At 66.6% G+C, this 57,671-nt stretch carries 51 protein-coding genes (1 of these 51 running past the window's edge); 28 read left to right on the plus strand and 23 right to left on the minus strand.

Annotated elements, in window-relative coordinates:
• The 6 genes from LCM32_RS00005 to LCM32_RS00030 form a co-directional block, all read right to left on the minus strand.
• A partial coding sequence (locus tag LCM32_RS00005; protein ID WP_224819857.1) for a transposase occupies positions 1-118 on the minus strand: 118 nt, incomplete at its 3' end.
• A 985-nt stretch (positions 119-1,103) separates the two neighbouring features.
• The gene (locus LCM32_RS00010; RefSeq protein WP_224819012.1) at positions 1,104-1,886 is read right to left on the minus strand and encodes an ABC transporter permease; all 783 of its coding nucleotides are present in this window, start codon (positions 1,884-1,886) and stop codon (positions 1,104-1,106) included.
• Positions 1,883-2,734: an ABC transporter permease gene (locus tag LCM32_RS00015; RefSeq protein WP_224819013.1), complete on the minus strand. Its 852-nt coding sequence runs from the start codon at positions 2,732-2,734 to the stop codon at positions 1,883-1,885. Before LCM32_RS00015 ends, LCM32_RS00010 begins: the two co-directional genes overlap by 4 nt.
• On the minus strand, positions 2,731-3,819 hold the full coding sequence (locus LCM32_RS00020) for an ABC transporter ATP-binding protein (protein ID WP_224819014.1): 1,089 nt from the start codon (positions 3,817-3,819) through the stop codon (positions 2,731-2,733). Before LCM32_RS00020 ends, LCM32_RS00015 begins: the two co-directional genes overlap by 4 nt.
• Positions 3,816-4,889 carry an ABC transporter substrate-binding protein gene (locus tag LCM32_RS00025; protein WP_224819015.1) on the minus strand — a complete coding sequence of 358 codons (1,074 nt, stop codon included), beginning with the start codon at positions 4,887-4,889 and terminating at the stop codon, positions 3,816-3,818. The genes LCM32_RS00020 and LCM32_RS00025 overlap by 4 nt, the downstream gene beginning before the upstream one ends.
• Before the next feature lie 33 nt (positions 4,890-4,922).
• Positions 4,923-6,098, minus strand: coding sequence for a M24 family metallopeptidase (locus LCM32_RS00030; protein WP_224819016.1), 1,176 nt, complete (start codon positions 6,096-6,098; stop codon positions 4,923-4,925).
• 81 nt (positions 6,099-6,179) lie between these two features.
• Between LCM32_RS00030 and LCM32_RS00035 the strand changes: the two genes are divergently transcribed.
• Positions 6,180-6,947, plus strand: coding sequence for an IclR family transcriptional regulator (locus LCM32_RS00035; RefSeq protein WP_224819017.1), 768 nt, complete (start codon positions 6,180-6,182; stop codon positions 6,945-6,947).
• 308 nt (positions 6,948-7,255) lie between these two features.
• Here the strand turns inward: LCM32_RS00035 and LCM32_RS00040 are convergent, their stop codons facing one another.
• Positions 7,256-7,576, minus strand: coding sequence for a M13-type metalloendopeptidase (locus LCM32_RS00040; protein ID WP_224819018.1), 321 nt, complete (start codon positions 7,574-7,576; stop codon positions 7,256-7,258).
• Positions 7,577-7,926: 350 nt separating this feature from the next.
• Between LCM32_RS00040 and LCM32_RS00045 the strand changes: the two genes are divergently transcribed.
• On the plus strand, positions 7,927-9,453 hold the full coding sequence (locus LCM32_RS00045; protein WP_224819019.1) for a CHAD domain-containing protein: 1,527 nt from the start codon (positions 7,927-7,929) through the stop codon (positions 9,451-9,453).
• Between the two features lie 52 nt (positions 9,454-9,505).
• Here the strand turns inward: LCM32_RS00045 and LCM32_RS00050 are convergent, their stop codons facing one another.
• Complete coding sequence (locus LCM32_RS00050) at positions 9,506-10,333, minus strand: inositol monophosphatase family protein (protein ID WP_224819020.1); 828 nt, start codon at positions 10,331-10,333, stop codon at positions 9,506-9,508.
• Positions 10,334-10,641: 308 nt separating this feature from the next.
• On the opposite strand from LCM32_RS00050, the gene LCM32_RS00055 reads away from it, so the two are divergent.
• Positions 10,642-13,146: a M10 family metallopeptidase C-terminal domain-containing protein gene (locus LCM32_RS00055; protein ID WP_224819021.1), complete on the plus strand. Its 2,505-nt coding sequence runs from the start codon at positions 10,642-10,644 to the stop codon at positions 13,144-13,146.
• A 146-nt stretch (positions 13,147-13,292) separates the two neighbouring features.
• On the opposite strand, the gene LCM32_RS00060 is transcribed toward LCM32_RS00055, so the two are convergent.
• From LCM32_RS00060 to LCM32_RS00080, 4 genes are all read right to left on the minus strand, one after another.
• Complete coding sequence (locus LCM32_RS00060) at positions 13,293-16,082, minus strand: bifunctional aconitate hydratase 2/2-methylisocitrate dehydratase (protein WP_224819022.1); 2,790 nt, start codon at positions 16,080-16,082, stop codon at positions 13,293-13,295.
• 268 nt (positions 16,083-16,350) lie between these two features.
• On the minus strand, positions 16,351-16,872 hold the full coding sequence (locus tag LCM32_RS00065) for a CBS domain-containing protein (RefSeq protein ID WP_224819023.1): 522 nt from the start codon (positions 16,870-16,872) through the stop codon (positions 16,351-16,353).
• Between the two features lie 317 nt (positions 16,873-17,189).
• A complete protein-coding gene (gene nqrM, locus LCM32_RS00075; RefSeq protein ID WP_224819024.1) occupies positions 17,190-17,426 on the minus strand; it encodes a (Na+)-NQR maturation NqrM in 237 nt (78 codons plus the stop codon).
• Positions 17,427-17,443: 17 nt separating this feature from the next.
• Positions 17,444-18,469, minus strand: coding sequence for an FAD:protein FMN transferase (locus tag LCM32_RS00080; protein ID WP_224819025.1), 1,026 nt, complete (start codon positions 18,467-18,469; stop codon positions 17,444-17,446).
• Between the two features lie 171 nt (positions 18,470-18,640).
• Between LCM32_RS00080 and LCM32_RS00085 the strand changes: the two genes are divergently transcribed.
• The 12 genes from LCM32_RS00085 to LCM32_RS00140 all read left to right on the plus strand — a co-directional run bounded on the left by LCM32_RS00085 (position 18,641) and on the right by LCM32_RS00140 (position 31,226).
• Positions 18,641-19,984 carry a Na(+)-translocating NADH-quinone reductase subunit A gene (locus LCM32_RS00085; RefSeq protein WP_224819859.1) on the plus strand — a complete coding sequence of 448 codons (1,344 nt, stop codon included), beginning with the start codon at positions 18,641-18,643 and terminating at the stop codon, positions 19,982-19,984.
• A gap of 3 nt (positions 19,985-19,987) precedes the next feature.
• Positions 19,988-21,190: an NADH:ubiquinone reductase (Na(+)-transporting) subunit B gene (locus LCM32_RS00090; RefSeq protein WP_224819026.1), complete on the plus strand. Its 1,203-nt coding sequence runs from the start codon at positions 19,988-19,990 to the stop codon at positions 21,188-21,190.
• Positions 21,183-22,019, plus strand: coding sequence for a Na(+)-translocating NADH-quinone reductase subunit C (locus LCM32_RS00095; protein ID WP_224819027.1), 837 nt, complete (start codon positions 21,183-21,185; stop codon positions 22,017-22,019). The genes LCM32_RS00090 and LCM32_RS00095 overlap by 8 nt, the downstream gene beginning before the upstream one ends.
• Positions 22,019-22,672 carry an NADH:ubiquinone reductase (Na(+)-transporting) subunit D gene (locus tag LCM32_RS00100; protein ID WP_224819028.1) on the plus strand — a complete coding sequence of 218 codons (654 nt, stop codon included), beginning with the start codon at positions 22,019-22,021 and terminating at the stop codon, positions 22,670-22,672. Before LCM32_RS00095 ends, LCM32_RS00100 begins: the two co-directional genes overlap by 1 nt.
• Complete coding sequence (nqrE, locus tag LCM32_RS00105) at positions 22,672-23,280, plus strand: NADH:ubiquinone reductase (Na(+)-transporting) subunit E (RefSeq protein ID WP_224819029.1); 609 nt, start codon at positions 22,672-22,674, stop codon at positions 23,278-23,280. Before LCM32_RS00100 ends, nqrE begins: the two co-directional genes overlap by 1 nt.
• 10 nt (positions 23,281-23,290) lie before the next feature.
• A complete protein-coding gene (gene nqrF / locus LCM32_RS00110; RefSeq protein WP_224819030.1) occupies positions 23,291-24,514 on the plus strand; it encodes an NADH:ubiquinone reductase (Na(+)-transporting) subunit F in 1,224 nt (407 codons plus the stop codon).
• A gap of 368 nt (positions 24,515-24,882) precedes the next feature.
• Positions 24,883-26,052 carry an MFS transporter gene (locus LCM32_RS00115; protein WP_224819031.1) on the plus strand — a complete coding sequence of 390 codons (1,170 nt, stop codon included), beginning with the start codon at positions 24,883-24,885 and terminating at the stop codon, positions 26,050-26,052.
• Between the two features lie 201 nt (positions 26,053-26,253).
• On the plus strand, positions 26,254-27,063 hold the full coding sequence (locus LCM32_RS00120) for a glycosyltransferase family 2 protein (protein WP_224819032.1): 810 nt from the start codon (positions 26,254-26,256) through the stop codon (positions 27,061-27,063).
• A complete protein-coding gene (locus LCM32_RS00125; protein WP_224819033.1) occupies positions 27,060-28,238 on the plus strand; it encodes a glycosyltransferase family 4 protein in 1,179 nt (392 codons plus the stop codon). Before LCM32_RS00120 ends, LCM32_RS00125 begins: the two co-directional genes overlap by 4 nt.
• On the plus strand, positions 28,235-29,197 hold the full coding sequence (locus LCM32_RS00130; protein WP_224819034.1) for an NAD-dependent epimerase/dehydratase family protein: 963 nt from the start codon (positions 28,235-28,237) through the stop codon (positions 29,195-29,197). Before LCM32_RS00125 ends, LCM32_RS00130 begins: the two co-directional genes overlap by 4 nt.
• Positions 29,194-30,438, plus strand: coding sequence for a glycosyltransferase family 4 protein (locus LCM32_RS00135; RefSeq protein ID WP_224819035.1), 1,245 nt, complete (start codon positions 29,194-29,196; stop codon positions 30,436-30,438). Before LCM32_RS00130 ends, LCM32_RS00135 begins: the two co-directional genes overlap by 4 nt.
• A 2-nt stretch (positions 30,439-30,440) precedes the next feature.
• Complete coding sequence (locus tag LCM32_RS00140) at positions 30,441-31,226, plus strand: hypothetical protein (RefSeq protein ID WP_224819036.1); 786 nt, start codon at positions 30,441-30,443, stop codon at positions 31,224-31,226.
• Here LCM32_RS00140 and LCM32_RS00145 read toward each other — a convergent pair.
• The 4 genes from LCM32_RS00145 to LCM32_RS00160 form a co-directional block, all read right to left on the minus strand.
• The gene (locus LCM32_RS00145) at positions 31,160-32,998 is read right to left on the minus strand and encodes a DUF2194 domain-containing protein (RefSeq protein ID WP_224819037.1); all 1,839 of its coding nucleotides are present in this window, start codon (positions 32,996-32,998) and stop codon (positions 31,160-31,162) included. The two genes, LCM32_RS00140 and LCM32_RS00145, sit on opposite strands and share 67 nt — an antisense overlap.
• 302 nt (positions 32,999-33,300) lie before the next feature.
• Positions 33,301-34,329 (minus strand): glycine betaine/L-proline ABC transporter substrate-binding protein ProX, encoded by a 1,029-nt coding sequence (gene proX, locus LCM32_RS00150; RefSeq protein WP_224819038.1) that lies wholly within the window; start codon positions 34,327-34,329, stop codon positions 33,301-33,303.
• Between the two features lie 128 nt (positions 34,330-34,457).
• A complete protein-coding gene (locus LCM32_RS00155; RefSeq protein WP_224819039.1) occupies positions 34,458-35,405 on the minus strand; it encodes an ABC transporter permease in 948 nt (315 codons plus the stop codon).
• Positions 35,398-36,570: a quaternary amine ABC transporter ATP-binding protein gene (locus LCM32_RS00160; protein WP_224819040.1), complete on the minus strand. Its 1,173-nt coding sequence runs from the start codon at positions 36,568-36,570 to the stop codon at positions 35,398-35,400. Before LCM32_RS00160 ends, LCM32_RS00155 begins: the two co-directional genes overlap by 8 nt.
• Positions 36,571-36,702: 132 nt before the next feature.
• On the opposite strand from LCM32_RS00160, the gene LCM32_RS00165 reads away from it, so the two are divergent.
• The 8 genes from LCM32_RS00165 to LCM32_RS00200 all read left to right on the plus strand — a co-directional run bounded on the left by LCM32_RS00165 (position 36,703) and on the right by LCM32_RS00200 (position 44,248).
• The gene (locus tag LCM32_RS00165; RefSeq protein ID WP_224819041.1) at positions 36,703-37,371 is read left to right on the plus strand and encodes a cysteine hydrolase family protein; all 669 of its coding nucleotides are present in this window, start codon (positions 36,703-36,705) and stop codon (positions 37,369-37,371) included.
• Complete coding sequence (locus LCM32_RS00170) at positions 37,368-39,146, plus strand: helix-turn-helix domain-containing protein (RefSeq protein WP_224819042.1); 1,779 nt, start codon at positions 37,368-37,370, stop codon at positions 39,144-39,146. Before LCM32_RS00165 ends, LCM32_RS00170 begins: the two co-directional genes overlap by 4 nt.
• 102 nt (positions 39,147-39,248) lie before the next feature.
• The gene (locus LCM32_RS00175; protein ID WP_224819043.1) at positions 39,249-39,770 is read left to right on the plus strand and encodes a flavin reductase family protein; all 522 of its coding nucleotides are present in this window, start codon (positions 39,249-39,251) and stop codon (positions 39,768-39,770) included.
• Between the two features lie 22 nt (positions 39,771-39,792).
• A complete protein-coding gene (locus LCM32_RS00180; RefSeq protein ID WP_224819044.1) occupies positions 39,793-41,301 on the plus strand; it encodes an aldehyde dehydrogenase in 1,509 nt (502 codons plus the stop codon).
• Between the two features lie 21 nt (positions 41,302-41,322).
• Positions 41,323-42,393 carry an LLM class flavin-dependent oxidoreductase gene (locus LCM32_RS00185; protein ID WP_224819045.1) on the plus strand — a complete coding sequence of 357 codons (1,071 nt, stop codon included), beginning with the start codon at positions 41,323-41,325 and terminating at the stop codon, positions 42,391-42,393.
• Between the two features lie 70 nt (positions 42,394-42,463).
• Entirely contained in the window at positions 42,464-43,270 is an 807-nt protein-coding gene (locus tag LCM32_RS00190) for an alpha/beta fold hydrolase (RefSeq protein WP_224819046.1), read from the plus strand.
• Positions 43,263-43,646 (plus strand): carboxymuconolactone decarboxylase family protein, encoded by a 384-nt coding sequence (locus LCM32_RS00195; RefSeq protein WP_224819047.1) that lies wholly within the window; start codon positions 43,263-43,265, stop codon positions 43,644-43,646. Before LCM32_RS00190 ends, LCM32_RS00195 begins: the two co-directional genes overlap by 8 nt.
• Positions 43,643-44,248, plus strand: a complete 606-nt coding sequence (locus LCM32_RS00200; protein WP_224819048.1) for an amino acid synthesis family protein — start codon at positions 43,643-43,645, stop codon at positions 44,246-44,248. The genes LCM32_RS00195 and LCM32_RS00200 overlap by 4 nt, the downstream gene beginning before the upstream one ends.
• 144 nt (positions 44,249-44,392) lie before the next feature.
• Here the strand turns inward: LCM32_RS00200 and LCM32_RS00205 are convergent, their stop codons facing one another.
• On the minus strand, positions 44,393-45,631 hold the full coding sequence (locus tag LCM32_RS00205; RefSeq protein WP_224819049.1) for an aminopeptidase: 1,239 nt from the start codon (positions 45,629-45,631) through the stop codon (positions 44,393-44,395).
• Between the two features lie 458 nt (positions 45,632-46,089).
• On the opposite strand from LCM32_RS00205, the gene LCM32_RS00210 reads away from it, so the two are divergent.
• The 3 genes from LCM32_RS00210 to LCM32_RS00220 all read left to right on the plus strand — a co-directional run bounded on the left by LCM32_RS00210 (position 46,090) and on the right by LCM32_RS00220 (position 50,849).
• Positions 46,090-47,301 carry an SIP domain-containing protein gene (locus LCM32_RS00210; protein WP_224819050.1) on the plus strand — a complete coding sequence of 404 codons (1,212 nt, stop codon included), beginning with the start codon at positions 46,090-46,092 and terminating at the stop codon, positions 47,299-47,301.
• A 361-nt stretch (positions 47,302-47,662) separates the two neighbouring features.
• Positions 47,663-48,667 carry a TAXI family TRAP transporter solute-binding subunit gene (locus tag LCM32_RS00215; RefSeq protein ID WP_224819051.1) on the plus strand — a complete coding sequence of 335 codons (1,005 nt, stop codon included), beginning with the start codon at positions 47,663-47,665 and terminating at the stop codon, positions 48,665-48,667.
• Positions 48,668-48,767: 100 nt separating this feature from the next.
• Positions 48,768-50,849, plus strand: coding sequence for a TRAP transporter permease (locus LCM32_RS00220; protein ID WP_224819052.1), 2,082 nt, complete (start codon positions 48,768-48,770; stop codon positions 50,847-50,849).
• Positions 50,850-50,931: 82 nt separating this feature from the next.
• On the opposite strand, the gene LCM32_RS00225 is transcribed toward LCM32_RS00220, so the two are convergent.
• Entirely contained in the window at positions 50,932-51,126 is a 195-nt protein-coding gene (locus LCM32_RS00225) for a hypothetical protein (protein ID WP_224819053.1), read from the minus strand.
• A 236-nt stretch (positions 51,127-51,362) separates the two neighbouring features.
• Between LCM32_RS00225 and LCM32_RS00230 the strand changes: the two genes are divergently transcribed.
• Complete coding sequence (locus LCM32_RS00230) at positions 51,363-52,031, plus strand: class I SAM-dependent methyltransferase (protein WP_224819054.1); 669 nt, start codon at positions 51,363-51,365, stop codon at positions 52,029-52,031.
• 15 nt (positions 52,032-52,046) lie between these two features.
• Here the strand turns inward: LCM32_RS00230 and LCM32_RS00235 are convergent, their stop codons facing one another.
• A complete protein-coding gene (locus tag LCM32_RS00235; RefSeq protein ID WP_318246162.1) occupies positions 52,047-52,460 on the minus strand; it encodes a cytochrome c in 414 nt (137 codons plus the stop codon).
• Positions 52,461-52,789: 329 nt separating this feature from the next.
• On the opposite strand from LCM32_RS00235, the gene LCM32_RS00240 reads away from it, so the two are divergent.
• Complete coding sequence (locus tag LCM32_RS00240) at positions 52,790-53,962, plus strand: pyridoxal phosphate-dependent aminotransferase (RefSeq protein ID WP_224819055.1); 1,173 nt, start codon at positions 52,790-52,792, stop codon at positions 53,960-53,962.
• A gap of 5 nt (positions 53,963-53,967) precedes the next feature.
• Here the strand turns inward: LCM32_RS00240 and LCM32_RS00245 are convergent, their stop codons facing one another.
• The 4 genes from LCM32_RS00245 to LCM32_RS00260 form a co-directional block, all read right to left on the minus strand.
• On the minus strand, positions 53,968-54,972 hold the full coding sequence (locus LCM32_RS00245) for an ion transporter (protein WP_224819056.1): 1,005 nt from the start codon (positions 54,970-54,972) through the stop codon (positions 53,968-53,970).
• 339 nt (positions 54,973-55,311) lie between these two features.
• Entirely contained in the window at positions 55,312-55,809 is a 498-nt protein-coding gene (locus LCM32_RS00250; protein WP_224819057.1) for a hypothetical protein, read from the minus strand.
• Positions 55,806-57,071, minus strand: a complete 1,266-nt coding sequence (locus tag LCM32_RS00255; protein WP_224819058.1) for a 3-isopropylmalate dehydratase large subunit — start codon at positions 57,069-57,071, stop codon at positions 55,806-55,808. The genes LCM32_RS00250 and LCM32_RS00255 overlap by 4 nt, the downstream gene beginning before the upstream one ends.
• Positions 57,072-57,088: 17 nt before the next feature.
• A protein-coding gene (locus tag LCM32_RS00260; protein WP_224819059.1) for an isocitrate lyase/PEP mutase family protein crosses the window boundary here: on the minus strand, positions 57,089-57,671 show its 3' portion. Its footprint extends 299 nt past the window's final position; 583 of the gene's 882 nt are visible here — the last part of the coding sequence; its start codon lies beyond the right edge, outside the window; its stop codon occupies positions 57,089-57,091.

The following is a 57,671-nucleotide window of genomic DNA, read 5'->3' on the forward strand; positions in this document are numbered from 1 at the left end:
TGTAAAACGTGCCATCGCTGACGCCGTGCTTCCGGCACAACTCCTTGGCGCCTATCCCGGCTTGGTGCTCCTTCAGGATGCCAATGATCTGCTCTTCGCTGAAACGGCTTTTCCGCATCGTCTGTCTCCTCGTTTGGAGAACAGGCTAACCTCAAACCGCGGACTTTTCAGGGGAGCAGGTCACCGCCTTCGGTGTCAATTGTGCTAGCTTTGATTTTGGTCCGCGCCTGAATATCCGATTCGGCGGCGCGGCAGGGGTGCGTTTGCGACCGCAGCGAACGGCAGCTCCCCGCCCGATGTTGAAGACTCCAGTTCCGGATTGTGAGCCTAGCGGAATGTCCGCTTCCGCAGTGGGTCTGGGGCGCTTTCGCGCGTGCGCCGAACTTCCGCTCTCCGCCCATTTGCGACATGGTCTGCATCGAAACAGCATCATGTCGGCAGCCCGTAGGTTGACCTCGGACCGAAGCACTTTCCCGAAGGACCTTGAACAGGAGCCGCGACGACGTAATCCAAGTGACATCAAAAAAGCAATCCGCAAGCGGGCTTGGATCTCTTGACCAATATCGCTTGACGGGCGGGGACCCGTTATCGAAGTCCTGACCCTGGAAGTGGTATGAAATGTGGTGTAGTGCGCTTGGTGTGTCAGGTAAAGTGAGGGATATCAGTTGGTTGTAAAAAAAGGGAGCCGGACACCTCCTCCGGCAATTCGCAATTCATAGCCATTTAAATGGCTTGCTTCAGTTTTCTCGCGCAGGTTTGCCGCAAACGACTATCAAGACAATTGGAGGCGCCTTTGGTCGCTATTCGGCCACGTCTCATCTTCGACATGGGAGATTGCTTCAGTTGACCAGGTGAGTAGTCAGGTAGGCTTCGATCCGCAGGTTGAGCACGGTAGGGTTACATTCGAGCGCTCCCCTCAGACCTCGGAGTAAGCGATCGGAAAATCTTGGGTTGCGGATGAGTCCGGGTACTCGACCATGGAAAAATCGATCTCAGATTTTCCTGAGGGGCCCCAATGCGAGTAGCCACATCTGGGCCCCCCAAGCGCACCGAACGCCTGGCGCAGTACCAGTTCTCTCTTCCAAACCCCCCGCTCTGGCAGGTCACTGCCTGCCACCCACCCTGCGGATCGCCCATTCCGCCATCAGGATCACGACCGTGATCGCCACCAGGAAGGTCGAGACGGCGGCGATGGTCGGTTCGACCTCCAGCAGCAGCGAGTTCCAGATGCGGACCGGCAGCGTCTGGGTCCGCACGCCGGTCAGGAACAGCGCGATGATCAGCTCGTCAAACGAGGCCAGGAACGAGAAGAGCGCGGCCGAGATCACGCCGGGCAACGCCAGCGGCACCACCACGGTGGCAAAGATCCGCGCCTGGGAATAGCCCATGCCCGCCGCCGCCCGTTCCAGCGTCACGTCGATGTTCTGCAATGTCGCCAGCAGGATCAGCAGCACGATGGGCAGGCCGATGACGCTGTGACAGATCGCGACCCACAGCAGGCTGCCGACCAGCCCCGCCTGCGATGCGGAGTAGAACATCGCGATCGCGGTGATCACCTGCGGCACGATCATCGGCGTCAGCGCCAGCGCCAGCAGCCACAGCCGCCAGCGCGACTGCGAGCGCACCAGCACATAGGCGCCAAGGAAGCCGATCACGGTGGAAATGGCGCTGGCCATCAGCGCGATCACGGTCGAGGACCACAGCGACGACCACCAGCGGCTGGAGCCGAAGAACTTGTCGTACCATTGCAGTGACAGGCTTTCGGGCGGGAACTTCAGGTATCCGTCGCCGCCGAAGGACACGATGACGATGATCAGGATGGGGGCGATCAGCAGTAGCGCGCCGATGGTCACGACCAGGCGCAGGGAGAGGGGCGCGCGGGTCATTTCAGGTCACTCCCCACCAGGTGTTTCAGGCCGCCCAGCTTGATGTAGAGCCCGAACAGCAACAGCGTCACCGCCAGCAGCGCAAGCGACAGCACGGCGGCCAGCGGCCAGTTCAGCATGATCTCGACCTCGTGCTGGATCTTCATGGCGATCATGACGTCGCCCGGCCCGCCCATCAGCGCAGGCGTGATGAAATAGCCCAGCGACAGGATGAAGACGATCAGCCCGCCCGATACGACGCCGGGCAGCGACAGCGGAAAGTAGACATGGACAAAGCTGTAGAGACGGCTGGCGCCCATCCCCTCGGCTGCCTGCATCAGGCGCGGGTCGATGGTCTTCATCGCCGCGTAAAGCGTCAGCACCATGTAGGGCAGCAGCACATAGGTCATGCCGATCAGGATGCCGCGCTCGTTATAGAGCAACTCAAGCGGGTTGGCGGTGATCCCCAGCGACTGCAGCGTCTGATTGATGATCCCGTTCGACCCCAGCAGCACCATCCAGGCATAGGTCCGCACGATGACGGAGGTGAAGTAAGGCACGATCACCGCCAGGATCACCAGGTTGAAGGCCAGCTTGCCCGCCCGCGTCAGGTAATTGGCGATCGGATAGGCCAGCACGAGCGACAGAAGCGTCACGACGACCGAGATGCGCACCGTGGTGATCAGCGACTGCACGACGGCCTTGGAGGTGATCGCCTTCATCGCATAGGCGAGCCCGCCGCCGAGGCCGCGCTGGAACAGTTCGCCCAGCGACATGAAGAAGAACCACAGCAACGGTGCGACAAAGACCAGGCTCAGCAGCGCCAGCATGGGCAGCAGCAGGCCGGTCATCTGGCGGTGGGTGATCATGCGCCATCCCCTTCCGGGGCCAGCAGGCGGCAGTCCTGCGCCGCCCAGCCGACGCGCAGGCTGTCGCCCTCGGCAAAGGCCGGGGTTCCGGTCAGGTTCTGGGCATCTGCCGTCATCTCCTGCCCCAGCACGTCGAGGCCATAGCGGATCACGCTGCCCAGGTAGGACACGCGCGTGACCCGGCCCGCGACGTCGTTTTCCAGCCCCGTGGGCGTGGCGGCAAGGCGCAGCTTTTCGGGCCGCACGAACAGCAGCGCCGGCTCCGAGGTGACGCCGGAGCCCGCATCGCGGCAGGCGAAGGTCGCACCGTCACGCAGCGCGGCGGTGGCCGAGGTCGCGGTGACGGGCAGCAGGTTCGCTTCGCCCAGGAACTTGCCGACAAAGGCGCTGTCGGGGTGCTGATAGACCTCGGCGGGGGTGCCCAGCTGGGCGATCTGCCCATCGCGCATGATGGCGATCCGGTCGGACATGTTCATCGCCTCTTCCTGGTCATGGGTCACGTAGATGACCGTCATGCCCAGGCGGCGCTGGATGTCCTTGATCTCGGTCTGCATGTGGAAACGCAGGTTCTTGTCCAGCGCGCCCAATGGCTCATCCATCAGGATCACGCGGGGCTGGTAGACGATGGCACGCGCCAGCGCGACGCGCTGCTGCTGGCCGCCAGACAGCTGCTTGGGCGAACGGTCCGCGAAATCGGTCAGCTTGACCGTCTCAAGCGCCCATTGCACCCTCTCGCGCCGCTCGGCCGCCGAGAGCTTGCGCACCTTCAGCGGGAAGGCGACGTTGTCAGCCACGCTCATGTGCGGGAAGAGTGCATAGTTCTGGAACACCATGCCAAAGCCGCGTTCCTTGGGCGGCACGGCGGAAATGTCCTGATCCCCCAGCCGGATGTGGCCTTCGTCCGTTTCGGCAAAGCCTGCGATCATCATCAGGGTCGTGGTCTTGCCGGAACCGGAGGGCCCGAGGAGGGAGAAGAACTCCCCCTCCTCGATCGTCACGTTGACGTCCCGCACCACCTTCTGAGCGCCGTAGATCTTGCCGACGCCGGTCAGCGCGATCCGGCCGGATGCGTTCGTCTGGTTCATTCGATCACCCAGTCCGCCCAGCGACGGCTGATTTCCTCGCGGTTGTCTTCCCAATAGGTCACGTCCTGCAGGAAGCCCTTGGCGGCCAGTTCCGGGCTGCCGGGCATCTCGGCCAGCAGCGCGGGGTCGATCAGGTCATAGGCCTTGGTGTTGGCGGGACCGTAGTTCAGCGCGGTTGCGAAAACCTCGCCCGGCTTGGCGCCACAGGCGAAGTCGACCAGCTTCTGGGCGTTCTCGGCGTTCGGCGTGTCCTTGAAGATACCATAGGCCTGAACCTGCAGCATGTTCTCGTTCCACTCGATCGCCAGCGGGGCGCCATCCTTCTGCGCGGTCTGCAGCCGGCCGTTCCAGATCGAGCCCATGACGACCTCTTGGTCCGCCATCATCTGGGCCGACAGCGCGCCGCTGTCCCAGAACTTGCGGATGTGCGGCTTGATCTCGGTCAGCTTGGCGAAGGCCTTGTCGAGGTCCAGCGGATAGAGGTCTTCCTTGGCCACGCCGGCGGCCAGCAGGGCGAATTCCAGGTTCGGCTGGCCGGAGGCGATATCAGCCAGCATCCGCGCGCCCGGGAAGGCATCCGCGTTCCAGAAATCGGCCCAGGAAGCGGGGTGGTTGTCGGCACCGAAGGCTTCGGTCGAGTAACCCAGCACGGTGGCGAACATGAAGTTGCCGACCATGTAGCCACGCACGAGGTCCTCGCGCACTTCGGAGGGATCGGTGAAGGTCCAGCTGTCGTAGTCGATCTTTTCCAGCGCGCCTTCGCGTTCCAGCTTCAGCAGCGAACCATCCGAGGTGTCGATCACGTCCAGCTCAAGGTTGCCGGATTTGTACATCGCCATCAGCTTGGCAAAGGTCGCGGGGACCGAGATCACCTCGATGCCGGTCGCCTCGGTGAAGGGATCATAGACGGCGCGGCGCATCGTCTCTTCGTAGACGCCGCCGGGGTTACGCACGATCACCTCGTTGCTGGCCGCGCGCGCACGGGTGTTCAGGAAGGGCGCGGCAAGTGCTGCGGTGCCGGTCAACGCCAGGAAGCGACGCCGGGGAAGGGTCTTGAACGAAGTCGTCATGTGTCTTTCCTCTGTTGGTCTATGGGCGCGCCGTCAGGCGGCGACCTCTTGGCTTTCGAAAAGCCGACGGTCAAGTTTCGTCAGCCGCTCGTGCCCCGTCTGGGTGGCGAGGATGGTTTCGCTGAAGGCGATGCCGTCAGCGACAAGGTACATGTGGAAGGTCATGCCCGGCGCCAGCACCCAGTCCGCTTTCGGGTGGAAGACGCGGTTAAAATCCGACGTGCGCGGCGTGGCCGGCCCGTTGAAACCGACGGTGTAGCCGGAGATGCCGGTGAAATCCTCGCGCAGACCCTCGGCCACCAGCGCGTCACGCACCACGGCGTCGACGTCGCGCGCCATGGCGCCCGGCTTCATCGCCGCGAACTGCGCGTCCTGCAGGGCGATCAGCCGGTCGGCCACGCGCTGCTGGCGTTCGGTCGCGCCGCCGATGGCGACGGGGCGCATCATGCGGGAACTGTAGCCGGCGATCTTGGGCAGCAGCTCGATATGGCAGATCTCGCCCGCTTTCAGCGGTTCGGGGCGCAGGTGTCCGTGCAGGAAATCCACGCCCTTGCCCACGGTGATCGGCCCGACGGGCGCCGGATCGGCCCCGCCGTCAAGGTAGGCGCGGTACGCCGCCTTGACCACGTCGCGCAGCACCGCGCCCTCTTTGGCCGCCGCGATGGCGGCAATCATAGCGGTGTCCGTCAGGTCGGCGGACCGGCGCAGCAGGTCCAGTTCGGCCGGCGACTTGATCATCCGGCGGTCGGTCACGATGGCGCCGACATCCGCGAACGCCGTACCGGGCAGCAGACCTTGCAGGGTTTCCAGGAACCCGACCGGCATGCCGTAGGACGCCTTGTCGATCCCGATCGTGCCATGGTCCATGCCGCGGCCCCGGATCGTCTGCGCGATGACCTCTGCCGGACTGTCCCAGTCGTTGAAGGTGACCACATCGTCGATCCAGCTGACATCCGTGAAGGGCGCGCAATCCAGCGCGCGGATCAGGAAGATCGGCGCGCCCGTCGCGGGCAGCAGCAGGCAGCGGTAGATGTTCATCGCCCCCGGGAAACCGGTCAGCCACTGCACAGCCTCGATCTCGTCGTAGATGGCAAGGTCGACGCCTTGCTGGCGCAGCCCGGCCTGAACGGCGGCGGCGCGGGCCTGGAAGTCTGACGCGGGGAACAGCAGCCGCTTGCTGGCGGGCACCACGAGGGTTTCGGTCGACATGAAACGGGTCCGGTTGTGATTAGCACTTGACCCGGCTTGTCGTCCTGAGGTCTCACAGGCGTCAACAAAAATGAAACCCAGTTGCTAAATACGGAACTCGACATGTCCTCCCTGTCCAAGGCCTCGGCCATCCTAGCCTGTTTCACGACCGAACAGACGGACCTGTCGGTGTCCTATGTCAGTGAGAAACTGGCCCTGCCCAAAAGCTCCGTCTCGCGCCTGATGAAGGAAATGGCCGAGCTGGGGCTGCTACAGCGCGGTGATGGCGAGCGGGAATACGGCCCCGGCTACATGCTGTTCCAGCTGGGCGCGATCTATCAGATGCGGTTCGACCTGATCGAGGTCGTGGATCGCATCGTGCGCGACCTTGTGAAACAAACGGGCTGTACTGGCTACATCGGCCTGTTAGACGACGGTGAGATCGTGGCCATGCGAAAGCATCTGGGCACAGATGCCGTTCGCTACCGGATCGAGGTCGGGCGGCGCTATCCCGTGACCTACCTGTCCTTCGGCAAGGCGCTGCTGTCGCGCCGCTCGGATACCGAGATCATGGGCTTCTTCACCAAGTACCCCAAGTCGCGCCCGGCCAACATGAAGGTCTTCCTGGCCGAGATCGCCGAGATACGCGCCCAGGGCTGGGCCGAAGCGACCAAGACATCCGTGCAGGGCGCCCATGGCATCGGGGTGGCAGTCATCAGCCCTCTGTCCAGGCAGCAGATCGGCTATTCGCTGTCCTTCCATGCGGATCTGATGGGATCGGAGCAGCGCCGTGAGGTCGCGACAGCCCTGGTGAACAGCGCACGCCAGGTCGCAACGCTCATCATGGACGATTACTGGCAGAACGTCTGAGCCAAGTCGTCTCTGTCGCGGTCCAACGATCGGCTCTGTACGAACTGCGGACCTTGGGCCGCTCAATATGCTGCAATGCGCAGCCGATCTCGGAGTTCATCGACGGTCACGGATTGGGCCTGATCGGCACCTCCCGATGCGCGTGCCGAAAGAAGACTAGCTCCACGGTGTCGCATGCGACTTTCCCCCGGCTTTTGAGCTTCGCCAGAAGCACCTACCAATGACACGACCCTACCACGCTCTTGCGCGCTTCTCCGGTGGCAGCCCATCGGGTCGCCTTCGACAATCCCTTAGGTCTCGTAGAATGCCTACACATGCTGGAGCGCCGCGACGGACCGGTAGTAGTCCGGGGCATGGCCATCGTTGGTGACGATCGTGTGCAGGAACTGGTCGGTCTGCTTCGACGCCCAGAACTGCGCCCAGCCGACAAAGCAGCGCTCGGCTGGGGACATGCCGTCGATCTCGACATTTTCCTCCGGGTGCTCCTCAAGGTAGACCTTCAGCGCTTCGTAGGCGAGCGTGATGCCACCGACGTCGGCCATGTTCTCTCCGACGCCGAGCGCACCGTTGATGTTGAGGCGCGGCAGCACCTCGAAATTGTCAGCCTGTTCGATCAGCTTCTTCGCCACGCCTCTTTGCGGATCTGAGCGTTTCCGTCAGTTGAACAGGAGAGACGTCAGACGACTTTCAAGCCACAGCCGGGATATCGCAGAGAACTTACTGGGCTCTCCCCTCAGACTGTGCAGCACGAGATCTCAAGAATTCGAGATGGGTATCTATCGGCGTGTCCGATCGCGGGCAAATCGATCCCGGCTTTTCCACGGGCCGCCATCATCCCCTTTGACCCTGCGGCCCCGTGGTGACGGTTCGGCTCCATCCGCAGGACATGCTACAATGGGACAGGAGATGCCCGCGGGGGTCTGTCCACCCGCGACCAGCGAAAGGCGGGAAATCGTGCCACGTCGACGAGAGCCGGGCCATGGCGAAGGCTGAGACACAGACGCTCTTCCTTCAGGGGGACGGCACCGCCGTTCTTGAGGCGCTCGACGCGGGCAGGCGCTGGCGTCTGCGGCCCGGCGTGGCCGTGCCGGGGCGCTTTGTGCTGCTCGACACGTTCGACGGCGCTGTGGCGGCCAAGGGGGGCCTCCTGTTGTGCAGTGAAACCGGTGCAGAGGTGCTGGGCCGGACCGAGCGGATCACTCAGGCGGCATGCCCCGCCGGGCGGGTGGAGGACAGGCCCGCAGGGCCGGTCACGTCATGGCTGGCGGGGGGTGTATCACCGCTCCGCGCCCTGATCGCGGTGGCCGAGGGCAAATTCTTCTACCACCGTTTCGACCTGTTCGGCGCGCGGGAGGAGACCGGGGCGCGCGGCGAGCTTTGGGTCCTGCACTGCCCGGGCCGCCCGCCGCTGTCGATCCTGCGGGTTGATGCGCTGCGCGGTCACGAGGCGGCTTTGGGCCGGGTTCTGAAAGCGGTCGGAGCCAGCGAGGGACTTGTCGCGCTCAGCCCCTTTGCCGCAAGCGCCGCGCTGCGGGGGCTTACCCCGGCAGAGGTGGCGGGCGCGGTGGCGGAGGTGGTGCCGGAGGACCGGGTGATGGATGCGGTCACGCGGTTCCTGCGGGCGCAACTCGGCGTGGCGGCACGGAACGAAGCGGGCATCATCGCGGACCATGACACCGAGTTCCTGCACGACTACCGCGTCGCGTTAAGGCGCGCCCGCTCCGTCGTGTCGCTCTTTGGCGGCGTCTTCGAGGCCGGGACCAAGGCGGAACTGGAGCGGCGGCTCGGGGCGCTGATGGCACCCACGGGCGCGCTGCGGGACCTCGATGTCTACCTGATCCAACGGGAGACCTATGTGGCCCTTGTCGCCCCCGAGCGGCGTCAGGGGCTCTGCCTGCTCTTCGAACGCCTCGCGCAGGAGCGGGCGGCGGCGCAGGCGGAACTGGCGGCATGGCTGCAGAGCCCCGCCTACCGGCACGCGATGCAGGCCTGCGTGGCGCTTCTGGAGGGGCCGGGCGCCCTCGTGCCTGGGTCGAAGGCGGAGCGCCGCGCCATCGACTATGCGCGGCCACTGATCTGGAAACGCTACCGCAAGGTCCTGCGCGACGCGGACGCGATCCAGGCGAATTCCCCCGACGAGGCGGTTCACGCGCTGCGCATCCACTGCAAGAAACTGCGCTACACGATCGAGTTCTTTGCCCCGCTTTTCGAGGAGAAGGCCCTCCGCAAGCTGCTGAAGCGGCTCAAGAAACTTCAGGACACCTTGGGCGTGTTCAACGATTGCGCGGTGCAGCTGCGCGCCCTCGAAGCGCAGTCGAAGACACTGGACGCGAGGACACCGGATGCAGTCAAGATTGCGATCAGCCTTGGGGCGCTGATGACGGTGCTGGGCCTGCGGCAGGGTGAGGCACGCGCGCAGGTAGAGGCGCGCTTTGCCCGTTTCGATGCCCCCGACACGCGCCGGGCGTTCGAAGCCATCTGCAAACCCGGAAAAAGGGGCAGCTGAAGACCATCGCCGGATCACCGGGCAAGGGCGCGGGCCTCGCGGGGGCAGGCTGTCAGCCGAAGGGACCCAGATCGCGGATCGCTGAGAGCACCTCGACCGAGGAGGACGAGATCAGCCGCCCCGTATGACGTGTCGGGGTGTAGGGCGTGCCGTCTTCGAAGAGGGAGGTGCCCCCTGCCTCAGCCAGGATCAGCTGGCCCGCGGCGTGATCCCATGGCTTGATCGTGACGGCGGTGACGAAATCCGTCTGGCCCGCGGCCAGCAGCCGGTACTCGTGGCAGGAGCAGCGCAGCGACTGGACCTGCCGGATCACACCGAAGGGGGCGATGCTGGCCGCACGGTCGGCGGGCGCGGCCTGGCTGAGGGGGACAAGGCCCTCGATCTGGGCCAGCGGCCGCGGCGCCCGGGTGGTGAGCCGCTTGCGGGTGTCGCCCGCCACGAACCACGCGCCGCCGCCGCGATGGGCCATGATCCAGTCGTCGCAGACCGGGTCATAGAGCAGGCCGAAGACCGTCTCGCCCCTGTGGGTGACGGCGAGGATCATGCCAAAGACCGCAAGGCCACGGGCAAAGTTGCTGGTGCCGTCAACCGGATCGAGAATCACGCAGGTCTCGGCCCCGGCGATCTGGGCGACGAGGCTCGGGTCGTCTTCCACCGCCTCTTCGCCCACCACGGCGCAGCCGGGCAGGATGCGGCGCACGCCCTCGGTCAGCAGGACCTCCGCCTCGCGGTCGGCCACGGTGACAAGGTCCGTCGGGCTGGTCTTGGCTTCGATCTCGCTTGCCTGCAGGTTCCGGAAGCGGGGCAGGATCGCCTCCGCTGCCACGTCGCGGACAAGGGCGACGAGCGCCTCGGCGGTCAGGTCGTCAATGGTGCTCATCAGGGCCTCGGGGCGGAAAAGGAGGGACGGGGAGGTGGACGGGGCAGTGCTGGCGTCCGGTCGGCGCGGGGCGGTGTCCTTCGGGCGATGCCCTGTCCGGGAAGGGGCGTGGCGCACCACGTCCCGGTTCGGTCACCGCAGCAGGCAGACCGGCATGTCACGGCCCGGTATAGGTCGCATCGCCCGTCGGGTCGATGCCCGTCTTGCCGTGCGGGCCTTGAAGGTACTGGACATTGATCCCCGTCAATTCGCTTTCCCGGGCGCGGCGTATGCTTGATGGCCTCTGTGGCCAGTGGGGAGGCTGGAACATGTCCGATACATCCGGGACCATACCGGGCACTGCGAGGGACGAGACCGTCGCATGGCGCGCCGAACCCGACCTGATCTACAGCGGTGCCGAAACGCAGGAGCGGCGCTTCACCCTTGGCACCGATACCCCCTCGCATCCGACGCCGGTCGTCGGATCGTCCTACGCCGCATCCACGGGGGGGGAGACCGCCGCGGTGGCGCAGGCCATCGTCTCCTCCGATCCGCTGACGGCCATCGACTGGGGCACGTCCTGGCCGGAGACTGTCATCGACATCTACTTCGCACCCGAAGGGGGCTACATCGACGGGGTGACGGATTTCGGGCCGTCACATGGCTTCACCGCCTATCAGAAGCAGCAGTTTCTCACGGCGATGGCGCAGATCGAAAAGGTCACCAACCTGACCTTCCGCGAGACGACCTCGCAGGTCTCGGCCGAGTTCCGGATGGGAACCTTCGATCTCGACGCCTACAACCTGATCGCCTTCATGATGCCCCCGGGCGAGCCCTACGCGGGCTTCATGGGCTTCGATCCGGATTACCTCGGCTGGTATGACGCGGACAGCGGCAACCCGCTGCTGGCGCGCGGGGGCTACATGTTCGCGGTGCTGCTGGAGGAGCTGTGCCACGGGCTGGGGCTGGCCCATGCCCATGACGATGGCGGGACATCCACCGTTCTGGAAGGCGTGGATGCGCCTATCGGGTCCTATGGTGTCGGCGACCTGAACCAGGGCATCTACACCGTCATGGGCTACAACGAGGGTTGGCCCGCCGGGCCCTACGGGACCGAGTATTTCGATGGAACCTATATCTACGTGAACGACTTCGGCTACGAGGCCGGGCCGATGGCGCTGGATATTGCCGTGCTCCAGCAGAAGTACGGGGCCAACCAGAGCTGGGCCACGGGCAATGACGTCTACTGGCTGCCCGATGCAAATGCGGTGGGGACGTTCTTCCAATGTATCTGGGATGCGGGCGGGACAGACACGCTGGCCTATGGCGGCACGCGGGGCGTGACCATCGACCTGCGCGCCGCGACGCTCGAAGGGGCCCCGGGCGGCGGCGGATACGTGTCCTACGCCATGGGCATCCGCGGCGGATACACCATCGCCAACGGCGTGGTGATCGAGAATGCGACCGGGTCCTCCGGGGCGGACTGGCTGACGGGAAACGACGCGGCCAACGTCCTGACGGGCAATGCGGGCAATGACGTGCTCAGCGGCCTCGCCGGGCGGGACCTGCTGCAGGGCGGGGTTGGCGACGACACGATGTACGGCGGGGATCAGGACGATACGCTCGTCGCCTCTGACGGCAATGACCGCGTGTGGGGGGGCAACGGGCGGGACCTCGTCTATCTCGGCGCGGGGAATGACCTCTTCGAGGATCACGTTCAGGTGCTCTATGGCGACGACACCGTCTATGGCGACGCCGGCAACGACACGATGCGCGGCAGTGGCGGGAACGACCGTTTCTATGGCGGCACGGGGGCCGACACGCTGCTGGGCGGGGACGGGGACGACCTGCTGCGCGGGAATGCGCAGGACGACCGGATCGAGGGCGGGGCGGGCAACGATACCGTCTATGGCGATCTTGGCCGGGACTACGTTCTGCTGGAGGCGGGCGACGACCTCTTCATCGACGATCCGCAGAACGACGATTTTGCCCATGACACCGTCTATGGCGGCGACGGCGCGGATCGCCTCCTGGGCGCCGGGGGCAATGATGCTTTCTATGGCGGGACGGGGGCAGACACCCTGATCGGCGGGGATGGCAACGACCTGCTGCGCGGCAATGCGCAGGACGACCGGATCGAAGGCGGGACGGGCAACGATACCGTCTATGGCGATCTGGGGCGGGATTACGTGCTGCTGGAGGCGGGCGACGACGTCTTCATCGACGATGCGCAGGCCGATGCCTTCGGGCAGGACACGGTCTATGGCGGGGAAGGGGCCGACCGGCTCTTCGGCGCGGGCGGCGATGACCGCCTTTTCGGCGGCACCCACGCCGACACGATCTATGGCGGTGTGGGCAACGATCTGCTGCGCGGCAATGCGCAGGATGACTGGATCGACGCCGGGACGGGCGATGATACCGTCTACGGGGACCTCGGGCGCGACTGGTGCTACCTCGGCGACGGCAATGACCTGTTCCTCGACGACGGGCAGACCGGCATCTACGGCGCGGATACCGTCTTTGGCGGCACTGGCGACGACACCATCGTGGCCCGCGGCGGGGCCGACAGGCTGACCGGAGCGCTTGGGGCGGATCGGTTCGTCTTCGACGTGGCGGCGATCGGGGCCGATACGATCACGGACTACGTGGCCGGGACGGATGAGTTGAGCTTTACGGCGGCGCTCTGGACGGGTCCGCTGGACCAGGCGGGCCTCGAAGCGCTGACGCAGGTCGTTGGCGGTGCGCTGGTGCTCGATTTCGGGGGCGGCAATTCCGTGACCTTCGAGGGGCTGGTCTCCAACGCAGGGCTGCTGGACGACATCACGCTGATCTAGGGCCGAAGGGGGTAGAAGGGGGCAGGAGCCGACCGTCCCGGCGCGTGCCCGCATCGCCACCGTCAGACCTTCCCAACGCCCTGCCAGAACGAGAAACGGCCCGCCGATTGGCGGGCCGTCTTTGTGTCGGAGTGTCGCGCCCCGGATCAGAAGTGCACGGACAGCGAGTCCAGCGGGGTCTGCTTCGGAGGTGCGAACTTGGTGAGGTTGATGCCCTTCACCGCGTCCTTGTACTCGGTCAGCGTCGGCGTGCGGCCGAGGATGGCCGACAGCACCACGACCGGGGTCGAGGCCAGCAGCGATTCACCCTTCTTGGTCTCCGAGTCCGCCACGACGCGGCCCTGGAACAGGCGGGTCGAGGTGGCGAGCACGGTGTCACCCTTCTCGGCCTTCTCCTGGTTGCCCATGCAGAGGTTACAGCCGGGACGCTCGAGGTAGAGGATGTTCTCGTACTCGGTCCGGGCCTTGGTCTTCAGGTTGACGTCGTCGAACTCGAAGCCCGAGTACTTCTGCAGGATTTCCCAGTCGCCCTCTTCTTTCAGCTCGTCGACGATGTTGTAGGTCGGCGCAGCCACGACCAGCGGTGCCTTGAACTCGACGTGGCCGGTTTTTTCTTCGAGGTTCTTGAGCATCTGGGCCACGATCTTGATGTCGCCCTTGTGCACCATGCAGGAGCCGACGAAGCCCAGGTCGACCTTCTTCTCGGCCATGTAGTAGGAGATCGGCCGGATCGTGTCGTGGGTGTAGCGCTTGGAGACGTCGGCGTTGTTCACGTCCGGGTCTGCAATCATGGGCTCGTCGATGGCGTCCAGATCGACGACCACCTCTGCGAAGTACTTGGCGTTGGCGTCCGGCTTCAGGGCAGGCTTCTCGCCCGAGCGGATCTCGGCGATGCGCTTGTCCGCGATGCCGATCAGCTTGGCCAGCATCCCGTTGTCCTGCTCCATACCCTTGTCGATCATGATCTGGATGCGGTGCTTGGCCAGTTCCAGCGACTCGATCAGGGTGTCGTCGTTCGAGATGCAGATCGAGGCCTTGGCCTTCATCTCGGCCGTCCAGTCGGTGAAGGTGAAGGCCTGGTCAGCCAGCAGGGTGCCGATGTGCACTTCGATGATCCGGCCCTGGAAGACGTTGTCACCGTGCTGCTTGAGCATCTGCGCCTGGGTGGCGTGGACGACATCGCGGAAGTCCATATGCTCGCCCATTTCGCCCTTGAAGGTGACCTTCACGCTCTCGGGGATCGGCATCGAGGCTTCGCCAGTGGCGAGGGCCAGGGCAACGGTGCCCGAGTCCGCGCCGAAGGCCACGCCCTTGGACATGCGGGTGTGGCTGTCGCCGCCGATGATGATCGCCCAGTCATCCACGGTGATGTCGTTCAGCACCTTGTGGATCACGTCGGTCAGGGGATGGTACACGCCCTTGGGGTCGCGCCCGGTCACCAGGCCGAACTTGTTCATGAAGGCCATCAGCTTGGGCGTGTTGGCCTGTGCCTTGGCATCCCACACCGATGCGGTGTGGCAGCCCGACTGGTAGGCACCGTCGACGGCCGGCGACAGCACGGTGGCTGCCATGGCTTCGAGTTCCTGAGCCGTCATCGGGCCGGTGGTGTCCTGCGAGCCCACGATGTTGACCTTCACGCGCACATCGGAGCCTGCATGCAGGACCTTGCCCGGCGTGACGCCGACAGCGTTGGCGTTGAAGATCTTCTCGACGGCGGTCAGGCCCTGATCGTCGGCGGTCACTTCCTTCGACGGGGCGAAGACGACAGGCGCTTCGACGCCGAGGATTTCGGCAGCCGTGGTCTGGAGCTTCTTGCCGAAGACGATGGCGTAGGAGCCGCCGGCCTTCATGAATTCCATTTTCGGCGGCGTGAAGGAGGAGGACAGGTCAGCCAGTTCCTCGCCGTTCTCGTCGAAGAGCTTCTTGGACTTGGTGTTGATCTTCAGCACCTTCCCGGTCTCGACCGAGAATTTCTGCTCGAGGATCGGGTTGCCGTCGTTGCCGAGGATGGTCTTGCCGTCCTCATCGACCTTCTTGACCCAGTTCTTCAGGTTCAGGCCGATGCCGCCGGTCACGTCCACCGTGGTCGCGAAGATCGGCGAGATGCCGTTGGTGCCCGCGACGACCGGGGCGTAGTTGACGAAGGGCACGTAGGGCGACGCCTGCTTGCCGGTCCAGAGCGCCACGTTGTTCACGCCCGACATGCGGGAGGAGCCAACGCCCATGGTGCCCTTTTCGGCGATCAGCATGACCTGCTTGTCCGGGTGCTGAAGCTTCAGCTCCTGAATGTGCTTCTGGGCCGCCTCGTCGCACATGCACTTGCCGTGCAGTTCGCGGTCTGCGCGGCTGTGCGCCTGGTTGCCGGGCGACAGAAGGTCGGTCGAGATATCGCCTTCGGCGGCGATGAAGGTGACGACTTCGATCTCTTCGTTCACGTCGGGCAGCGTGGTGAAGAACTCGGCTTTCGCGTAGCTCTGAAGGATCTCTTCGGCGATCTTGTTGCCGGCCTTATAGGCGGCTTCGAGGCGGCCGGTGTCGGCTTCGTAGAGGAAGACCTGCGTCTTCAGCACTGCGGCGGCCTGCTCCGCGATGGCGGCATCGTCGCCGAGCGCGAGATCGAGAAGGACCTCGACCGAGGGGCCGCCCTTCATGTGCGACAGCAGCTCGAAGGCGAAGGTCTGGTCGATTTCGGGAACGTCAGCGGTTCCGAGGATGATCTCCTTCAGGAACTTGGCCTTCACGCCTGCGGCGCTCGTGGTGCCGGGCAGGGTGTTGTAGATGAAGAACTGCAGCGAGTCAGCGCGGTGCTCGTTCGCCGGATCTTTGATCTGCGCGATGATTTCTTCGGTCAGCGCACCATCGTCGATCGGTTTCGGGTGCAGGCCCTGCTCTTTGCGGGCGGCGATTTCTTCGAGATAGGTGGCGTAGAGGCTCATCGGCGAATCCGGCTGCTGATTGACTGTTGCTGGCGGGGAACGACAGGTGAAATCCACCTCGCGTCGTTCGGTGTACATTCGTATGCAGATTTGCAGCCGGATACAACATCACGGCTTCCGCGTATAGCCGAAAGATACACGGTGCTGCGCCGCAACAAAATCCCCAACGGGGGGAAAGCGTGAATATCTGTCTATCTGCCGCCCGTGCCGACGGTGGCAGCGTGCCGCTGAACCCGCTCCGGCGTTGCGGGGCGGGCCCGGGCGTGTTTCAGCCGACGATGAGCTGCTTGATCTGAAGTGCTTCGAGTTCGAGCTCGTTCAGGCGGTAGTAGACGACGTCGCCGATACTGACGAGCGCGACCAGCTTCTCGTCTTCGAGCACGGGCATGTGCCGGAAGCGGCCTTTCGTCATGCGCATCAGCACGGTAACCAGCGGTTCGTCCGGCGTGCAGGTCTCGACTTCCTCGGTCATCACCTCCTCGACGCGGTGGGGCAGGGTCTTGCCCGGCGCATCGGCCAGCTTGCGCACGATGTCCCGCTCCGAAAGGATGCCGGCCAACATGCCGTTGGCGTCGGTGACGACCAGCGCGCCGATCTTGTGATCGCGCAGCAGGTCCACGGCCTCGTGCAGGGTCTGGTGCGGGCGGATGGCGTGGACCGTGCGGTCCTTATCCTTGAGCAGGTCCTTCACCAGCGCCGTCGAAGCCGTCGTGTTGGTCGACACGGATTGGCTGGCGCTGCGTGCGTGCTCGTCGTCTTTCCGCAGGTGGGGGCGGTATGATTCGGGCATGGCGTAGGTCCTTCCTTGAACATTCGGCGATCTCTGTGTCAGAGAGACTAGACCGGAACCGGCGAAGGGCTCGAAAAATTTTCTGGACTGATCATACCATCACACCCGCCATCGCGACGATCATTTTCGTGATCGCCTGCCTTGCGGGGTATAGTTATCGACGTGTGTGGAAGACCGAGGGGCCGCGCTGGCAGCTCTGGCTCTATGGCGTCATCGCCGCGGCAGGGCTGCTGAGCCTTGCCTTTTTCCCGATGGATTTGCCGGGCTGACGGGGTCTGGACGGGGCCTGAGCGCAGGCCCCGAAAGGAGGCGCGTGGTTAGCCCTGTGCCTCTGCCTGCTCCATCATGCGACGGGCGCGGGGGCAGGCGAGGCGTTCGCGCAGCGGGCTGTTCGGGTCGATTTCCTTGTGACACACAAGGCATTGGTCCGCGTCGCCGATCGCGTTGAGCCCGCCACAGCTGCCCTTGATTCGCCGGCCCGAGAAAATCACGCCAACGGCCATGCCGAAGACGATCAGGCAGAGAAAGACGAATGCCAGGATTGCGGTTTCCATAGCGGGCTCCCTTCCGGTCAGGCTTGGAGCGAAGTGTAGCGGCTGCTGGCGGTCGTGGTGAAGCCCTTGCCGGGCTCACGATCGATAAACACAACGGCAAGACCGCGCTCTTCGGCGATTTCCATGCCGCGTTCGCGCCCGACGACCAGCATCGCGGTCGCCCATGCATCGGCCATCATCGCGTTCTCGGTCAGCACCGTGGTCGACACCGTGTGGTGGGTGATCGGACGGCCGGTGGTCGGGTCGATGATGTGGGAATAGCGGGTGTCGCCGTCTTCGAAGAAGTTGCGGTAATCACCCGAGGTCGCCATGCCGAGGCCCGACACATGCGCGACGCTGTGCAGCGCGCGGTCACCGGCGACGGGCGATTCGATCCCGATCTGCCAGGGCATCCCATCGGGGTTGCGGCCCGAAGCGTAGAGATCGCCGCCGATTTCGACCATGAAGTCTTTCAGGCCCAGATCGTGCACGGCCTTGGCCACGCGGTCCACGCCATAGCCCTTGCCGATGGCGGAGAGATAGATCTCGGCGCCCTGTGCCGATTTCGTCAGCGTGTTGCCGTTCAGGGTCAGCACGCGTTCCTGGCCGCTGCGGGTCATCGCGTCGGCGATATCCGCGTCGGAGGGAATGTGGGGGGCAACGCCGGTGGAGCCGAAGCCCCAGAGGTCGATCAGCGGGCCGACGGTGACGTCGAAACGCCCGTCGCTTGCCTTGTGCACTTCGTTGGCCGAGTTCATCACCATCGCCAGCGCGGGCGACAGGGTCAGGGCTTCGCCAGCGGCGGCTGCGTTCACGCGCGAAATCTCGGAGGACGCATCCCAGTTCGACATTTCGGTATTCACGTCGGCCAGAGCGGTCCGGATCGCCTTGTCGAGGTCCTTTGCATCCACGCCGGTGCTGCCGTTTCGGGCCACAACGTGATACGTAGTACCCATCGTGGAACCGGTCAGCTTCAGCACCTCGTCTTCGGCCTTGCAGGCCGCGAGGGTCGCGGTCGATAGGATCAGGAACGTTCGGCGGGTGAACTTTTGGGTGCCGGACACTGGACATGCCTCCTAAGGGTGCTTGCGCTCGCGGCGCTGTGCTTGCATATGACTTCGGGTTTGCGGCTGCAACCTGTGCATCCGCAAAAAAATCACGAAAAGTGGCCCGCCCACGGTTTTGCTCGGCGTCGAGCCGTTGCATAAGGTGACAAAAAGCAGATGGCGATCCAAGTGCAGAATTATTCTCTCAAACGAGGACTCGATCTTCCGATCAGCGGAGCGGCGCAGAGCGGTTCAGTGGGAACCCCGGCTGTCGGAACTGTCGCGATCCTCGGTGCGGACTACATCGGACTTAAACCGCGGCTTTCGGTCGACGAAGGTGATGTCGTCGCCCGCGGTGCTCCCTTGATGGTTCACAAGGACAACCCCGAAGCGCAAATCACCTCTCCGGTATCGGGTCGCGTCAAGGCGATTCACCGGGGCGCGCGCCGCAAGCTGATTAGCATCGAGATCGAGGTGGACGAGGCTGCGGCCGCGCCGGTCGATTTCTCGGCCATCGGCGATGTGAGCACGGCCGAGGGCGTGGCGGAGCGGCTCTGTGCCGCGGGTCTCTGGACCGCCTTCCGCACCCGGCCCTATTCGCATGTGCCGCTGTCCACGGACCGGCCCGCCGCGATCTACGTGACCGCGATGGACAGCGAGCCGCTGTCGCCCGATCCCGCCCCGATCATCGCCGAGGAGGCCGAGGCCTTCACGCGCGGTCTGGCCGCGATCGCGCTGCTGACCGAGGGCAACACCTATCTGTGCCATGAAACCGGTGCCAACGTGCCCGGGGGCGACCTGCCCGGGATCACCGCTGCCGGCTTCTCGGGGCCGCACCCCGCGGGCCTCGCCGGCACCCACATGCATTTCCTCGAGCCGCCGACCGCCGCGCGGTTCGTCTGGACCATCGGCTACCATGACGTCATCGCCATCGGGCGGCTTCTGACGACGGGAACGCTCGACACCACCCGCACGATCGCGATCGTCGGGCCGCTGGCGAATGCTCCGCGGCTGGTGCGCACCGTTGCGGGCGCCGCGATGGCCGAGCTTTGCGCGGGCGACAATCCGCAGGGCCTGCCGATGCGGGTCATCTCCGGGTCGGTCCTGTCGGGCCGGGCAGGGGAGGGGGCGGACGCCTATCTTGGCCGCTACGCACGCCAGATCACCCTGATGAAGGAAGACCACGACCAGATCCCCATGGGGTGGATTCGGCCGATGTCGTCCAAGTACGCGGTTCAGCCGGTGCTGGGCTCTGCCTTCACCAAGAAGATTTACGACCTGACGACCAACCTCAACGGTGGTCGGCGGGCGATGGTGCCGCTTGGCACCTTCGAAAAACTGATGCCGCAGGACTTCCTGCCCACTCAGCTTCTGCGTGCCCTGCTGGTGATGGACACCGATCAGGCGCAGGCGCTTGGCGCCCTGGAGCTGGACGAGGAAGATCTCGGGCTGTGCGGATTTGCCTGCCCGGCCAAGTATGAATACGGGATGGCGCTGCGGGACTGCCTGACCAAGATTGAAAAGGAAGGCTGAGGCATGGGGCTGCGAAGCTTCTTCGACCGGATCGAGCCGCAATTCACCAAGGGCGGCAAGTACGAGAAGTTCTTCCCTCTCTACGAGATGGTGGAGAGCTTTCTCTACACACCCAAGACGGTGACCACGGCCGCGCCCCACGCGCGGTCCTACATCGACATGAAGCGGATCATGACCTACGTGGTCATCGCCACGATCCCCTGCATCCTCTTCGGGCTCTATAACACCGGTCTCCAGACCAACCTGGCCATCCAGGAACTGGGCACCTCTTCGGGCTGGCGCGCGTGGATCATCGACACGCTCGGGATCGGCTTCAACCCGTCGAACCCGCTGGCGAACATGCTGCACGGGCTGCTCTACTTCCTGCCGATCTACATCGTCACCCTGGCCGTCGGCGGCATCTGGGAAGTGATCTTCGCCACCGTGCGCGGGCATGAAGTGAACGAGGGCTTCCTCGTCACCTCGATGCTCTACACGCTGATCCTGCCCGCTTCGACGCCGCTGTGGCAGGTTGCGCTGGGGATTTCCTTCGGCGTGGTCATCGGCAAGGAAGTCTTTGGCGGCACCGGCAAGAACTTTCTCAACCCGGCGCTCGTCGGGCGTGCCTTCCTCTACTTCGCCTATCCCGCCTACATGTCGGGCGATACGATCTGGACCCCGGTTGACGGTTTCTCGGGCGCGACCGCGCTGGCCGTGACCGCCTCTGAAGGGGCAGGGGCCCTCGCAGGTTACGGCATCACCTGGATGGACGCCTTCATCGGCACGATTCAGGGCTGCCTCGGGGAAACCTCGACCATCGCCTGCCTGATCGGCCTCGCGTTCCTGCTTGCGACCCGGATCGCCAACTACCGCATGGTGGTCGGCTGCCTCGCCGGCATGATCGCCTTCTCCTCGCTGCTGAACTGGATCGGCTCCGACACCAACCCGGCCTTCGCGACGCCCTGGTACTGGCACCTCGTGCTGGGCGGCTATGCCTTCGGCCTCGTGTTCATGGTCACGGAACCCGTCTCCGGCTCGCACACCAACCTCGGCCGTTACATCTATGGCGCCCTGATCGGCTTCATGGTCGTGATGATCCGGGTCGTGAACCCGGCCTTCCCCGAGGGCATGATGCTGGCCATCCTGTTCGGCAACGTCTTTGCCCCGCTGATCGACTATTTCGTCGTGCAGGCCAACATCCGTCGGAGGGCTCGCCGTCATGCCTGACAAGGACATCAACGCCTCGCAAGGGGATGCCGTGAAGGGTGGCCTGCTGCGCCGCTTCCTCGACACGCCGCCGGACAACACGGTCAAGACGCTGGTGATCGCCATCGGTCTTTGCCTGCTCGCCTCGATGGTCGTCTCTGCCGCTGCCGTGAGCCTGCGCCCGCTGCAACAGCAGAACGCCGCGCTCGACAAGCAGGTGAACATCCTCGAAGTGGCCGGCGTCTACGAGCCGGGCATGGACGTGGCTGCCGCCTTCGACAAGTTCGAGCCGCATGTGCTGGAACTGTCCACCGGCACCTTCACCGACCAGTTCGACCCGGCCGAATTCGATGACCGCGCCGCGGCCTCGGACCCGGAGCTGTCGCACGCTCTGGACAGCGATCCGGCCAGCATCGGCCGTCAGGCGGACTTCGTGACCGTCTACCTGCTGCGCGACGCGGACGGGGCGCTGGATAAGGTGATCCTGCCGATCTACGGCTACGGCCTGTGGTCCACCCTCTACGGCTTCATCGCCGTCGAGGAAGATGGCAACACGATCTACGGCCTCCAGTTCTACGAACACGCCGAGACCCCCGGTCTGGGCGCCGAGGTCGACAACCCGCGCTGGAAGGCGCTCTGGAATGGCAAGCAGCTGCGCACCGAAGACGGCGCAGGCGAGCTGGCGATCACCGTCGCCAAGGCGCCGCCGCCCGAAGGCCGCGACTACTTCGTCGACGCGCTGTCCGGGGCCACGCTCACCTCGCGCGGGGTGAACAACCTGGTGAAGTTCTGGATGAGCGAACGTGGCTTCGAGCCGTTCCTCGAACGTGTAAGAGCAGGAGAGATCTGATGGCACAGACCTACCGGACCATGCTCGTCGACCCGATGGTCGACAACAACCCGATCACGCTGCAGGTGCTGGGCATCTGTTCTGCGCTCGCCGTGACCTCGTCGCTCAAGGTGGCGCTCGTCATGGCCCTCGCGGTGACCCTCGTGACGGCCTTCTCCTCGATGTTCATCTCGGTGCTGCGGTCGCAGATTCCCTCTTCGATCCGGATCATCGTGCAGATGATCATCATCGCCAGCCTCGTGATCGTGGTGGACCAGGTCCTCAAGGCCTACGCCTACGAGATCTCCAAGACGCTGTCGGTCTTCGTCGGCCTGATCATCACGAACTGCATCGTGATGGGCCGCGCCGAGGCCTTCGCGATGAAGAACCCCCCGATCGCCTCCTTCGTGGACGGTGTCGGCAACGGGATGGGCTATGGCCTGATCCTGATGCTGGTGGGCTTCATCCGTGAGCTGTTCGGCTCGGGCTCGCTGTTCGGGATCACCATCCTGCCGACCGTCAACAACGGTGGCTGGTACGTGCCCAACGGCCTGCTGCTGCTGCCGCCCTCGGCGTTCTTCGTGATCGGTCTGCTGATCTGGGGCTTCCGCTCGTGGAAACCCGAACAGGTCGAAGACCGCGAATACCGCATCCAGACCGTGGAGGCCCACTGATGGAAGGCCTGATTTCCCTCGCCGTGAAGGCCATCTTCGTCGAGAACATGGCCCTCGCCTTCTTCCTCGGCATGTGCACCTTCCTCGCCGTGTCCAAGAAGATCGGCACCGCCATCGGCCTCGGCATCTCGGTGACGCTGGTTCAGGCGATCACCGTGCCGGCCAACAACCTGATCCTGACCTACCTGCTGGCGCCCGGTGCACTGGCATGGGCCGGGTTCCCGGACGTGGATCTGACCTTCCTCGGCCTGATCTCCTACATCGGGGTCATCGCCGCGATCGTGCAGATCCTCGAGATGGTTCTCGATAAGTACTTCCCGCCGCTCTACAACGCGCTCGGCATCTTCCTGCCGCTGATCACCGTGAACTGCGCCATCCTCGGTGGCTCGCTCTTCATGGTGGAACGCGACTACGACTTCGCACAGGCCTCGGTCTACGGCATCTCGTCGGGCCTCGGCTGGGCGCTGGCGATCACGGCGATGGCCGGTGTGCGCGAGAAGCTGAAGTACTCCGACATTCCCGACGGTCTTCAGGGGCTCGGGATCACCTTCATCAGCGCCGGACTGATGGCCATGGCCTTCATGTCCTTCTCCGGCGTGAACCTCTGAGGGGCCAGAGATGCAGACTTTTACCCTCGGCGTCGTCCTGTTCTCGCTGATCGTCATCGCTCTGGTGACGCTCATCATGCTGGCGCGGTCGCGTCTGGTGTCCACGGGCAACGTCAACATCACCATCAACGGTGAGAAGACCATCTCGGTCCCGGCTGGCGGCAAGCTGCTGCAGACCCTCGCGTCGGCCAACCTCTTCGTCCCCTCCGCCTGCGGCGGCGGCGGCACCTGTGCCCAGTGCCGGGTCCGCATCCACGAAGGCGGCGGCTCGATCCTGCCGACCGAGGAAAGCCACATCACCAAGCGTGAGGCCGCCTGCGGTGACCGCCTGTCCTGTCAGGTTGCGGTCAAGCAGGACATGCAGGTCGAAGTGCCCGAAGAAGTGTTCGGCGTGAAGAAGTGGGAGTGCACCGTGCGCTCCAACGACAACGTCGCGACCTTCATTAAGAACCTCGTTCTGGAACTGCCCGAAGGCGAGGATGTGAACTTCCGCGCCGGCGGCTACATCCAGATCGAAGCTCCCGCCCACCACGTCAGCTACAAGGACTTCGACGTGGCCGAGGAGTACCGGGAGGACTGGGACAAGTTCAACATCTGGCAGTACGAGTCGACCCTCGACGAGCCGATCGAGCGGGCCTATTCGATGGCCAACTACCCCGATGAAAAGGGGCTGATCATGCTCAACGTACGGATCGCGACCCCGCCGCCGCGCACCGAAGGCGTCCCGCCGGGCAAGATGTCGTCCTACATCTTCAACCTGAAACCCGGTGACAAGGTCACCATTTCCGGCCCGTTCGGCGAATTCTTCGCCCGCGACACCAAGAAGGAAATGGTCTTCGTCGGCGGTGGTGCCGGTATGGCGCCGATGCGGTCGCACATCTTCGACCAGCTCAAGCGGCTGGAGAACCGCGACCGGAAGATCACCTTCTGGTACGGCGCCCGCTCCAAGCGCGAAATGTTCTTCGTGGAAGATTTCGACCAGCTGGCGGAAGAGTTCGACAACTTCGAATGGCACGTGGCGCTCTCCGATGCGCTGCCCGACGACAACTGGGGCGGCTACACCGGGTTCATCCACAACGTGCTCTACGAGGAATACCTCAAGAACCACCCGAACCCGGAAGACTGCGAGTTCTACATGTGTGGTCCGCCGATCATGAACCAGTCGGTCATCAACATGCTGCTGGAACTCGGCGTGGACCGCGAGGACATCATGCTGGATGACTTCGGCGGCTGAGGCTACCGCAAGCGATTTCTCGAAAAGCCGGTCAGCTCCGCTGACCGGCTTTTTGCTGTCCGGGAGGGGCGATGCGATGCCGCGAAAAGGCTGTTCCGCAGGCGGCCGCGACCATTCCACGGACAAAGCGCTGTCCGTTGCCTTCCCGTGTCGCGTGCGGACCGCAATGGGGTTGCACTTCGCTGCAAACTCCGCTGAAACAGGTGCAACGGTTGCGATCCCCCCGCCATTCGCGACCGGTTCTCTGCCTTTCTCCACGCGTCTTCTGCCTCTGGCGCAGCCCCAACTGCGCAGGGCGGACGCAAGGCCCGTGGTCCGCCCCTCGACCCCGACGAAAGCCCCGCATGTCTGCTTCTCCCCGATACAGGATGGCCCAGATCGCCACGGCGCTGTCCATCATGACGGCCCTTCTGGGCAGCACGGCGCCCAGCCCGCTCTACCCGATCTACATCGCACGCATGGGTCTCGATCACGCGGTCAGCACGATGGTTTTTGCCATGTACGCCGTCGGGACGCTGGTCTCGCTCGTGCTCTGCACCTGGCTGGGTCCCCGGGTGCCGGACCTGAGGCGCATCCTGTTGCCGGGCCTGGTCGTCACTGCCGCCGGGGCGCTGATCTTCGGCCATGCGGAGACCCTTCAGATGCTGTTGACAGGGCGGTTCCTCAACGGGTTCGGCACCGGGGCGATCACCGGGATGGGCTCTGCCGCGCTCTATGCGCTCTCCGCGCCGGAGCGGAAGCATATCGGGGCGGCCATCGCCACGCTTGCCTTCACCGGCGGGGCGGCGGGCGGGCCAATCATCAGTTCGATCGCCCTCTCCCTCGACCTTGCCCCGACTCTGTCGCCCTTCCTGCTGATCGTGGCGCTGGCGGTGCTGAGCTTTGCGATGCTGCTGCTCTCGCCGTGGCCGCCCGTCTCGCGGGCCGGTCGGGGGGCGGATACGGAAGAGACCGGCCGGGCGCAATGGGCACTCTACCTTCTGGCCTGCACCGGCGTCGTGACGGCCTGGGCCGTGGGCTCGGCCATGATGGCGCTGGGGACCGATCTTGCGATCAACGTCTACCATTTCCAGTCCATCGGCATGGCGGGTCTCGTCGCCGCCGCGTTCCAACTGTCCGCCGGGGTCGGTCAGGCCGTCTTTGGCCGCAAGCGGTCCTATCCCTTCATGATCGCAGGCTTCGCCAGCACCGCCGTGGCACTGGGCCTTCTGGCCGGCTTCGCGGGCAACGGGTCTGCGGCTCTGATGATGCTGGCGATGCCGATCAGCGGCCTCGCCTACGGGGCGCTCTTCGTGCAGGCGCTGATGTTGGCGAGCGCGGCCGCGCCGCCGCAGATCCGCCCCGCGCTGATCGCGGTCTTCTACGCGGTGGGCTACCTCTCGAACTCGATTCCGATCGTCGCCGTCGGCCTGCTGTCGGATCGCATCGGCCTTGCCTTGGCGTTCCAGTGGTTCTCGCTCATTGTCGTCTGCGTGGCGGTCGCGGGCGGTCTGTGGGCCGCGCAGGTCCGCAGGCGCTCCGCTCTGTCGTTCGCGTAACGGCTGCGGGGCGTAGAGCACCCGTCTTCGGAGAGCATTGTCCTGCCCTTCACGGCGCCGGGTCCTGCGCCGCTTGAAGCGGCAGTCACCCGCGGACCGGGCCCTGTCGCGGTGCCGGAGCTTGACGGGTTCGCGGGCGCCGATCACAATTTTTCCAATTATTTAAGAGATTCGAACATTTAGACAGCCTGGGGTTGTCCAATGCCGATTGCGACGAAGCCATTCGATTCCGTGGCGAACAAGGTCACGACGATCATTCCGTGTTTCAACGATTCCGCATCCCTGCGCCGAAGCGTTCAGTCAGTGCAGTCCCAGCCCTGCGCGTCCCGGATCGTGATCGTTGACGATGGCTCGGACCCGGCGCATGCCGCCGAGATCGGACGGATCGCGGCAGAGTTCGATGCCACCGCGATCCGGCTGGATGAACGCCGCGGGCCTGCGGCGGCGCGCAATGCCGGGCTCGATATCTGCCGGACGCCCTACGTGGCCTTCCTCGATGCGGACGACGTGTGGCTGCCGGGCAAGCTGGCGGCCCAACTCTCCGAGATGGAGGCCCGGGCGCTGTCCTTCAGCTACATGCGCTATGCGAATGTCTGTCGGGGGCGGGCCAAGGTCATGCCGGCGCCGCAGAGCCTGTCGCGGGCGGAACTGCTGCGCAACACGGCCATCGGCTGCTCCACCGTGATGGTGGCGCGGGCCTTCATCGGCGAGAGGCGCTTCGTCGAGGCGGAGTGCGAAGACCTTGCCTTCTGGGCGATCCTGCTGGACGGGGCGCAGCGTGCCTACCGGATCGGAACCGAACCGATGGTCCTGCGCCACCTCGGGGGCCGGTCGCGGCACCGTGGTCGGGCGGCGCTGCACTACTGGCGGACGCTGCGCGGGCCACTGCGCCTCCCGCCGGGGGAGGCGACGCGCAACTTCGTGTCCTATGCAGGACGGGCGATGTGGAAACACTGGGTGCCCACGGGCCGCACCGATGCCCGGCTCGCAGCACTGGGGCCCGTGTCATGACGGGCCTGCCGCATGTGGTTCTGTTCTATGACGTGCAGGACTGGGCGTTTCACAACGTCGCCCGCAACGTGGCGCGGATCCTGACCGGCGAGGCGCGCTTCACACTGGCCGGGCGGGACGATTGGTTCGGGCGCCGGGGCGTGGCCTCCGACCTTGCGCAGCGCGCGGATGTCCTTGTCTTCCTCTGGCGGTTCGATGTCCTCGCCTTTCTCGACAGCCTCGACAGCCGGGGCTGGGACAGGATGACCGGAGCAGAGCGCCCGGCGGTGGTGACCATGGTCTACGATCACCTCTACCAATCCGCCGCAGAACTTGCCGAGATCGGCAATCCCTTTCCCTGTTCCGACAGGATCGGTGCATCGTCGAACCGGCTGGCGCGGGTCTATGCCGCCTCGAAGGCGCTGCCCGATATCGACGTGGTGGCGCCGGATGGCGTGGACATCGCGCAGTTCCGGCCTGCGGCGGGGTCCCGGGCGGGGCCGCTGCGGATCGGCTGGGTGGGCAACAGCGCCTGGGGCAGCACCGTCGCGGCGGACCTCAAGGGCAGGCACAGCATCTTCGACCCGGCCATCGCCCGGCTGCAGGCGGCGGGCGTCCCGCTGGAGGTCAGGGTGGCGGACCGCGCCGAGGCGCGTCTCCCGCGCGAGGCCATGCCTGAATACTACCGCGGGATCGAAGTCCTCGTGTGCAGTTCGGCCATCGAGGGGACGCCGAATCCCGTGCTGGAGGCCATGGCCGCGGGCGTGGCGGTGGTGAGCACGGATGTGGGCATCGTGCCGGATGTGCTTGGTCCCGCACAGCGCCGCTTCATCCTGCCCGAGCGGTCGGTCGAGGCGCTTGTGCGGGCGCTTGAAGAGCTCGCCGCTGCGCCGGGGCTTGTGGCCGATCTGAAGGCCGAGAACCTGTCACGCCGCGAGACGCTTTCGTGGGAGACCCGCGCCGCCCTCTGGCGCGACCTGCTGATCGGCGCGCTGGAGGCGCGCGATACACCGGCGGGTCTGGCCTGCACGCAATCCATCCGACGCCTGCGCCAGCGGGAGCGGAGCGGGCTGGAACGGATGCGGCGGCTGGTGGCGACGAACCGGCTCGCCTATCGCGCCTATGATCTGCTGAATGCCCGCTGCCCGGCGCTGATCCGTCACTCGAAACGCCTTCTGGCACGGAGGGCGGGATGACGGCGCATTGGCTGGTCACCGGAGGGGCGGGGTTCATCGGCGGGCATCTGGTGCGCCGGCTCTGCGCGCAGGGCGACCGGGTGACCGTGGTCGACGACCTCTCGACCGGGCGCCGCGCAAACCTGCCGCAGGGGCGCCGTGCGCCTGCGCTCGACCTCGTGGTCGGCGACATCGCGGAGCCGGAGGTGCTGGACCGGGCGATGACCGGCGTGGCCGGGGTCTTTCACTGCGCGGCCACGGTGAACGTGCAGGATTGCATCGCGGACTGGCTCGGGGCGCACCGGGCCAATTCGACCGGCACGCTGCATGTCTTCGACACGGCGCAACGGTTGGGCAGGCTGCCCGTGGTCTATGCCTCCTCCGCCGCCGTCTATGGCAACCGGTCGGGCGAGCGGTGCCACGAGGAGATGCCGGAACGCCCCCTGTCGCCCTATGGCGCGGACAAGCTGGCCTGCGAACATCAGGCGCGGGCCTTCTGGGAAATCCATGGGCTGCCAAGCGCGGGGCTGCGGCTCTTCAACGTCTACGGGCCGGGGCAGCAGGATGGATCGCCCTATTCCGGTGTCCTCGCGCGGTTCCTGCGCAACCGGGCCGAGGGCAGCGGCCACGTCGTCTTTGGCGACGGGCAGCAGACCCGCGATTTCGTCCACGTCAGCGACGTGGTGCAAGCCATGCTCGCGGCGATGGCCCGGCTGACCGAGCGGCCGCAGAGCTTTGTCTCGAACGTCTGCACGGGCCACAGCGCCTCCCTGATCGAACTGTCCTGCCTGCTCGACGGGCTGTCGCCGGGGGCGCCCGCGCCGATCACCTTCCACCCGGAACGCCCGGGCGACATTCGCCACTCAAGCGGGGACACGCGCCGGATGCGGTCGCTGCTCGGGTTGACCCATCTCGTGTCCCTCGAAGAGGGGCTCAGGGCGCAGCTACTGGCGCCCGCGACTCTGAGGCATGTTTCGTGACACGACCCCGCGTCCTGCTCTGCCCCGATACGCCGAACTGGGCCTATGACAACATCTGCGACCAGATCGTGCGGCATCACGGCGACACCTACGAGTTCGAGCGCTATTACATGGCGGGCAGTGTCGGCTATCCGCATGTCTTCCTGAATCAGGTCTTCGACATCATGGGCCGGTTCGACATCATCCACTTCTTCTGGCGCGAGGACGTGCAGCACCTGCTGAACCCGGAAACGATCTACAAGGCGGCGACCTCGTTTCGGCTGCGCCCCGAAGACCTCTTCGACGCCATGAGCCGCCCGGTGATCACCTCTTCCGTCTACGACCACCTCTTCCTCGAGCCCGAGCATTTCGCATGGCGGGAGCGGGCCTTCTGGTACATGGACGGCTATTCGGTCTCTTCCAACCTGCTCGACGGGATCTATCGCGACACCCCGGTGTTCCCTGATCCGATCGCCGTTTTGCCCGACGGGATCGACCTCGACCGCTTTCAGCCTCGCAGCCTCGACCGGTTCGCCTGCCAAGACAGGCCGCTGCGCATCGGCTGGGTCGGGAATTCCCAATGGGGCAATGATCCCAAGCGCGACGCCAAGGGGTTGCACAGCATCCTCGTGCCCGCGCTGGAGGTCCTTGAGCAGGAGGGCCTCGCCATCGAGCGCCACTTCGCCGATTCCACGGTGCGCCGCCGGAACAAGGACGAGATGGTCGCCTATTACGACGAGATCGACCTGCTGGTCTGTTCGTCCGAGATCGAGGGCACGCCGAACCCTGTGCTGGAGGCGATGGCCATGGGCGTGCCCGTCGTTTCGACCCGGGTCGGGATCGTGCCCGATGTGCTGGGGCCGCAGCAGCAGGCCTTCATCCTGCCCGAGCGGTCGGTCGAGGCGATGACCACCGCGCTGCGCCAACTGGTTCAGGACCGGGGCAGACTGGCGGCGCTTTCGGAGGAGAACCTGACTGCGATCCGCGACTGGACATGGGAGAAGACCACCGCAGGCTGGCCTGCCTTCTGGGACGCGGCGCTCGCGCGGCACCACGATGGGCAGCGCGGGCCGCTCAAGCGCCACCTCCTGCAGGAACGCTATGCCGCATGGTACAGCGAGAACGTGCGCCACAAGGACAGCTGGAAGGTTGCCTCCGGCCCGACCCGCATGAAGCGGTCGGCGCGGATGGCGCTGGTGGACTGGATCTATCGCACGCCCCGGCGCGCGGCCCTGATCAACACTCTGCGCGGACGGAGGTAGGCATGTCGGCCGGGCATCAGGAGATGGTGGGGCCACATGCGCCCTTCGTGCTGCTGATGCCCTGGGGGCGAGTGGGCAGCAACCTCGTCACCTCGGCACTTGCACAGCGCGCCGAGGTCCGGATCCAGAACGAGCCGACCACGCGGATACGCACCTACGGCCACCGCCGGGGCCGCAGCCGCGACCACATGCGGGACCAGCAGTTCCTGCATCTCAGGGGGGTCGTGGCGCGGGCGCAGCGGACCTCTCTCGTGCTGGGGCTCAAGCTGTCCTATCGCTCGCTCCTCGCCCCGGAGGCCTACTTGGGCGAACTCTCCGCCGCGCGGTTCCGCGTGGTGCTGATGGTGCGGGAGAATGCGCTGAAATGCGCAGTGTCGCAGATGCGGGCGTTGGCCCGGGCGCAGGCGGCGCAGGACGATGCCCCGTGGCAGAGCCCGTGGTCCATCGGCCTGACGGAACCCAAGCCCGGCCCCAGCGAGATCGACCCCGAGGAGGCGATCCGCCTGACCCATGTCTTCGCAAAGATGCACGACCAGATGGTGGCCTCGGCGCAGGCGGCCTTCGGGGACGCGGCGCTGGTGGTGGAGTACCGGGCCCTTGCGGCAGAGCCAGAGGCCACCATGGCCCGCATCTTTGCCCATGTCGGCCTCGTGCCGCCCGAGCGGATCGACCTGCTGCACCGCAAGGCGACCTCTGACGATCTGCGCGAGGAGATCCCCGGCTACGAGGGTTTCGCCGCCCGGGTGACCGAGGCGGGGCTGGGCCGGTTCCTCGCCCCGGAGGCCTGACCGATCCGGTCCCGCAGACGGCGGCTGACCCGGCCCATCGGCCCGTGTTCCGAGAGCGTCAGCGTCGCCCGGTCGCCGGTGAGTTCGAGGCAGTAGAGCGTGTAGTCCTCGGCACTGCTCTCGTCGAGGAGACGCACGCCCTCGCGGGTTGCCAGATGGCGCCACGGGCGGCCGTTCAGCCGCAGCCTCAGCACCCCGCCGCGCGGTCCGGCGATCGTCAGGTGCGGCCCGTCGCGCCCCACGTGCCAGCGGCTTTCAAGATGGCGTTGCAGGCGCGGGGCCGCCCCGCTGGTGGAGGTGAACTGCAGCCACGGCGCGCGCCGTCTGACGGTGGTGAAGATCTGGCCCAGCTGGTCCAGCAGCCCTGTCTGCCCACCCCGCGTGCGCCAAGGGCGGGCCGCGGGGTTGCGCTTGTCATAGCCCGCCACGCCCCGGCCCGGAATGTCGGCCACGTCGTCCGCATGCAGGAAATGGGTCCAGAGGCCGAGGCTGGCGATCTGGCTCATGGCGTCGAACTGCACCTCGTCGCGGCATTCATGCCCGGCGGTGACCCGGGGCATGGCCAGCAGCGCGGGGCGCCACGGCTCGGGCCCGAAATCGCGGTTCTGTTCGGGCTTGTCCCGGCGGCCGTTGAAGACCCCGCAAAGCGTGGTGATCTCGGGGAAGACGGCGCCGAGGGCGGCCAGCCCGGTTGCGTCATATTCATTGCCGGGCGGCACATAGGAGTTGGGCATCGCGCCCAGCCCGGCGCGGCCCCAGGCCTCCCGGGCGCGGGCAAGGGCGGCGCGCATGGCCGGCTCACCGTCGAAGGGACCCAGCTTCAGGTAGCGGTGATCGAACCCGTGCAGGCCAAGCTCCGCCGCGCCGTGCTGCCGGATGGCCGCGAAGGTCTGCGAGGCCGCTTCATGGGCGAGGATATGATCCGACGCGCCCGGCAGCGCATAGCTGAAGGTGACGTAGCAGCTGTAGTCGAGCCCGTGCCTGCGCCCGAGGCGCTTGAGGTCGGGATACCAGACCTGGCTATAGAACTGGTCCGCGTCCATCCCGGGATAGGCGGCCTGCACGACATCGGGAAGGGTCCCGCCGAGCGGCGCGGGGAAATCGTCGATCTGCACGACGCCCGCGTTCGCCACCGGCAGGACGGAGACGGCGCAGATGCATTGCAGCGTTTCGATGATCAGGCCCGCGCAGCGCTGCTCGGTCAGGGCGATGCTGTCCCAGTAGACCGTGCAACCCTGCCCGACTGCATGGCGCCAGGCCAGGGGTTTGCCACCGATGGTGGTGGCGATGATCTGGGCCTCGTAGACCGGCTGCAGGCCGAGCCCCTGGTGAGAGATCGTCTGGCGCTCCGGCAGGCTCAGCCCCTGGAAGGAGGGCAGGGCCATGCCGGGGAAATGCAGCCCCCCGCCCTGATGGCCCGCCGCGACCGCCGCAGCGAAGCGTTCGGGCGGGACGATGCCCAGAACCTCGTCGAAGGCCGGGTGCCGCGCGGGGTAAAGCTGTGCCCAACCCCCGCCGCCGGAGAGGTAGCGCCCGATCCGGGGGAGGGCGGCCGCCGGGGCCGAGAGGTCGTTCGTCAGGCAGAGCACGGCGGTGACGCCGTCGAGCGCGGGCAGGGCGGGGTCGTGAGCGAGGTCGTGCAGCCGGTAGGCGACCCGCGCCTTGGCGAGCGCGGTCTGCAGGTTGGGCAGGGCCCAGGGCGGGACGTCATCGCCACTGTGATGCAGCACGAGCGTCACATCGGGCGGCAGGGCTTGAAGGTCGCGGGACAAGGGCGGGGCCTCTCGGGCAACGGCGGCGCAGGGTGGGCCGGACGGCCCTGACGGAATGGTCCGTCACCTCGGCGCGAAAGCGAAACGCTTTCTGCTCTTCGGGCGGATTTGCGGCTCAGACGCCGGGCCTTCGCTGACGGTCTGGGCCGTGTCCGTTCGGCGTGCAGCCTCAAGACGGTTCTGATGGGCAAGGGACGCGGGGCCGCCCGATGACCTAGACACCAACGGGAATGGGACCGACACCACACAAGAAAAGGGCCGCCTCGCGAGAGACGGCCCTTCGGTACGTGCCGGGCGCGCGATTAGCCGGCGGCTGCGGCCTTGGCGGCAGCAAGCCAGGCGTCATAGGTGGCGCGGTTTTCCTCGATCCAGCCCGCTGCGATCTTGCGGATCGCGCGGTCGGAGTTGTCGCCCTTCATCTGGGTTTCCCAGGTCGACCAGGTTGCCAGTGGCCATTCCATTTCCTCGGCCAGCTTGGCGATGGCGGGGTTCTCGGCGATGAAGTCGCGGTTGGCGGCGATTTCCCAGTTCCACGACCCCGTGGCCATCCGGCAGGAGGGGGCATCCCCCGCGCAGCCCACCACGCCCTCGACGAGGTGGCCGTTCGGCACCGACACGCCTTCGGGCGCGGCGTCATAGGGGATCGGCAGCCAGACGACGTCCTTGCCGGGCACCAGCGTCTCGGTCACGAAGGAGGGGCTCCAGGTGTAGTAGAGCACCGGCTTGCCCTGGCGGAACTGGGCGAAGGTCTCGGCCAGCAGGGGCTCGTACTTGGCACGCACGGATTCCACCGTGTCGCCGAGGCCGAATTCCTCGAGCTGGTAGTCCACCACGTCGCCGCAGCTCCAGCCGGGATCGCAGTTCATCAGGTCGGCCTTGCCGTCGCCATCGTTGTCGAAGAGCTTGGCAATCTCGGGATCGGCGAGGGCGCTGAGGTCCTTGATGCCGTATTCATCCGCGGTGGCCTTGTCGATCAGGTAGCCGTTGATGCCGCCGCCGCCGATGGTGCCGCCGCTGAGCAGGGTCACATCATCGGCCACGGTGTCATACTGCAGCGCCCGTTGCGGCATGTTGATGTCGCCCGAGATGTCGAGGTCGCCCTGCGCGGCGGCCTGCAGGAAGGCCGAGGTGCCGACGTTGGTCATCGACACGTCATAGCCGAGGTCTTCCAGCGCGGTCTTGAGGATCTCGTCCTGAATGTACTGGGTGCCAAGGCTGTCGCTACGCGACATCCGCACGTCCTTGCCCTCGCCGGGGAGGGATTGCGCGAGCGCGGGCAGGGCTGCGGCGCAGACGAGCGCGGTGGTCAGAGAGAAGGTCTTGGTCTTCATGGAGGTCTCCTACTGTCGGTCTGGGTCAGGCTGCTTGGCGCAGCTCGTTGGGGTAAGCGGGGACCCTCCGCCGCCGGGGGCGCAGCGCCGGTCTGGCGGCAGAGGGGTGGGGAAGTCGCGGGAAGGCGTCAGTTCTTGCTGTCGAGCGAGGCCTCCAGCTTGCCTTCGGCCTGCCGGTGGCCGCTGCCGAAGAGCCGCGAGAGGGCGGCCCCGATCCGGGCCTTGCCGGAGCTAGCCCGCGGGTCACGTTCGGCCACGGCCTGCGTCAGCCGGTCGAGGATGATCGCCATCAGCACGATGCCGATGCCCCCCACCGCGGCGCGGCCCACGTCGAGACGGCCAAGACCCTGCAGCACCACGAGGCCAAGCCCCTCGGCCCCGATCATGGCGACGATGACGGACATCACCATGGCCAGCAGCACGGTCTGGTTCAGCCCGCCGAGGATCGTGGGCAGCGCCTGCGGCAGCTGGATTTCCCACAGCAGCTGGCGGTCGGTGGCGCCAAAGGCGATGCCGGCCTCGATCAGTTCCTCGTTCACGCCGCGGATGCCGATGTTGGTGAAGCGGATCAACGGCGGCACGGCCACCACGATGACGGCCACCGCACCGGGCACGGTGCCCACGCCGAAGAGCATCACGACCGGGATCAGGTAGACGAAGCTGGGCGTGGTCTGCATCACGTCGAGCACGGGCCGGATGATGCCCCAGGCCCGGTCGCTGCGGGCGCAGAGGATCCCCAGCGGGATGCCGATGATCACGCAGACGACGATGGCCGTGGCGATCAGCGACAGCGTGGTCAGCGTCTCCAGCCAGATGCCGAGCAGCAGGATGAAGAGCATCGAGACCACGGTGAAGAGCGCCGTGCGCTTGCCCGCGAGCCAGAGCGCCAGCCCCCCGAAGAGGGCGATCAGCAGCAGCGGCGGGATCGCCTCAAGCGTGCCGTTGATGACGTTCAGCAGCTCATCCACCGGCCAGCGGATCGAGCGGAAGAGGGGGCGGAAATGATCCGCGATCCATTCGATGCCGACCTGGATCCAGCGGTCGAGGGGGATGTAGACTTCTTCCGGATCAAGCATCGGTCCGGCTTCCTTTCATGGTCTCTTTGGCGCCGGCGATCCCGGCGAGCAGGGCCTCATCGGTGATGCGGCCGCGGAACTTGCCCTCGGCATCCACCACGGCGATCGGGCCGCGCCTGCGGGCGGCGGCGCCCGCGATCTCGATCAGCGTCGTTTCGGGGCGCACGGCGAGGTAGCCGTCGCTCATGGCTTCGCCGTTCGGGGCCTGCCAGCCCGCCACTTCGCCTGCGTCGTTCAGCACGAAACGGCCACCCTGCGCGTCGGCGGGGCCCTCGCTCATGACCGAGGCCGCATCGAAGAGCCGCGCGCGGTCCACGTTGCGGGTGAAGGCGGCGACATAGTCGTGGCCCGGGTCGATGACGATCTCCTGCGGGGTGCCGTCACGGATCACGGCACCATCGGCCATCACGGCGATCTTGGTGCCGAGGCGCAGCGCCTCCTGAAAATCGTGGGTGATGAAGAGCACGGTCTTGTGCAGCGTGTTCTGGAGGCGCAGCAGTTCGTCCTGCATCTCGGTCCGGATCAGCGGGTCGAGGGCGCTGAAGGCCTCGTCCATGATCAGCACGTCGGCCTCGGTGGCGAGCGCCCGGGCAAGGCCCACCCGCTGGCGCATCCCGCCCGAAAGTTCACCGGGCAGATGCGAGGCCCATTCCGACAGGCCCACCGTCTCCAGCATCTCGCCCGCCTTCTTGTGGCGTTCGGCCAGCGGCACCTTTCGGAGCTTGAGGCCGAAGGCGACGTTGTCGATGACGGTCTGGTTCGGCAGCAGGCCGAAGTTCTGGAACACCATCGAGATGCGGCGGCGGCGAATCTCGCGCATCCTTGCATCAGAGCATTTGGTGTAATCCTCGCCATCCAGCAGGATCTGGCCCGCGTCCGGCTCCAGAATGCGGTTCACGCAGCGCGCCAGCGTCGACTTGCCGGAGCCCGACAGCCCCATGATGACCGAGATCGAGCCCTTCGGCACGCTGAGCGAGACGTTGTTCACGCCCACCACGGCCTGCGTCCGTTCGAGGATTTCGGACTTGCCCTTGCCCTCGCGGACGAGCGCCAGTGCCTCCTCCTTGCGGCGTCCGAAAATCTTGTAGACGTCGCGTATCTCGATCCTGTCTGTCACTGTGGAAATATCCCTGTCGGTCTGGTCGGTCTTGGGTTGTGAAATCATTAATGCGCCATGAAGCTTTTCTGTCTTCCTATGTTTCGTAGGAGCGCGGCTTTGCATTCTTCATGCGAAGGCATCATGATCGCCGGGGCCTTCGCCGTTAGCGAGGAGGGCAGCAGGAAAAGGGCATCTCTTATGCATCTCTCTCCCTTGGACTTCGACGCCGCGCCAGATCTGCCGCCCGTGACGCGCCCCGCGCTGGTGGTCGTGGACATGCAGAACGATTTTCTCCTGCCCGGAGCGCCCATGGAATGTGCAGAAGGCCGCGCGATCCTGCCCGGTCTGGCCGGGATGATCGCGGCGTTCCGCGCCGCCGGCCTGCCGGTGGTCTTCCTGCGCTTCACCGCCTCCACGCGGTTCGACCCTCTCGCCGGGCGGATGAGGTGGATCAGGACCATGGCGGCACCGGTGATGGCCTGCCAGCCCGGCCATCTGCGCCGGTTCGACGACGGGACCGAGGCCGAGGGCTTTGCCATCCACGCCGCGCTTGCGCCGCTGCCCGGCGAGGCGGTGGTGGACAAGGATTTCTTCGGTGGCTTTCACGACACCGGCCTCGACGCGCGGCTGCGCGCGCTTGGGGCCGACATGCTCTGCATCACAGGCGTGCTGACCGAGATGTGCGTCGAGGACACCGCCCGGCAGGCGGTGCATCACGGCTATCCCACGGCGCTGATCCGGGACCTCGTGGCCAGTTCCGACCCGGTCGCGGCCAAGGCCACGCTGCGCGCCTTCGGGCGGCATTTCGGCTGGGTCCTTTCGGCCGCCGAGGTAACCGCCGCGATCCGCACGGAGACCCCCGCATGACGTTGCTCGAGATCGAGACGCCGGGCCTCGAACATGCCCGCGCCGACCAGTTCCGCCAGCTCTCCGAGATCACGCGGCTGATCAACGAGGGCGGGGATTTCCACGACGTCCTTGTGCGGCTGACCGAGGGGGTCTGCCGTCATTCCCACTGGGCGATTTCCTCGGTCATGGTGATGGACACCGAGCGGCAGCTTTCCATCTCCACCGTGCGCTTCGACCAGTTCCTCTCCGAGGCGGCGCGCCGTGCGACGATGCAATGGGATCTCTCCGGCAGCCCGGTGCGCGAGGTCGTGGCCCGGGGCCGCCCGCTGGTGATCCCCGACGCCGCCGCGCAGGAGAAATACACCGCCTTCCGCGATGACGCCCGGGTGCGCGGCTACCACACCGTCGTGCTGGTGCCGCTGAAGTTCCCCGACGAGGAAGGCCGCGCCATCGTGCTCTCCGTCCTTGCCAATGAGCGGGTCGAGGTGGACGAGGTCGAGCTCAGTTTTCTTCAATGTCTTGCGGACCTTGCCGATGTGGCCGTGCGCCGGATGCAGGCCCTGCGGGAGGAGCGCCGCGAGGGCGAGCGCCTGCGCGAGATCACCACGAACCTGACCTCGGCGCTGACCACGACGCTGGATCCGGACCATGCGACGGACCTCTACGGCTCGCTCTCTCGGCTCTTTCCGACGGGCTGGTTCGCCATCGACTTGACCACGGGGCAGATGCTCTGCGATCCCGACAGCGCGTCGCCGCTGCTACACCAGCTGGCCCGCCGGATGCCTGAGACGGTGATGCGCACCGCGACGAAGGCCGACAGCGACATCGGCGATCAAACCGTGCGCCTGCTGGTGGAGGGAGATACCTACGCCGCGCTGATGCGGCCGCTCTTCATCGACGGCAGCCGGGTGGGCGCGCTCTTCCTGCTGGATGCGACCGAATTTTCGCCCAACGAACAGATCGCGGCAGACGCGGGCCAGCTGGCGCTGGCGACGCTGATCCTGCGCAACTACATGGCCTTCCGCACCCGCGAACAATCGGCGCGGCGGCTGATCTCGCGGCTCTGTCAGGGCGACCTGCGCGACCTCGGCACCCTGCGCGAGGAGGCGCGGATGCTGGGCTTCGAACTGGATCAGCCGATGTACCTCGTGGGGCTGCGCAGCGCGGGCGGCGCGGTGCCGGGGGAGGATGCGCACAGCTTCGTCCTGCGCACGGCGCAGCGGACGCTGGGCAAGGCGGTCTCCTACCGGGACGGGGAGGAGATCTACCTGCTGATCCGCGATGGCGAGGATATGCGCAGCGCCAAGCAGCGCGACCTCTTCATGCAGCGCATCCGCCCGATCCTGCCCGAGGCGATTGCCGTTCAGTCCGACCGGATCGACCGGCTGGAGCATGTGGCCCCCGCACGCGAGGCCTGCGCGTGGAACCTGCAGGTGGCCGAGAAGATGAATGCCCGCAACTGGGTCGACCGGCGCAACGTGGGCTCTCTGCCCTCGCTGATGGCCTCGGTCAGCAGCCGGGTGGCGGACCAGTTCCTCGGCGATACGATCGCCTGGCTGACCGAGGACGGAACGGAGAAATCCGCTGTCATGCTTCAGACGCTGGAAGCCTACCTCGCCACCGGGCGGCGCCCGCAGGAGACGGCGGACCTGCTGGACATCCATGTCTCGACCCTGCGCTACCGGATCGGGCGGCTGGCCGAGAAGTCGGGCGTGGATCTGAACGATCCGGAGGAGTGTTTCCAGCTGGAACTGGCCCTGCGCATCCACAAGTTCAGAACCTCCTACAGATAGTAGGAAACTTTTCCGCCATTCTCGCCAGTTTCGCGGGAGGACTGGTCCGAAAGCTGCAGCCTAAGGTCATCTTTAGCACCTGCTGAAAGACCGAGGCCCCCCGTGAAGACCGCTCCCCAAGCTGCCCCCATCGACCGCGCCGACCTGCGCCGCGCCTTTGGCCGTTTCGCCACCGGCGTGACCATCGTCACCGCCTGCGACGGCACCGGCGCCCCGGTGGGGTTCACCGCCAATTCCTTTACCTCCGTCTCGCTGGACCCGGCGCTGCTGCTGGTGTGCATCGGTAAGACCTCCTCCAACCTCGCGATCTTCCGCGACGGGGGGGCGTTTGCCGTCAACATCCTCGCCGCCGACCAGACCGAGCTGTCGAACCGCTTTGCCTCGCGCAAGGTGGCGGACCGCTTTGCCGGTGTCGGCTGGCAGGCGGGCCCCACTGGCGCGCCCCTGCTGGAGGATTGCGCCGCGGGCTTCGACTGCGAGACCCACGACGTCGTCGATGCGGGCGATCACCTCGTGCTGATCGGCCGCGTGGTGGCGCTGGAGCGCAGCATCCGCCCGGCGCTCGTCTTTGCCGATGGCCAGTACCTCGTTCCCGCCGCGCTCACCGCGCAGGCTTCCGTTTGATCAAGACACAGGACCGACTTTCATGATCCGCTTTACCCCCGAGGCCCTCGAAGGCAGCTGCCTGCCGCTCTTCATCAACAACGAACTGGTCACCTCGCAGGGCGAGAGCTTCCCCAGCTACGACCCCGCCACCGGGCAGCCGTGGTCCTCGATGGCTGATGCGACGCTGGACGAGGTCGACCGCGCGGTGATGGCGGCGCGTGGCGCGATGAACAACCCGGCGTGGCGCGACATGGCCCAGACCGACCGGGGCGCGCTGCTCTATCGTCTGGCCGAGCTGATCACCCAGAACGTGGACCGCCTGTCGCGGCTGGAAGTGCGCGACAACGGCAAGCTGCTGAAGGAGATGACGGCGCTGACCCATGCGGTCGCGGCCTCCATGCGCTATTTCGCGGGCATGGCCGACAAGATCGAGGGCACGACGATCCCGGTCAACAAGCCCGACATGCTGAACTTCACCCTGCGCGAACCGGTGGGCGTGATCGCCGCCATCGTGCCGTGGAATTCGCCCCTGCTGCTTTTGAACCGCGCGTTCTCGCCCGCCGTGGCCTGCGGCAACGCGATGGTGGTGAAACCGTCCGAACATTCCGCCGCCTCGATCCTCGCCTTCGCCGAACTGGTGGCCGAGGCGGGCTTCCCGGCCGGGGTCTTCAACGTGGTGACGGGCAATGGCCGCACCGTGGGCGACGCGCTGGTGCGCCACCCCGAGGTCGACAAGATCGACTTCACTGGCGGACCCGAGACCGGGCGCATCATCGCGGGCAGCGCGGCGCAGAACCTGACGCCCTCGATCCTTGAACTGGGGGGCAAGTCGCCCAATATCATCTGCGCCGATGCCGATCTTGACCGCGCCGTGACCGGCGTCGTCTCGGGCATCTTCGCCGCCGGGGGGCAGACCTGCGTCGCGGGCTCGCGCTGCCTTGTGCATGACAGCATCTATGACGAGGTGGCCGACCGGCTGATCGCCCGCGCCGCCGAGATCCGCATCGGCACGCCCACGGACGAGGCCACGCAACTGGGGCCGCTCGCGCTCTGGTCGCAGGTCGAGAAGGTGGGCCGCTTCGTCGAGGGGGCCAAAGCCTCGGGCGCCAAGCTGCTGGCCGGCGGTGGCCGCGCCGAGGAGATGGGCGCGGGCTGGTACGTCCAGCCCACGATCTTCGGTGACGTCACCAACGAGATGGACATCGCCCGGAACGAGATCTTCGGCCCGGTCCTCGGCCTGATCCGCTACAGCGATGACGAGGACATGATCGCCAAGGCGAACGACACCCGCTACGGCCTCGCCTCGGGCCTGTGGACCAACGACATGGAGCGCGCGATGCGCTTCATGCGCCGGATCAACGCCGGGATGGTCTGGATCAACACCTATCGCAGCCCCTCCGTCATGGCACCGTCCGGTGGCTACAAGGACTCGGGCTACGGCAAGCACAACGGCTTTGCTGCCATCAACGAATTCACCCGCATCAAGACCGTCGTCATCGATTACTCGGGCAAGACGCACGATCCCTTCGTCATGCGGGTCCAGAAATAAGAGCCGGAACAGGAGAGAGACATGCGTTTTTCCATCGCAGTGAACCCGGGGCGCCCCAACCCCAACACCGACATGCGGCAGATCATGGCCGAGGCGCTGGACCTCGTGAAAATCGCCGATCAGGGCGGTTTCGATGTCGCCTGGACGGCTGAGCACCACACGATCGAGCTGACCGTCTCGCCGAACCCGTTTCAGACCCTGACCCACTGGGCCGGGCATACGAAGAACATCCGCCTCGGCACGGCCATCGTCTCGGCGCCCTACTGGAACCCAATCCGGCTGGCGGGGGAGGCGGCGCTTTGCGACATCTACTCCGGCGGGCGGCTGGAAATGGGTCTGGGCCGTGGCGCCTACCAGTATGAATTCGACCGCATGGCAGGCGGGATGCCGCAGCAGGAAGGCGGCTCCTTCCTGCGCGAGATCGTCCCGGTGGTGAAGGGCCTCTGGGCCGGGGAATTCGCCCACGAGGGCAAGCATTTCTCCTTCCCGGCCACCACCAGCGTGCCGCAACCGCTGCAAAAGGAGGTCCCGCTGTGGATCGCCGCGCGGGACGAGAGCACCTTCCGCTTTGCCGCCGAGAACGGCTGCAACATCATGTCGACCGCGCTGCGCAAGCCGATCGGCGAGGTCGAGGACCTGCAGCGCAAGTTCAACGAGGTCGTCTCCACTACCCCCGGCGCGCAGGGGCTGAAACACGCGACCCTGCGCACCGCCTGCGTCTTCACCGACAAGGCGGGCGAGGAGCAAGCCGTGCGCTCGATGATCGACTTTGGCCGCTCGTTCGAGAACCTGTTCAAGAACGTGGGCGAGGTCCGCAACGGCTATCCGCAGCCGGTGGACTTCGACGTAGTCGCCAACCGGGACGAGTACCAGCCCGAGCAGCTGCTGGAGAACATGATGTTCGGCCACCCCGAGCAGATCATCGAGAAGCTGGAGGCCTATCAGGCCATCGGCATCGACCACTTCATCTATGGCGGCACCTTCTTCCTGCCGCACAGGGATGCGGTGCGCTCGCTGGAACTGTTCTGCGATCAGGTGCTGCCGCACTTCCGCAACAAGGCCGCCGCCAAGGAAGCGGCGCTGGCCAGCTGATCCGAGGGGCCGATGCCCATGGCGCCCGGACAGCGGGCGCCGCCCTGTCTCTGACGGAAAGGAAACGCGGGTGCAGACCAGCGACAAGCAGATCACTTATTACCGCGAGGGCCACGGCACGCCGCTGGTCCTCGTCCATGGCGTGGGCGCCAGTGCCGAAAGCTGGGGTGCCGTCGCCGACCGGCTGAAGGATCGGTTCGACATCATCCGCCCCGACCTGCGCGGCCACGGCCGCTCGGCGCAGATCGACGCGCCGATCACCATCGACACCTTCGCAGACGACATCATCCGCGTCATGGACGAGGCGGGCGTGGAGAAGGCGCATCTGGCGGGCTTCTCGCTGGGCGGGCTGATCACGCAGCGCCTCGCCGTGGGCTGGCCGGACCGGTTCGAGCGGATCGTGATCCTCTCGGCGGTGGCGGGCCGCACGGAGGAGGAGCGCGCCAAGGTGGTGGCCCGGCTCCAGATGATCCGCGACGGCGGCATGAAGGCGATCACCGGCGCCGCCCGCGAGCGCTGGTTCACGCCCGAGTTCGTGCGCGACAACGAGGCGGCCATCCTTCACCGGATTGCCGAGTTGGAGGCCGTGCACGTGCCCTCCTACCTCGAGGCCTACCGCGTCTTCAGCCAGACCGAGCTGGTCGAGACGCTGGATCAGATCCGCCAGCCCACGCTGGTGATGACCGGCGAGAACGATGTCGGCTCCAACCCGCGCATGTCCGAGACGATGCACCGGCTGATCCCCAATTCCGAACTCGAGATCCTGCCGCGGCTCAAGCATTCGGTGCTGCTGGAGGCGCCGGATCTGATCGCCGAGAAGATCGGAACCTTCCTCACCAAGACCACGACGAATGCACAGGAGGTGCAGCATGGATAAGGCGCTCTACGACAAGGGGCTGGAACAGCGCAAGGCGACGCTTGGCGCGGCCTATGTGGAGAAATCGCTGGGCAATGCCACCGACTTCTCGAAGGAGTTTCAATCCTTCATCACGGAGTATTGCTGGGGCGCGGGCTGGGGCGACGAGACCCTGCCGCCCAAGACCCGCTCGATGCTGAACATCGTGATGATCGCGGCGCTGAACCGGATGCACGAGTGGGAGCTGCACTTCCGCGGTGCGCTGAACAACGGCGTCACGGTGGACGAGCTGAAGGCGATGATCACCCATATCACCATCTACTGCGGCGTGCCCGTGGGCGTGGAATGCCACCGCATCGCGAACAAGGTGCTGGCCGAACAGGGGCTTCAGGCGTGAGCGAGGTCGTCATCCGCAAGATCGTCGATTTCGTCGAGGACATCCTGATCGAGGGCGGCAAGCCTGCCGAAAAACCGCTGCGCATGGCCGCCTGCGCCGCCGTGATCCGGAACCCCTGGGGGCGTGAGTATGTCGAGGACCTGCAACCGGCGATCCACGCCCATGCCGCCGTGCTGGGCGAGGCGCTGGTGCCGCGTCTGGTGGCGCTGATGGGCGGGCCCGAGGGGATCGAGGCCTTCGGCAAATGCGCCGTGGTGGGGACCGAGGGGGAGGTGGAACATGCCGCGGGCCTGATCCACACGCTGCATTTCGGCAATGTCTACCGGACCGGCGCGGGGGGCGACAGCTTCCTGCCCTTCACCAACAAGCGGGCCGGGGCGGGGACGGCGATCACCATCCCGATGACCCACAAGTCGCAGGACCACAAGGGCGCCCGGACGCACTTCCTGACCATGGAGTTCACGATCCCTGACGCGCCCGCGGCGGATGAGATCGTCGTGGCCCTCGGCGCCACCAGCGGCGGGCGGGTGCATGCCCGCATCGGTGACCGCTTCAAGGACATGGAGTACATGGGCGTCGATCAGGCCGGCCGACCGCTCTGACGCAGCAGGGATGGGCCGCGCAGAGACCTCGCGGCCCGTGGCCATGCGCCTTACTGATGAGCTTTCTGAATCGTTGCCGGGCCTTGTCCGGCCCTGCGCGACAGGCCGCCGGGCGGCCTGTCGCTGTCTGCCTGGCAGGAGCGCTTACCGCGCCCATTCGCCCTTGCGGAAGACCGGCACGCGGGTGCCGTCGGCGCGGACGCCGTCGATGTCCGTCTCGGGCCCGCCGATCATCCAGTCCACATGGATGACCGAGCTGTTGCCGCCCTGTGCCGCGATCTCCTCGGAGGAGAGCGACGCCCCATCGAGGAAGCACTTGGAGTAGCACTGCCCCATGGCGATGTGGCAGGCGGCGTTTTCGTCGAAGAGCGTGTTGTAGAACAGCAGACCCGTCTGGGAGATCGGCGAGGAGAAGGGCACCAGCGCCACCTCGCCAAGACGCCGCGCGCCCTCGTCGCTGTCGATCATCCTGTGCAGGACGGTTTCGCCCTTGCTGGAACGCGCCTCGACCGCGCGGCCCCCTTCGAAGCGCATCTCGATCTCCTCGATCAGCGCACCGTTGTAGGACAGCGGCTTGGTGGCCCGCACCGTGCCGTCGACGCGGTAGGCGTGGGGCGTGGTGAAGACTTCCTCGGTCGGGATGTTCGGGTTGCAGGTCACGCCGTTCTGCGCGGTGGAGGCACCGCCGTGCCATTCGTGGCCCTCGGCCAGTCCGACCATCAGATCGGTGCCCGGCCCGGTGAAATGCAGCGCGTCGAAGCGTTCCGCGTTCAGCCAGCTGGAGCGTTCGCGCAGCGCGGCGTTATGCGCGGCCCAGGCCCCGACGGGATCGTCGCCCGTCACCCGCGAGGCGGCAAAGATCGCATCGGCCAGTTTCAGCACGGCCTCGTCCTCCGGCAGATCGGGGAAGACCTGCCGCGCCCAGCCGACAGTGGGATAGGCCGCGATGGTCCAGTTGATCTCGAAGGTCGAGATCTTTTCCAGCGCGGGCTTGTAGGCCAGCGAGTTGGCCTTGTTGGCGCGGGCGACCTTCTCGGGGTCCTCATGGGCGAGTGCCATGGGATCGGCCCCGGAGATCGCCATGCGGCCTGCGCCGGCGTCGAAGGCCTGCGCCATCCCGGCATAGAGCCAGTCCGGCGCGCGATCGAAGCTGGCATCGGGGGCATTGCGGAAACGGGCACGCGCGATCTCGTCATCGGAGAGGATCGGCGTGACGACACCCGCCCCGGCGCGATAGGCGCTCGAGGCGATTTCACGGACCAGCGGCAGGGCCTCGGCCGGGGCGGTGAGGATCAGGTCCTGCCCCGGTTGCAGGTTCAGGCCGACATTCACGGCAACATCGGCGAGGCGGGCGAGACGCGCGGAATCGAGGGGGGCTGTCATGGGGACTCCTTGGCTGGTTCCGGCCCCCTGTGGTGGCGGGACCGACGGTCGCAGCCTGCCGATCTGGACGCGGAGTGCAAGGGGCCGAGGCGTCACACATCCGTTGTCGGACCGGGGCGGAGGGGATCACGGTTTCGTTGGACGATGCGCGTGGGGACCGGGCGGGGAGGGGTAAGTCTATGATATGTCGTGGAATTGCCCGTGGCTGCCCGTGGTGCCGGGGGCGTGTGTCTCCCGCTTGACATATTCTAGATATATCGAGATTTTAGATATATCGAAAAGGATAGAAGATGAAGCATCGAGAATTCGACGAAACAGGCGCTCCGCATCCGGCGGGCGCAAAAGGGGGGCGCGGCGAGCGGTCCCGGTCTGGCAGGGCGCGCGGCCATGGCCAGCATGAGGGACGGCCTGAGGGCCGCCATGAAGGGCGTCACGAAGGCCGCCGGGGTCGCAAAAGGATGTTCGACTACGGCGAATTGCGGCTGCTGGTCCTGCTGATGATCAGCGAGCGCCCGCGCCACGGGTATGAGCTCATCAAGCTGATCACCGAGCAGTTCAACGGCAGCTACAGCCCGAGCCCGGGGGTAATCTATCCGACGTTGCAGTGGCTGGAGGACATGGGCTTCGTGACCATCGAGGCCGATGACGCCGGTCGCAAGAGCTCCCGGATCACCAGCGAGGGCGAGGCCTTCCTGGCCGCCAACAAGGCCGCCGCGCAGGACCTCCTGACGCGCAAGCCGCCGCTGGGGCGGGGCGATGCGCCGGTGGAAATCGTCGCGGCGATGGACCGGCTGAAGGAGGCACTGCGCCTGCGGCTCCATGCGCCCGGTGCCGCGCCGGAGACAGCGGCGATCCTTGCCGGAGAGATCGACGGGCTGGCAGAGCGTCTGGCCGCAGGGGCTCAGCCTGCCGAGGCCACCCCGACGGAAGAGCCGGTCATCCTGCGCCACAAGTTCGACATCCGGCGGCGCAGCCTGACGGTGCAGCAGGTAGACCGCCTGACGCCGCACATGGTCCGCATCGTCCTGCACAGCGAAGACCTCGCGGATTTCACCAGCCTCGGCGCGGATGACCACATCAAGCTCTTCTTCGACGGCGAAGGCGACAAGCCCGAGATGCGGGATTACACCCCGCGGCGCTACGACAATGCAGCCTGCACGCTGACGCTGGATTTCGCCCTGCACGAGGCTGGCCCGGCGACCGACTGGGCCCTGAAGGCGCAGGTCGGGGACAGCCTGAACATCGGTGGCCCCAGAGGCTCGGCGGTGATTGCGCCGGTCTTTGACTGGTACCTGCTGATCGGGGACGAGACCGCGCTGCCCGCCATTGGCCGCAAGGCCGAGGAACTGGGCGCAGGCGTGCAGGTGATCACCCTCGCCGCCGTGCCGGAGGCCGCCGATGAACAGGTGTTCGAGACCGCGGCGGACCTGCGCCAGCACTGGGTGCACCGGCCCGTTGAGGCGGCGACGGATCCGGAGACGCTGCTGGCGGCCGCGCGGGACATCGCCCTGCCCGAGGGGCGCGGCTTCGTCTGGATCGCGGCCGAGGCACAGGTGGCCCGGGCGCTGCGCGATGCCTTCCTCGAACGGGGACATCCGAAGTCCTGGCTCAAGGCGGCGGGCTACTGGGTGAAGGGGACGGCCGCAACCAGCGACAAGGCCCTGAGCTGAGCCCTGAGCTGAGTCCCGTGCGGTCCGGGCTGGCCTTAGCCTGAACCGGACCAGAACCGAGTCGCGGTGCCGCTTGCGCGGGACGGGGTTTCCCCACGCGCCCGACTCCTTGCCGGAGGCGGGCGCTCTCGTTTCGGGGTCACGGGACCGTGTCGGGCGGGGAGGGCTGACGCCTCGTCATGATCGCGCTTGCCGCCGCGGGAGGGTGCCCCGCGCAAAGGGAAAGTGCTTGGGCACAGGTAGGGCGAAGGCACATCCGGCCCCCGGACCTGCGCGCGGGGTCATGAAGTATCCTCTTGTGAACGTGATGAATTTGGACCTAGATTTGCCGCAGTCATTTCAATGGAAGTTGGGAGCTACCATGAAACACACGAAAATTTTCGCCGGTGTCGCCCTGGCACTGGGCCTGTCGGCCCCGATGGCCAGCGCGCAGGACATGGCGTTCTTCCGCATCGGCACCGGCGGCACCGCCGGCACCTATTACCCGATCGGCGGTCTGCTCGCGAATGCGATCTCGAACCCGCCGGGCTCGCGCGCCTGTGACCAGGGCGGCTCCTGCGGCGTGCCCGGGCTGATCGCCTCGGCGCTGTCGGCCAACGGCTCGGTTGCCAACATCAACGCCATCGCGGGCGGCTCGCTCGAGTCTGGCTTCTCGCAGTCGGACGTGGCCACCTGGGCCTACACCGGCACCGGCATCTGGGAAGGCAAGGCACCGGTCGAGAAGCTGCGCGCCATCGCCAACCTCTACCCCGAGAGCATCCACCTCGTCGCCAGCGCCGACTCGGGCATTTCGAGCGTCGCGGACCTGAAGGGCAAGCGCGTCTCGATGGACGAGCCCGGGTCCGGCACGCTGGTTGACGCCAAGATTATCCTCGAGGGCTACGGCATCGCCGAGAGCGACATCCAGCCCGAGTACCTGAAGCCCGACCAGGCCGCCGACCGCATGCGCGACGGTGCCATGGACGCCTTCTTCTTCGTGGGCGGCTACCCCGCTGGCGCGATTTCCGAGCTGGCCAGCCAGCACGAGGTCAAGCTGATCCCGATCAGCTGTGACGAAGCCCCCAAGATCTGCGAGGACTTCGGGTTCTTCGCGCCTGACACCGTGCCCGGCGGCACCTACGAGGGCAACGCGGATGACGTGAACACGCTCTCCGTCGGCGCCCAGTGGGTCACCAGCGCGGACCAGCCCGAAGAGCTGATCTACGAGATCACCAAGGCACTCTGGAACGACAACACCCGCAAGCAACTCGACGCGGGTCACGCCAAGGGCAAGATGATCACCAAGGAGACCGCCCTGAACGGTATCGGCATCCCGCTGCACCCCGGCGCCGAGAAGTTCTACAAGGAAGCGGGTCTGCTTCAGTAAATCGGTCCGGCGCGGGACACTCCCGCGCCTGCCACGTTTCAGGGGGTTGCGAGCATGATCGCGGCCCCCTTTTTCCTCTATCCCCACAGGAGCGTCACTGATGACCGAGGACCGCAGCAAGCCGGGTGTGGACGATATCCGCGAACTGACCGCCGATGAACTGCAGGCCATCGAAGAGGAGTTCGACCCCGAACTCCGCTTCCGTGTCCTGGTCTGGCCGCTGACGTTGATCAGCGCGGCGATCCTGTTCCTGCTCTCGTGCTACCACTTCTACACCGCGGGCTTCGGCATCCCGCAGGCGACCGTGCACCGCGGGTTCCACCTCGGCGTCACGCTGCTGGTCGTCTTCCTCAGCTTCTCGGCCTTTGGCCGCAAGGAGATGGGCCATGGCTGGCGCTCGCCCTTCGGGCTGCCGCTGCTGGACTGGGTGCTGGCCATCGCGGGCATCGTCAGCGCGCTCTACGTGCCGTGGATCTACAGCGAACTGGCCTTCCGGGTCGGGAACCCGCTGCCGATCGACGTGGCCATGGGCACGATTCTGATCGTCGTTCTGCTGGAGGCGGTACGCCGTTCGATGGGCTGGCCGCTGCCGGTGATCGCGATCCTCTTCATCGCCTATGCCTACTTCGGCAAGTCGATGCCGGGCATCCTCGTCCATCCCGGGGCGAGCTGGTCGAACATTGTCAACCACCTCTACCTGACCTCGCAGGGCATCTATGGCACCGCGCTCGGGGTGATTGCGACCTATGTGTTCCACTTCGTGCTCTTCGGCGTGATGGCGACGCGGATCGGCCTCGGGCAGCTCTTCATCGACATCGCCTCGGCGCTTGCCGGGCGCTACGCGGGCGGCCCGGCCAAGGTCTCGGTCCTGTCCTCGGCGCTGCTCGGCTCGATCTCGGGCTCCTCGATCGCGAATACGGTGACCACCGGTGCGCTGACGATCCCGGCGATGATCCGCATCGGCTATCCCCGCCACTTCGCCGCCGCCGTGGAGGCCGCCGCCTCGACGGGCGGGCAGATCACGCCGCCGGTCATGGGGGCCGTGGCCTTCCTGATGATCGAATACCTCGGCGTGCCGCTGACCACGATCCTGACCGCGGCGCTGGTGCCGGCCTTCATGCACTTCTTCGGCGTGCTGGTGCAGGTGCACCTCGAAGCCCGTCGCCTCGGCCTGCGCGGCCTCTCGGCGGCGGAGCTGCCGAACGCGTGGAAGGTGCTCAAGGCGGGCTGGCTCTCGGTCGTGCCGCTGGTGATCCTCGTGGCGGTGCTGCTGTCGGGCCGCACGCCCTTCGCCGCGGCCTTCTGGTCGATCTCGGCCTGTATCGTCGTGCTGTCGATCCAGCAGATCCGCGCAGGCGGGCTGATGGACGGCCTCAAGGGCACGGCGCATGGCATCTGGGAAGGCTTCATCCTCGGCGCCAAGCAGTCGCTTTCGGTCACGGCCGCAGCGGCGCTGGTGGGCGTGGTGATCGGCGTCGTCACCCTGACGGGTGTCGGCTTCAAGATCGCCTACATGGTCACCAGCATCGCGCAGGGCTGGGCCACCTCGCTGCACGAGACGCTGGCCTTCCTGCCCTTTGAGGTCATGACCGTGCCGTCGCTTACGCTGCTCTTCACGCTGATCCTGACGGCGGTGGTCTGCATCCTGATGGGCTGCGGCATCCCCACCACGGCGAATTACATCATCATGGTGGCCGTGGCGGCGCCGATCCTCGGCATGCTGGGCGTGCAGCAGATGGTCGCGCACTACTTCGTCTTCTACTACGGGGTGCTGGCGGATGTGACGCCACCTGTGGCGATGGCGGCCTATGCGGGCGCGGGGATCGCCGGGGCGAACGCCTTCAAGGCGGGCAACACCGCCTTCCGGCTCAGCATGGGCAAGGCGCTGGTGCCCTTCGTCTTTGCCTTCCAGCCAGCGCTGCTGATCGTGACCGACGGGTTCACCTGGCAGGCCTTCGCACTGGCCTTCAGCGGGGCAACGCTGGGGATCTGGATCCTCGCCTCGGCGGTGTCGAGCTGGCTCTTCGCGCCGCTCTACTGGTTCGAGCGGCTGGTGCTGGTCTTCGCGGCGCTGCTGCTGGTGGCGCCCAACCTGACGGCCAGCGTCATTGGCCTGCTGCTGGTGGTGCCGATCGCGCTGCGGCAGCTCTTGCCGAAATGGCGCGGCGGGGCCGCGGCCTGACGGCGATCCGACACACGCATGAGAGACGCCGCCTTCGACCCGAAGGCGGCGTTTCGCATTTCAGGGGGGGGTGAGCCGGGGCTTACCAGTTCGGGTGGTAATACTTGCCCTTGTTCAGCCCGACGTAGAGCGGCCCGCAGCTTTGACCGACGGAAACGCCGGTGTGCACGCCACCTCCGCCGATGCCGACATTGAGGTTGGCGTTCGGGCTCGGGCTGCATTTCTCGCAACCGGCGAGGGCGGTGCCCGCGAAGGCGAGGGCTAGAACCAGGCGCATTCCTATCTCCCTGTCGTCGGTGCCTGCCCGCGTGGCAGGGCTGCCTTGAGCCTAGGCGGGGCGGTGGCGTCGCGGCAAGGGCTAAGGCCCGGCAGGCCGCCGCGTCTTTCCGCCTCGCCGTGAAATGCGAAGGAGCGCACAGGAGATGCGCCGGTGAATTCCGGTTGACTCGTTGCCGGGTCAGGCCGCATGGGAAGCGTTCCGCGCCACGTGCGCCCGCTTGCAGGATCAAGACCGTGACCGCGAACCCCTACGAAAAGGCTGGCTTCTACGAGACGGCGATTGCCGCCGGGCAGCATCGCGCCATCGTCGGCGGGCGGTGGGATGAGACGGGGCGCATCCAGATGGAGGTCCTGCGCGAGGCGGGGCTGGAACCGCATCACCGGCTGCTGGACATCGGCGCAGGATCGCTGCGGCTGGGGTGCAAGGCGGTGGAATATCTCGCGCCGGGTCACTACTGGGCGACCGATGCCTCGCGCGAGATCATGCTGGCCGGTCACCGGGCGGAGCTGAGCGATCCCACGCGGCTCGACCCGGCGCAGCTGGTGGAAGACGCGCGGTTCGCGTTCCCCGGCATCCCCGATGACATCACCCACGCCATCGCCTTTGCCGTGTTCCCGCATCTGACGATGGTGCACCTGCGCCGGGCGCTGACCGCGCTGCACCGCTTCGAGCGGCTGGAGTGCTTCCTCTTCACCGTCTTCCTCGCCCCGGACGTTCAGGCGTCCCTCGGGCCGGTGCGGCAGCCGGATGGTGTCGTGACCCACGATGCCCGCGCGCCCTATCACGTGCTCGAGGCCGACGTGGCGCATTTCGCCCGCTGCAGCGGGTGGGAACTGTCCCGTGAGAAAGTCATGCTGCCGCGCGGGCAGGTGCTGTTCGTGGCCCGCCCCCTGCGCGGGTAACGGGCCGGTCGCTGCCTACTGCTGGATGCTCTCGAGGTAGTCGAGGAGCCCGGCCAGTTCGCGCGGGGTCGGGGTCAGCACGCCGTCGATCTCGACCGGGACGAGGTCGTCCGCCATCGCGCCGCCGAATTCCGGCATGACGCGCGCCAGGTGACCCTGCACCGGATCGCCGTAGATGAAGGCCAGGGCGCGGGCCTCCGGGAAGGTGCCGCCGTTGCCGGCGCTCAGCATCGTCAGATCGGCGGGGGCGGTGGCGAGGCCAGCTGCCAGCGGCCCGTCGCCGCGCCCCTCCGCCCCGTGGCAGGAGACGCAGTTCGCCGCGAAGAAGGCGGCGCCATCCCGGCGGTCGGGCATCCGCGCCTCGGTGCAGGCCGCGAGCACGGCGGCCGCGACGACGGAGATGGATGCAAGGTAGATCGTAGTGCCCATTGTGCCCCCTCTTTGCCGGTCTTGGGGCCCTCCTGCGGGGCGCGCCGGCATCAGCATGTCAGGCCCAGATGATCACAAGTTCGCGCGGAGGAAAAGTGGCCGCGCCGCGATGCGGAGGGGGGTATCCGGCCCGGCGCGTGGGGGCGAGGCAGGCCAGGGGCGGACCGGTCGGCAGGATAACGCTCCGGGATGTCTTGCATGACACAATTGCATGGCCCGAGGTATTCTCCGGCCCCGCAAAATATGCGAAGCCGATCCCGGTTCCGGGTGGCCCCCATCGGCTGATCCCGCGTGTTTTCCGGCCCCCGCGCCGACAATTCGGAGTTTCCATGCAAATCGGTCCTCGCATTCCCCGTATCAAGGCTGCCGGCAGTGACGGCTGGGAAATTGTCTACCGCGCCCGCGCCCTCGTCGCGGCCGGAGAGCACGTCCTGAACCTGACGATCGGAGAGCCGGACCGTACGACCGATCCGCGCGTCCTGACCGCGATGCACGAGGCCGCCATGGGCGGTCTCACGGGCTATACCTTCGGGCCGGGTCTGCCGGAGCTGCGCCGGGCCATCGCCGCCCGGGTGACCGAGCGGACCGGCGTCGCCACCCGCCCCGAAAGCGTGATCGTCACGCCGGGCGGGCAGGCGGCGCTCTTTGCGGCCCATATGGTGCTGCTGTCGCAGGGCGATACCGGGCTCTACATCACGCCGCACTACCCGACCTATCCGACAACGATCCTCGCCACCGGGGCCGAGGCCGTCTCGGTCGCGGCTAGTGCCGAGGCAGGCTTCCAGCCCAAAGCGGAGGCGATCCTCGAAGCGCAGGCCCGTACCGGCGCACGCAGCCTGCTGATCAACACGCCGAACAACCCCACCGGGGTCGTCTACACCCCCGAGACCGTCGCCGGGATCGCGGACGCGTGCCGCGAGGCGAACCTCTGGCTGATCTCCGACGAGGTCTATGACACCCAGATCTGGGAAGGCGCGCATCACACGCCCCGGGCGCTGCCGGGGATGGAAGAGCGCACCGTGGTCATCGGCTCGATGTCCAAGAGCCATGCCATGACCGGCTCGCGCCTCGGCTGGATCGTCGCGCCGGATGAGGTGGTCGAGGCGGCCACCGTGCTGGCGACGAACACGACCTACGGCGTGGTGCCCTACATCCAGAAGGGTGCCCTTGCCGCGCTGGAGCTCGGGCCCGACTTCGAGGAGGAGATCGCCGCGCCGTTCCGGCGTCGCCGGGCACTGGTGCAGGCCGCCGTCGCGGGCAGCGACAAGGTCAGCACCGCGCCTGCGGCCGGGGCGATGTACGTGATGCTCGACATCCGCGAGACCGGGATCTCGGGCGAGGCCTTTGCCCGCCGCCTGATCGAGGAAGAGCGCATCGCGGTCATGCCGGGCGAGAGCTTCGGCGCCGCTGCGGCCGGGCATCTGCGCGTCGCCCTGACGCTGCCCGATGCGGACCTCTCGGAGGCCGTGACGCGGATCGTGGCCTTCGCCGAGGGGCTCTGACCGGGTCAGAGCCCCTTGGGGTGCGGATGCGGGGCGGGGGGCTGCGTCTCTTCCTCGGGATCGAAGATATGGCCGCAGGCCGGGCAGCGACAGCCCGGCTGCGGCATCTGCCGCAGGCGCACCTCTGACAGGATCGTGTGGGCAATGTCGCGGCTGATACCAAGCTCGCGGCGCAGCAGTTCGATCTGACGCCCTTCGCCGAGGTCAATCTTGCCGTCCTCAAGCGCCAGCCGGAATTCGTTGCGCAGGTGATCCCGGCGCCTATGCAGGTGGTAGGCCAGCCCGCTGGCGATGATACCGGCGGGCAGGGCGGCCATGCCGACGCCCAGCACGGTGATCAGCCCGCCAAAGATGCGCCCCAGCGGCGTGATCGGCGTGACATCCCCGTAGCCGACGGTCGTCAGCGTCACCAGCGCCCACCACATCGCCGCAGGGATCGAGCCGAAATCCTCGGGCTGGGCCTGATGCTCGACGAGGTAGGCGCCGGTGGCCGCGAAGACGAGCAGGATGGACAGGATCGAGAAGGCCGCGGTCAGGGCTGCGGCCTCTTCCCGGATGACCGTGAACAGCACGGACAGGGCGGGTGAGTAGCGGGTGAGCTTGTATATCCGGAACAGGCGCAGGATGCGCAGGATCTGCAGGTTCGAGGAAAACAGCAGCCCGAGGAAGAAGGGCAGGATCGCCGCGAGGTCGATCAGGGCCAGCGGGCTGCGCATGTACGCCAGCCGCGCCTGCCAGTGCGGATGGGTCGGGGTTTTCTCGACGCTGGCCCAGACCCGCAGCAGGTATTCGGCCGAGAAGATCGCCACCGAGATCGTGTCGAAGGTTCCGAAGGTCGCGTGATGCGCGCTGTAGAAGCCGGGGATCGTCTCCAGCGTCACGGCGAGGACGTTCGCGATGATCAGCGCGATCAGGGAGAAGTCGATCAGGCGCGCCAGTTTCGAGCCGCGCCGGGGGTCTTCTAGCAGCAGGTAGACCTGCTGGCGGAGGGTCGCGGTGTCCGGCATCATGCGCCCAGGGCCTGCCGGGCCGGGCCGGTCGCGGCGTGCGTCGCAGCGGGGCGGGGCGCCCTGCCGGCGCCGGAGGTCTTCGGATGCAGCATTCGGATCAGTCCCAAGCGGTCGCCTGTCCCATGCGGGGGCGCATGGGGTCCCCTCTTTCTAGCAGCGGGCGCGGGGCGGGCCTACTGGCCATCTGGCCGCAAGCCCCGGACCCCGGTGAAGACGATCACCGGGTAGTCACGACAGGCATCACCGCGCCGATCCCGGCGCGGTGTTCGCCTACGGGCTTGCTCGGGCGAGGATCCCGGGCGGGGCCGCGCGGGCGCGACAGGCCCGGTGATCTTTCTCTCAGCCCGCCGGTGCGATGTGGCCGGAGCGTTCGAGGACCGGGAAGATACCCCCGCCCTGCATGATCTTCAGAAGGCTCTCGGGCACGGGCCGGATCGCGAGGCGATTGCCCCCTTCGGCTGGCCCTGCCTGCCAGGTTTCAAGGTCCACCGACAGGTCCATCCCTTCCTGGGCGAGCGCGCCGATGCCGGGGCATTCCACCGCCAGCAGGCCGAAGCTGACGCAGTTGCGCAGGAAGATCCCGTTGATGCTGTCAGCGAGCAGGCAGGCGCAGCCGAGGTTGCGCAGCGAGCGCGCCGCCGGGCGGCTGGAGCCGGTGCCGAAGTTCAGCCCGCCGGTGATGATGTCGCCCGGCGTGAAGGCATCGGCAAACCCCGGCCGCACCGCGCTGAAGGTGGCCTTGGTCTGGGCCTCCTCGGATTGGTCGTAGACCCAGCCCGGCATGATGAGATCGGTGTTGATGTGGTCCCCGAAGGACCAGACGCGCCCGGTGATCATGCCGTTGCCTCCGCGTTCGGAACAGGGACGCCCGCGATCCGCCCGGCCACCGCCGAGGCGGCAACCACGGCGGAGGAGGCCATGAAGATCCGCGCCGACGGGTCGCCCATGCGGCCCCGGAAGTTGCGGGTGGAGGAGGTGATGCAGGTCTCGCCCGCGCTGAGAAGGCCCATGTGCGCGCCGCAGCAGGCACCGCAGGTGGCATTGGTCACCACTGCGCCCGCCTCCATCAGCGTCGCGATGTAGCCAAGGCGCAGCGCCTCGCGGTAGACGGCCTGCGAGCTTGGCGTGACGATCAGCCGGACGCCCGGGGCAACCAGCCGGCCCTCCAGCACCTCTGCCGCCATGCGCAGATCGTCGAGCGTGCCATTGGCGCAGGACCCGATGAAGGCCTGCTGGATCGGCTCTCCCACGGCCTCCTGAAGCGACGCGGTATTGCCGAGGATGGAATGGGGCAGGGCGACCCGCGGACGCACCGCGCCAAGGTCGATCCGGCGCAGCTCGGCATAGGTGGCGTCGGGGTCGGGGCTTTGCGGGGTGAAGGGCCGGTCGGTTCGCGCGCGCATGAAGTCGAGCAGCCGCTGATCCGCCTCGAAGGTGCAGAAATCGCTGCCCAGTTCGGCGGCCATGGTGGCGAAGGTCCGTCGCGCGTCCATCCCGAGGGAGGCAAGGCCGGGCCCGCCGACCTCGATGTTATGGCCGGTGTGCGCGCCGTAGAGCCCGGCAATCCAGAGGAAGAGGTCCTTGGCGGCCACGCCTTCGGGCAGGATGCCGGTCAGCTCGTAGCGGATCGTCGGGGCCACGCGGAACCACGTCCGCCCGGTGGTGACAGACTGGATCATGTCCGGCTCGCCCACGCCCATGGCGGCGCAGTTGAAGGCCCCGGCGGCGCAGGTGTGGCTGTCGTCGCATACGAGGACGGAGCCCGGCAGGCCATAGCCCCGTTCGGCGATGACAGCATGAGCGATGCCCATGTCGCGCCCCACGTCATGAACCCGTTCGATGCCGTATGTCTCGACGAAGGCGCGGCCGACGCGGTGCGCCTCGGCGGCGCGGTTGTCGGGGGCGGGGGTGCGGTGGTCAAAGATCACGGCCACCTTCTCGGGGGCGGCGACCTTCAGCACCTCGCGCCAGGCGGCGGGGTAGAAGTTGGTGTCGATGAGCACCGCGAGGTCCACCGCCACGTCGACGATGTCCCCCGGTGTCACGCTGTCCCGCCCGGCGGCGCGGGCAAGGATCTTCTCGATGATCGTCTGTCCCATGCTGCGCCCCCGTCCGCTCAGTCCGGCAGTTCGTACTTGTCGTTCAGGGCGTCCACCTCGGGCAGGCCGATCATGGTGTTGAAGGCGCCGAAGCGCATCATCATCCCGTCGTCGGGATAATTTCCGCCCTGCAGGATCGACCGGTACATATGCGCCAGCCCGCCCGCCGCGGCCATGATCGAATCCGGGTAGGAGAGGATGCGGTAGCCGAGCTTGGACAGGTCCTCCAACTGCGGCACCGGCGACAGGCCGTCCCAGCTGGCGTTGTACATCAGCGGCACGTCGAAGCGGCGCGGGATCTCGTTCATCTGCCAGTCGTCCACCGGGGCTTCGATAAAGATCACGTCGGCACCGGCCTCGACATACATGTGGGCGCGTTCGCAGGCGGCCTCGAATCCGTCAGTGGCGATGGCATCGGTGCGCGCGATCAGGACGAAGTTGTCATCGGAGCGGGCATCGCAGATCGCCTTGATCTTGTCGCACATCTCCTTCGCCGGGCCGAGCCGCTTGCCGGCCATGTGGCCGCAGCGCTTGGGGAACATCTGGTCCTCGATGTGCATGCCCGAGGCGCCGGCCTTCTCCACGTCGCGGATGAGGCGG

The sequence above is a fragment of the Pseudooceanicola nanhaiensis genome, assembly GCF_020171315.1.
In the GTDB taxonomy this organism is placed as follows: Bacteria; Pseudomonadota; Alphaproteobacteria; order Rhodobacterales; family Rhodobacteraceae; genus Pseudooceanicola; species Pseudooceanicola nanhaiensis_A.

Coding starts and splice junctions, on each gene's coding strand:
- LCM32_RS00225 (WP_224819053.1), bottom strand. CDS start 51,126: ATGCGCCTGGTTCTAGCCCTCGCCTTCGCGGGCACCGCCCTCGCCGGT.
- proX (WP_224819038.1), bottom strand. CDS start 34,329: ATGAAGACCAAGACCTTCTCTCTGACCACCGCGCTCGTCTGCGCCGCA.
- LCM32_RS00115 (WP_224819031.1), top strand. CDS start 24,883: ATGGCCCAGATCGCCACGGCGCTGTCCATCATGACGGCCCTTCTGGGC.
- LCM32_RS00055 (WP_224819021.1), top strand. CDS start 10,642: ATGTCCGATACATCCGGGACCATACCGGGCACTGCGAGGGACGAGACC.
- LCM32_RS00045 (WP_224819019.1), top strand. CDS start 7,927: ATGGCGAAGGCTGAGACACAGACGCTCTTCCTTCAGGGGGACGGCACC.
- LCM32_RS00250 (WP_224819057.1), bottom strand. CDS start 55,809: ATGATCACCGGGCGCGTCTGGTCCTTCGGGGACCACATCAACACCGAT.
- LCM32_RS00050 (WP_224819020.1), bottom strand. CDS start 10,333: ATGAGCACCATTGACGACCTGACCGCCGAGGCGCTCGTCGCCCTTGTC.
- LCM32_RS00090 (WP_224819026.1), top strand. CDS start 19,988: ATGGGGCTGCGAAGCTTCTTCGACCGGATCGAGCCGCAATTCACCAAG.
- LCM32_RS00020 (WP_224819014.1), bottom strand. CDS start 3,819: ATGAACCAGACGAACGCATCCGGCCGGATCGCGCTGACCGGCGTCGGC.
- LCM32_RS00025 (WP_224819015.1), bottom strand. CDS start 4,889: ATGACGACTTCGTTCAAGACCCTTCCCCGGCGTCGCTTCCTGGCGTTG.
- LCM32_RS00010 (WP_224819012.1), bottom strand. CDS start 1,886: ATGACCCGCGCGCCCCTCTCCCTGCGCCTGGTCGTGACCATCGGCGCG.
- LCM32_RS00165 (WP_224819041.1), top strand. CDS start 36,703: ATGCATCTCTCTCCCTTGGACTTCGACGCCGCGCCAGATCTGCCGCCC.
- LCM32_RS00065 (WP_224819023.1), bottom strand. CDS start 16,872: ATGCCCGAATCATACCGCCCCCACCTGCGGAAAGACGACGAGCACGCA.
- LCM32_RS00095 (WP_224819027.1), top strand. CDS start 21,183: ATGCCTGACAAGGACATCAACGCCTCGCAAGGGGATGCCGTGAAGGGT.
- LCM32_RS00130 (WP_224819034.1), top strand. CDS start 28,235: ATGACGGCGCATTGGCTGGTCACCGGAGGGGCGGGGTTCATCGGCGGG.
- LCM32_RS00195 (WP_224819047.1), top strand. CDS start 43,263: ATGGATAAGGCGCTCTACGACAAGGGGCTGGAACAGCGCAAGGCGACG.
- LCM32_RS00120 (WP_224819032.1), top strand. CDS start 26,254: ATGCCGATTGCGACGAAGCCATTCGATTCCGTGGCGAACAAGGTCACG.
- LCM32_RS00170 (WP_224819042.1), top strand. CDS start 37,368: ATGACGTTGCTCGAGATCGAGACGCCGGGCCTCGAACATGCCCGCGCC.
- LCM32_RS00185 (WP_224819045.1), top strand. CDS start 41,323: ATGCGTTTTTCCATCGCAGTGAACCCGGGGCGCCCCAACCCCAACACC.
- nqrF (WP_224819030.1), top strand. CDS start 23,291: ATGCAGACTTTTACCCTCGGCGTCGTCCTGTTCTCGCTGATCGTCATC.
- LCM32_RS00220 (WP_224819052.1), top strand. CDS start 48,768: ATGACCGAGGACCGCAGCAAGCCGGGTGTGGACGATATCCGCGAACTG.
- LCM32_RS00255 (WP_224819058.1), bottom strand. CDS start 57,071: ATGGGACAGACGATCATCGAGAAGATCCTTGCCCGCGCCGCCGGGCGG.
- LCM32_RS00030 (WP_224819016.1), bottom strand. CDS start 6,098: ATGTCGACCGAAACCCTCGTGGTGCCCGCCAGCAAGCGGCTGCTGTTC.
- LCM32_RS00235 (WP_318246162.1), bottom strand. CDS start 52,460: ATGGGCACTACGATCTACCTTGCATCCATCTCCGTCGTCGCGGCCGCC.
- LCM32_RS00215 (WP_224819051.1), top strand. CDS start 47,663: ATGAAACACACGAAAATTTTCGCCGGTGTCGCCCTGGCACTGGGCCTG.
- LCM32_RS00060 (WP_224819022.1), bottom strand. CDS start 16,082: ATGAGCCTCTACGCCACCTATCTCGAAGAAATCGCCGCCCGCAAAGAG.
- LCM32_RS00245 (WP_224819056.1), bottom strand. CDS start 54,972: ATGATGCCGGACACCGCGACCCTCCGCCAGCAGGTCTACCTGCTGCTA.
- LCM32_RS00155 (WP_224819039.1), bottom strand. CDS start 35,405: ATGCTTGATCCGGAAGAAGTCTACATCCCCCTCGACCGCTGGATCCAG.
- LCM32_RS00125 (WP_224819033.1), top strand. CDS start 27,060: ATGACGGGCCTGCCGCATGTGGTTCTGTTCTATGACGTGCAGGACTGG.
- LCM32_RS00140 (WP_224819036.1), top strand. CDS start 30,441: ATGTCGGCCGGGCATCAGGAGATGGTGGGGCCACATGCGCCCTTCGTG.
- LCM32_RS00100 (WP_224819028.1), top strand. CDS start 22,019: ATGGCACAGACCTACCGGACCATGCTCGTCGACCCGATGGTCGACAAC.
- LCM32_RS00015 (WP_224819013.1), bottom strand. CDS start 2,734: ATGATCACCCACCGCCAGATGACCGGCCTGCTGCTGCCCATGCTGGCG.
- LCM32_RS00210 (WP_224819050.1), top strand. CDS start 46,090: ATGTTCGACTACGGCGAATTGCGGCTGCTGGTCCTGCTGATGATCAGC.
- LCM32_RS00240 (WP_224819055.1), top strand. CDS start 52,790: ATGCAAATCGGTCCTCGCATTCCCCGTATCAAGGCTGCCGGCAGTGAC.
- LCM32_RS00180 (WP_224819044.1), top strand. CDS start 39,793: ATGATCCGCTTTACCCCCGAGGCCCTCGAAGGCAGCTGCCTGCCGCTC.
- nqrE (WP_224819029.1), top strand. CDS start 22,672: ATGGAAGGCCTGATTTCCCTCGCCGTGAAGGCCATCTTCGTCGAGAAC.
- LCM32_RS00205 (WP_224819049.1), bottom strand. CDS start 45,631: ATGACAGCCCCCCTCGATTCCGCGCGTCTCGCCCGCCTCGCCGATGTT.
- nqrM (WP_224819024.1), bottom strand. CDS start 17,426: ATGGAAACCGCAATCCTGGCATTCGTCTTTCTCTGCCTGATCGTCTTC.
- LCM32_RS00160 (WP_224819040.1), bottom strand. CDS start 36,570: ATGATTTCACAACCCAAGACCGACCAGACCGACAGGGATATTTCCACA.